This is a genomic window from Pseudomonas sp. RW407, assembly GCF_003176655.1.
GTDB lineage: Bacteria > Pseudomonadota > Gammaproteobacteria > Pseudomonadales > Pseudomonadaceae > Pseudomonas > Pseudomonas delhiensis.
This window is the reverse complement of record NZ_QGSL01000107.1, coordinates 638,177-693,991: the sequence shown is the minus strand read 5'-3', so window position 1 is coordinate 693,991 and position 55,815 is coordinate 638,177. Positions and strand designations below refer to the sequence as shown.

Sequence of the window (55,815 nt, the reverse complement as noted above, 5' to 3'; positions counted from 1 at the left end):
CGCAGCGCCACCCAGCGCATCGTCGCGACGCGCCGCTTCGAGGTCCGCCAGCCGGCGGCCGGGGAAAAGGTGCCGGAAGTGGTCACGGCCTTCGGCCAGGCCACCGACCGCCTGGCGGCCGAAGTGGTGGGGTGGACGCTGCAGCAGGGGCAGGCGCAGAAGTTCGAGCGGTGAAAGACCGCCCCCCATGGCACGTAGGGCGCATAACGCCTACGGCGTTATCCGCCGTTTGGCCTCGGTCCCCGGCGGCGCCAAGGCCAACCTCGGTGTTGGCTGTGGCCCCGGTGTATCGGCGTATAACCGCGAACGGTTATACGCCCTACGGAGCGCCTTTCGCAGGATGGGTTGAGCGAAGCGATACCCATCGCCACGGCTAGTCGGAAACCCGCCTGCGCCAACCCGGATCGGTCAAGCGATAACACTGCAGGGGACTGCGCGGCGAATCCGGTTGGGTCATTTCCAGCAATCCGGACGCCATCGCCGGCCCCAGGTAGTTCTTCCGGAAGGTTGGCCGGTGCGACAACCCCAACCTACGCATGATTTCCGAGGACTTGAGGGCTTCTCCCTTGTTGAAAGCCTGCAACAGCTGTTGCACGCTCTCGTTTACTTGATCGGTAACATGATCGCTTACTTGTTCGGTCTGCGCGACTTCGTCCATGGCTGCCAGTAATGCCCGCAACATGTAGTCAACGAAGGGTGTCGCCTGTGCAACATGGTCGGCCTCGGCCAAGGCCGCGTAGTAGGCCTCCTGCTGAGCATGGATGACCGTCTCCACCGGCAAATAAGCCAACAGCGGATTCCAGCGACTGAGTATCAAGGTCTGCCAGAGTCGCCCCATGCGCCCGTTGCCATCGGCGAACGGGTGAATGAATTCGAACTCGTAATGAAAAACACAACTCGCCAGTAGCGGGTGCCAGTCCGTATGGCCCAGCCACTCCAGCAACTGCCCCACCAGCGTCGGGACACGGTTGGCCGGCGGCGCCATGTGTAGCAGTTGGTCACCCCGGTAGATGCCAACACCGCCCTGTCGAAAATGCCCCGCGTCGTCGATGAGCCCTTCCATCAGGCTGGCGTGGGCTGCCAATAGATCGGGTTGAGAGGTCGGGTGCCAGGAAGGCAGGTATTCATAGGCGCGAAAGGCATTGCGCACTTCCTGGATTTCACGGGGCAATCCCAGCACCCGCTTCCCCTCCAGCACGGCAGTGACCTGCTCGACGCTGAGGGTGTTGTTTTCGATGGCCAGAGAGGCCTGGATGGTACGGATACGGTTGCCGCGCCGTAGTTGAGGCGTCAATGCCGAGTCGCCACCCACCGAAAGTCGGCCGACCCGCTCGCAGATTTCACCGACCAATCGCAGCAGTGAAGCGGAAAGGGCAAGCGGTGGTTCATAGGCCTTCATGGCGATATCTGGTCCGAGTCTGCGCAGGCATCCGAAGCGATAGTGCGTACATTGGTGGCACTGCCACCCGTGGCAAACACCGAGCGCACGTTATTGATTCTCCACCCGCCGCAACAGATAGGTATCCATGATCCAGCCATTGGCCTCGCGGGCCTCCAGGCGGGTCTCGCGGATGCGCTCGGCGACTTCGTCCAGGCGCCCGGCGACCAGCAGCTCGTCCGGGGTGCCGACGTAGGCGCCCCAGAAGATCTCCAGGTCCTGGCCGCGCAGGCCGGTGTAGCTGTCCTGGGCGTCGAGCATCACCACCACGTCGTCCACGCCGGCGGGCATGCCCTCGCGTGCCAGGCGGCGGCCGGTGGTGATCTGCACCGCGCCGCCGATGTGGTTGAGCGGAATGCGGTGGCGCGCGGCCAGGGCCTGCACGCTGGTGATGCCGGGGATGACTTCGTAGTCGAAGCGCAGCCGGCCGCTGGCGAGGATGGCGTCGAGGATGCGGATGCTGCTGTCGTACAGCGCCGGGTCGCCCCAGACCAGGAAGGCGCCGCACCCGCCGTCGGCCACGTGCTCGTCGATCAGCTGCTCGAACAACGCCTGCTTGGCCGCATTGAGGTCCACCACGCTGCCGGCGTAGTCGGCCACGCCGCGCTCGCGCTCCGGCAACGCGGCTTCCACCACGCGGTAATCGGTGCGCTCGACGTATCGCTCGCAGATGTCGCGGCGCAGGTCGAGCAGCTTGGTCTTGCTGGCGCCCTTGTCGAGCAGGAAGAAGACATCGGCGCGGTTCAGCGCCTTGACCGCCTGGATGGTCAGTTGCTCGGGGTCGCCGGCGCCCACGCCGATCAGCAGCAGTCGTTTCATGGTCATTTGCAGTGGTAGGGGCTTTCGCCTTCCAGTTCCTGGTCGGCGTCGATGTCACGGATGATCACCGTGGCCTTGGGATAGCTGGAGCAGAGCGCGTTGCGCACCGTGTAGATGCCGCTGCCCTGGGCCAGGAAGGACTTCTTGTTGAGCTTCTGCCCGTTGGCGTCGACGGCGTCGATCTCGTAGTGGCCGCCGAAGGTCTTGCAGCCGCCCAGCACCAGCAGGCTGGCGCCGAGCAACAGGGGAATCGCTTTCATTGCCTCTCCTTGTCTGCGACCGGCAAAGGTGCGACGCCGGTCATTCTGAGGATGTCAGGCCTGCTTCGACAAGCCCGGCGGCCATTTGCTCCCTCAGCGCTTGCCCATGGAGCGGCGCGAGCCGCGGGGCGCCGGCGGCCGGCGCACGTCCTTGTCGTGGGCCTTGCGCGGCTGGTAGCCGGCGGCGGCGTCCTTCTGCGCGGCAAGGGCGGCACGGGTCAGTTCGGCCAGGGACAGCGGGGCCTGGGCCGGGGTGTCCGCGCTGTCGTCGCGCGGCGGCTGTTGCGAGGAAGTCATGGTGTGGACCGGATGAGGGATACGGAAACGGCGCCCATCATACCCGATAGGCGCCACGCCCGCTGCTGCTCAGGCGCCGACCGGTTGCCCCGCGGGCCCCGCCGGGCGCGCCTGGCCGAGGCTTTCGTCGAAGCGCAGCAGGCGCCCGGCGTTGCCCAGCACCAGCAGGGTGCTGAGGTTGTGCAGCACGGCGGCGATCATCGCCCCGGCGGCGCCGAGCAGGCCGAAGGCGGCGGCCGCGACTATCGCCAGGGTCCAGCCCAGGCCGATCGCCACGTTGACCTGCAGGGTGCGCCGGCACTGGCGGCTCAGCCGCACGCAGGTGCCCAGGCGGCGCAGGTCGCTGCCGATCAGCACCACGTCGGCCGAGGCCAGGGCGATGTCGGCACCGCCGGCGCCCATGGCCACGCCGACCACGCCGGCCTTGAGCGCCAGCGAGTCGTTGATGCCGTCGCCCACCACCAGCGGGCGGAAACCCTTGTCGATTTCCTCGCCGACGCGGCGCAGCTTGTCTTCCGGCAGCGCCTGGGCGCTGACCTCGGCGATGCCTACCTCGCGCGCCACGCCCTCGGCGACGCTGCGGCGGTCGCCGGTGAGCAGCAGCTGGCGGCCCAGGCCCAGTTCGCGCAGCTCGGCCATGGCCCGGGGCGCTTCCGGACGCAGGCTGTCGGCCAGCAGCAGCCAGGCGCGGAAACGCCCGCCCAGGGCCAGGCCGGCGATGGGGCCGTCGTGCTCGGGCACCGGCGCCGTGGCGATGCCCAGCTGGGCGAAGAGTTCGGGCCGGCCCAGGGCCGCCTCGCCCTGCGGGGTGTGGGCGAGCACGCCCAGGCCCTGGCGTTCGCGGATGTCTTCCAGCGGGTGGTAGGCGTCGTGGGGCACCAGCGCGGCCAGGGCGCGGCTGACCGGGTGGCTGCTGGCCGCGCCGAGGCTGGCGGCCAGCTGGCGCAGGGCCGCCGAATCTTCCCCCGGCTCGCCGCGCAGGGCCTGCAGGCGCAGGCTGCCGTGGGTCAGGGTGCCGGTCTTGTCGACCACCAGCGAGGTCAGGTCGGCCAGTTCCTCGAGGAAGGCCGAGCTGCGGATCAGGATGCCGTGGCGCGCCGCCACGGCGATGCCGGCGATGGCCGTGGCCGGCGCCGACAGCACCAGGGCGCAGGGGCAGGCGGCCACCAGCACGGCGAGCATGGCCTGGGGGTCGTTGGTGACGAACCAGGTGACCGCGGCGATCAGCAGCACCAGCACCATGTAGCGCCCGGCGTAGCGCTCCAGCAGGCGGGTGATCGGCGGCTTGGCGCGTTCGGCGCGCTGCATCAGGGCGATCACCTTGCCCAGGGTGGATTCCTCGCCGGTACGCGTCACCTCGATGCGCAGCAGGCCGTCGAGGTTGATGGCGCCGCCGTAGACCTCCATCCCCGCGCCGGCCTCCAGCGGCACCGACTCGCCGGTGATGGGCGCGGTGTCCAGGCTGGCCTGGCCGTCCAGCACCCGGCCGTCGGCCGGTACGCGGTCGCCGGCGCGCACTTCCACCTGGTCGCCGGCGCGCAGCTGGGCGTTGTCCACTTCCTCCACGGCGCCGTCGGCGCGGATCCGCCGGGCCTGGCTGCGGGTCAGGCGGCCAAGGGCCTCGATGGCCTCCTGGGAACCGATCACGCTGCGCTCTTCCAGCACGTGGCCGAAGATCATGATGATCGGCAGCAGCGCGGCGGTCAGCAGGTCGCCGGTGGCCCAGGCGCCGAGCATGGCCAAGGCGATCAACTGGTCGGTGATGCCGTGCAGGCTGGGGTGGCGCAGGCTGGCGGCGGCCGAGCGCAGCACCGGCACCGCCACCAGCAGCGAGGCGACGCCCAGCAGCAGCTGCGCCACGCCCTCCTGCTGCGGCGCCAGCCAGCGCCAGAGCAGGCCGAGCAGCAGCAGGCCGAGAGCGAGCATGGCCAGGCTCAGCTGGCGGGCGGCGGCGCGCTGCTCGTCGCGGCTGAGCATGGCCCCGGTGAGATGGCCATGGCTGTGGCCATGGTGATGGCCGTGGTGGTGGTGTGCGCTCATCGATGGCTCAGGTCATTGGGTCGACGCGGTGTCGTCATCCTTGAGGATGGTCGCCCGGGGTGGGAAGCGCGTGTCCGGGCGCTTCACGTATTCCTCGGCCTCGGCTTCGGTCAGCACCCAGATCTGGTTGATCTGGCCGCTCTGGCCAGTCTTCAGCGCGACGAACTTGTCCTTCAGCTGCGGCATCAGGCCGTTGACGATGAACAGGTTGTTCTCGGTGCGTATCCGCACCGAGACGGCCACCGGGTAGCTCACGGTCTTTTCGTACAGCCCCAGGCTGACCACCTGCTTGAGCAGGTTGGGCTTGGGCCGCTTGAGGGTGATGACCGGGAAGCTGGCGCTGTCCACCACGCCCACCAGCATGCCCGAGGGCAGCTCGCGGCCGGCCTCGGCGCTGCCGGCGCCGAGCAGCATGCCCAGGGCCAGCAGCAGTGCGCCCAGGGGGCGCCAGCGGTTGCCCCGCGACGGAGTGGAGGAGTGCCGGTAAGCGACAGCGTTCATGGAGTGTCCCGCCCTAGGTGTTTTCTCGGAATGTGGGTGTCGGGCCCGTGGCCCTCGGCGAGCCTAGCGCGTCCGTGTGACATCTGTCCGCCCATTGCTTCACGGCTGCGGCCCCTGGAGGATCAGGCGGCCGGCGTCGCGCGGATCGACCGTGGTCACCGAACCGGCCTTGGCGAGTATGCCCGGCACCCGCTCGCGGTACAGCCGCAACAGCAGGCCCGGGTCCTGGCTGGCGGCCAGGCTGGCGATGGTGGCGGTGTCGGCATGGGCCTTGGCCAGGCGCTCGCCGGCCTGGGCGCGGGCCACCTGCTGGGTGCGGTCGGCGGCCTGGGTGGCGGCCTGGGTCTGCCGCGCGGCGTCGTTCTGCGCGCTGGCGACGTTCTGCTCGGCCAGTTGGCTGGCGGTGAGCACGGCGTTGAAGGCGCTCACCGCCTCGCGCGGCAGCGAGGACTGCACGTCCACCCGCTCGATCTCGATGCCCAGCCCGCTGCCGGCGGCAGCCAGTGCCGCCAGGCTCTGGTTGACGCCCTGCTGCAGGTCGCCGCGCAGGCGCTCGCGGCGCTCGGCCACGGCGCTGTCGCTGCCGACCAGTTCGGGGCGGGCGACCAGGATGGTGTCCAGGTCGCGGGCCGCGCACACGGCCACAGCATTGCGCGCCACCAGGCGGTCCAGCGCCGGCAGCACGTGCTCGCCCTGGAGCACGTAGGCGTAGGGGTCGACCACCTTGTAGAACATCCGCACGTCCAGCTGCACGACGCCGGCGTCGCCGGTCAGCAGGTAGCCGGAGCCGGCCGTGGCGTCGTTGACCAGGCTGACGTCGAGGTCGGCCTTCTGCGCCTGGGCCGAGCGCAGCAGGGTTTCCACCCGGCGCTCGATGACCCGCTCGGCGGCCGGCAGCAGCACCACCTGCTCGAAGGGCCGCGGCCAGGCCAGCAGCAGGCCGGGGTTGGCGATGCGCTGCAGGGCGCCCATGCGCAGCACCACGGCGCGGCTGTCCGGGCCGACCTCGCGGACGTTGGACAGCGCCCAGCCGAGCGCCGCCAGCAGCGTCACGCCATAGAGTGCGACGAACGCCAGGCGCCCGGCCTGCAGCCAGGGGCTGCCGCCCTCCCCGCGCTCAGTCATGCTGCGCACCCGGCTTCGGCGCCGGCAGTTGCGGCGGGCCGTCCACCAGCACGCGGAAAGGCGCGGCGTCGGTGCGCAGGACCAGGCGGGTGCCGGAGTTGACGATGGTGCCCAGGGTGTCCAGCGAGCGCAGCAGGTTGTACAGCTCGGGCGAGCCGGCGTAGGCCTTGGCGTAGATCTGCGCCGCCTCGACGCGGGACTGCGCCTCGATGTCGGCGGCCTTGACCGTGGCGTCGGCCTGCAGGATGCGCGCGTCGCGCTCGGCGGCGGAGCGGATCTCGGCGGCCTTGCGCTTGCCCTCGGCGGTGCGCTCGGTGGCGATGGTCTCGCGTTCGGCGCGCATGCGGTCGACGGTGGCGCCGAGGGTCACCGAGGGCAGCGTCAGGCGCTCGATGCCCACCTGCAGCACGCGCACGCCGTAGGTGTCGCGCAGGGTCTTGTCGATCTGCCCGCGCAGGCGCTGCTCGAAGTCGGCGATGCGCACCTTGCCGCCGTCGGTGTTCACCAGGTCGGCCAGGTCGAAGCCGCTGGCGGTGGTTTCCAGGGCCGAGCCGACGAAGGTGCGGATCTGCCGCGCCGCCTCGTCCGGCTGGTTCTGCACGGCGCGCATGAAGCGCTGCACGTCGTCCGAATCGGGCTGCACCTGCCAGGCCACGTAGGCCTGGACGATGATGCGCAGGCCGTCGCGGGTGCCGACGTCCTGCAGGCCGCTGGAGGTGGTGCGCAGGCGCAGGTCCACCGGGATGGCCGCCTCGAAGGGCACCGGCAGGCGCCAGGCCAGGCCCGGCTGCAGCAGCACCCGCACCGGGTTGCCGAAGCGGGTGACCACGGTCGCCTCGCCGGAGCGCACCTGCACCAGGCAGGCGCTGGCGGCGGCGAACAGCACCAGCAGCGCGGCCAGGGCCATGCGCCGCCAGGGCATGGGTCCGCCGCCGGCGTGCTCATGGTCGTGATGAGGGTGGCCGTGCTCGTGGTCGTGGTGCGCGTGGTCGTGGCTGTGCGACGAACTCAAGGGGCGAGCTCCTGTTTGGCCGGCTTGCGCGCCGGGTCGAAGGGCGCGGCGAGGAAGCCGCGCAGGTCGAGGGTCGGCGCATCGCCGGCGCCCAGTCGGTGGTCGATGACCAGAGCGCTGGCACTGCCCAGGCCCTGGCCCAGGCGGGCGAAATACTGTTCCAGCAGGAACGACTGACCGGCGTCCTGCCAGGCCTTGCGCTCGGCGCCGAAGCGCAGGTCGGCGGCCCGGGCCGCGGCCAGCGTCTCGCGGGCGTCGGCGTTGGCCTTGTCCACCGCCTGGCTGGCGGCCAGGCGGGCCTCGTTGCTCTGTTCGGCGGCCTTGCCGCGCTCGCGGGAGATCAATGCCTGGGCGGTGATCTGTGCCGCCTGCACGCCGTGGTAGGCATTCGCCGCACCGGCCGGCGGGTGGATGGCCTCGACCACGGTGGCGAGGATTTCCACGCCGCTGTGCAGGTCGTCGAGGTCGGCCTGCACGGCCTTGCCGATGTCCTGCGCCAGGGCCTCGCGCTGGCCGCCGAGGACGCTGTCCAGGGTGCGCGAGGCGAAGTCGTGGACCAGCACGCGGCTGGCCGTGCTGCGGATCAGCGCCGGTACGTCGGCGCTGTTGTAGGTGGCGGCCAGGGCCGCGGCATCGCTCAGGCCGATGCGGTAGACGAAGCGCACGTCCATGTTGACCACCTGGAAGCTCTGCTTGCCGTCGGCGGCGCTGGCGATCACCTGGGATTTCTCGCTGCGGTGGGAAGCGTCCCACAAGCGGTTGGCGCTGTCCGGCGCGGGGCCCTCGGCCGGGCCCGGCGGGTCGGCGACGGCGGAATCGCCGGAGGTGGCCAGCTCGTGGATGACACCGTTCTCCACCGCGATCACCCGCCCGAACGGCCAGGGCAACCCGGAATGCAGGCCCGGCTGCAGCACCGCCTCGGGCTTGCCGAAGCGCTCGTAGACGCCGCGGCCGTCCAGGGGCACCTCGTGGATGCCGCTGAGCAGCCAGCCCACCAGCGCCACCAGCGCGGCCACCGGCAGGAAGGCGCGGCGCATGAAGGCGAACGCCCAGACCTGGCGCAGGTCGATGCCGAAGCGCTGCTGCAATTCGTCCTGCAGGAACTGCAGCGGCCGCGGCGGCCAGCGCAGTTGCCCGGCCACCAGGCTACGGGCGACCAGACGCGGCTCCTCGCGCCCGCGCTGCGGCAGGAAGGCGGAAAACACCGCGCGCGCCAGCAGCTCCACGGCCACCGCGGCGGGCAGCAGGCCGAGCAATACCAGCAGGCGCACCGGCCAGAGATTGTCGGCGCTGGCGAACAGCAGGCCGGGCAGCGACAGCAGCTGCACGGCGATGACCAGCCGCAGCAGCGGCGCCAGGGCGGCGGCCTCCGGCCACTGGGCCGCGGTGCTGGCAGCAAGGTGGCGCTCCAGCACCAACAGGCCGAAGGCGCCCAGCAACAGCAGGCCGGCGCCGACATAGGCCGCCTGGCCGAGGTCGGCCCCCGGCAGCGCCAGGCTCCAGCCAGCGCGGACCACCAGCAGCGCGGCGACGGCGAGCCCCGCCAGCCAGAGCGCGCCGGGACCGACGCGCAGCAACAACCCGCGGATGCCACGGCCGATGCTGTCGAGGAAGCGGTCATAGGCGCTCAGCGCCTCGGGCGGCAGCGCCTCCTGCGCCGCCTCGCGCCCGCCGAACCAGCGCAGCCCCGGCTCCTGCCCCAGCGCCCGCGCCCGCCAGGCGTCCACACGCCAGGCCGACTGCGCCGCCGCGGCCAGCAGCAGCAAGGCCGCGGCGTTGTTGCACAGCAATGGCAGCCAGGGCGAACGGGCAGCGAACAGGCCGATGAGGATCGCCAGGAGGAACAGCAGCCCAGCCAGCACGGCGCAGCCCAGGGCCAGGGCGAACAGGCGCCGGGCATGCACCGCGGCCTGCTGGAAGCGCGGCAGCGCCTGCAGGTCCTCACCCGCGGTGTCCAGGTCGACTCGCATCACAACTCCAGAGGCGGCCATGGGGCCAGCCGGTACATCGGCGCGCAGGGAAACAAAATGTAACCTTATAACAGTCGGGGTGAAATTCTCGTCGAGACTCGGCGCAAAGAAAAGCCCCGTCCGCGATTTGCCGCGCGGCCCCGCAGCGTTCTATCTTGGCGAACCGTTCAAGTACCGCCGAGGTCCCCGATGAGCTCCCTGCGCGAATCCCTCGCCCGCTTCCCCCGCCTCGACCTGGTCGGCGCCCCCACTCCACTGGACAAGCTGGAGCGGCTGTCGGCGCGGCTGGGCCGGGAGATCTTCGTCAAGCGCGACGACCTCACCCCGCTGGCCATGGGCGGCAACAAGGTGCGCAAGCTGGAGTTCCTAGCCGCCGATGCGCTGGCCGCCGGCGCCGACGTGCTGGTCACCGCCGGCGCCATCCAGTCCAACCACGTGCGCCAGACCACGGCGCTGGCCGCGCGCCTGGGCCTGGGCTGCCTGGCCCTGCTGGAAAACCCCATCGGCACCGCCGACGCCAATTACCTGGGCAACGGCAACCGCCTGCTGCTCGACCTGTTCGGCGCCCAGGTGGAAGCGGTCGCCAACCTCGACGACGCCGACGCCCTGCTGGAGCAGGCCTGCGAGCGCCTGCGCGCCCAGGGGCGCAAGCCCTACCTGGTGCCCATCGGCGGTTCCAATGCCCTCGGCGCCCTGGGCTATGTGCGCGCCGGCCTGGAACTGGCCGAGCAGGTGCGCGCCAGCGGCCGCCACTTCGCCGCCGTGGTGCTCGCCTCCGGCAGCGCCGGCACCCACGCCGGGATGGCCCTGGCGCTGGCCGAGGCACTGCCGGAAACCCCGGTGATCGGCGTCACCGTCTCGCGCCCCGACGCCGCCCAGCGGCCCAAGGTGGAAGGCCTGGCGCAACGCACCGCGGACCTGCTCGGGCGGCCGCTGGCGGCGCATTGCGCCGTGCACCTGTGGGACGCCTACTTCGGCCCGCGCTATGGCGAGCCCAACGCCGGCACCCTGGACGCGCTGCGCCTGCTCGCCGCGACCGAGGGCCTGCTGCTCGACCCCGTCTACACCGGCAAGGCCATGGCCGGCCTGCTCGACGGCGTGGCCAAGGGCCGCTTCGCCGACGGCCCGCTGCTGTTCCTGCATACCGGCGGCGCCCCGGCGCTGTTCGCCTACCCGGCGTTCCTGTGAATTCACACGGGTTATATGAATAAGAAATTTTATTATTTTATTGCATAACCATTGACCCCCTATAGTCCCGCGGCCTACTAACCTGCTTGAAACACCAAGAACGAGGGCAACCATGAACTTCTCCATCCTGCGACGCGGTTTCATCTTCGCCGGCCTGACCCTGGCCCTCGGCGTCAGCTTCCTCGGCCAGCAGGCCTCGGCCGACGAGGACCTGCTCAAACAGATCCAGGCCAACGGCGCGATCAAGGTCGGCCTGGAAGGCACCTACCCGCCCTTCAGCTTCGTCGACGAGAGCGGCAAGCTGTCCGGCTTCGAGGTGGACTTCGCCGAGCTGCTGGCCAAGGAGCTGGGGGTGAAGGCCAAGTTCCAGCCGACCAAGTGGGATGGCATCCTCGCCGCCCTCGAATCCAAGCGCCTGGACGTGGTGATCAACCAGGTGACCATCTCCGAGGAGCGCAAGAAGAAGTACGACTTCTCCGAGCCCTACACCGTCTCGGGCATCCAGGCCTTGGTGCGCAAGGGCGACGAAAGCAAATACGACAAGCCCGAGAAGCTCGCCGGGGTGAAGGTCGGCGTGGGCCTGGGCACCAACTACGAGCAGTGGCTGAAGCAGAACGTGCCGCAGGCCGACGTGCGCACCTACGAGGACGACCCGACCAAGTTCCAGGACCTGCGCAGCGGGCGCATCGACGTGATCCTGGTGGACCGCCTGGCAGCCTTCGACATGGTCAACAAGACCAAGGGCGCCATGGCCCTGACCGGCGCGCCCTTCGCCCGCCAGGAAGCCGGCATCGCCCTGCGCAAGGGCAACCCCGAGCTGCTCGGCGCGCTGAACAAGGCCATCGAGAAGTTCAAGGCCGACGGTTCGCTGAAGCAACTCTCGGAGAAGTGGTTCCAGGCTGACGTGACCCAATGATCGACGAAAGCCTGCAGCTTGCGCTGGATTCCGCGCCCTTCCTGCTCAAGGGCGCGGTCTTCACGGTAGTCCTCAGCGTAGGCGGCATGTTCTTCGGGCTGCTGCTGGGGTTTCTCCTCGCCCTGGCGCGCCTGTACGGCCACGCAGTGTTCAGCTGGCTCGCGCGCATCTACGTGTCCTTCTTCCGCGGCACGCCGCTGCTGGTGCAGTTGTTCATGATCTACTACGGCCTGCCGCAGCTGGGCCTGGAGCTGGACCCGCTGCCGGCGGCGCTGATCGGCTTCTCGCTGAACATGGCCGCCTACGTCTGCGAGATCCTCCGCGCGGCCATCGGCTCCATCGACCGCGGCCAGTGGGAGGCGGCCTCCAGCATCGGCATGACCCGCGCCCAGACGCTGCGCCGGGTGGTGCTGCCGCAGGCCGCGCGCACCGCCCTGCCGCCGCTGGGCAACAGCTTCATCTCGCTGGTCAAGGACACCGCCCTGGCTGCCACCATCCAGGTGCCGGAGCTGTTCCGCCAGGCACAGCTGATCACCGCGCGGACCTTCGAGGTGTTCACCATGTACCTCACCGCGGCGCTCATCTACTGGGTGCTCGCCAGCGTCCTGGCGCACCTGCAGAACCGCCTGGAAGCGCGGGTCAACCGCCATGACCAGGAGCACGAGGCATGATCGAGGTACGCAAGCTCACCAAGCGGTTCCGCGGCCAGGAGGTGCTCAAGGGCATCGACCTCTCGGTCGCGGCCGGCGAGGTGGTGGCGATCATCGGCCCCAGCGGCTCGGGCAAGACCACCCTGCTGCGCTGCCTCAACCTGCTGGAGATCCCCAACGGCGGGACCATCCGTGTCGGCGACATCGAGATCGACGCCTCGCGCCCGCTCAAGCCGCAGCAGGGGCTGATCCGCAAGCTGCGCCAGCACGTCGGCTTCGTGTTCCAGAACTTCAACCTGTTCCCCCACCGCACCGCGCTGGAGAACGTCATCGAAGGCCCCGTGATCGTCAAGAAGGAGCCCCGCGAGAGCGCCGTGCAGCGCGCCCGCCAGCTGCTGGCCAAGGTCGGCCTGGCCGGCAAGGAGGATGCCTATCCCAAGCGCCTCTCCGGTGGCCAGCAGCAACGCGTGGCCATCGCCCGGGCCCTGGCCATGCAGCCGGACGTGATCCTCTTCGACGAACCCACCTCGGCGCTGGACCCGGAACTGGTGGGCGAAGTGCTGGCGACCATCCGCGGCCTGGCCCAGGAAAAGCGCACCATGGTCATCGTCACCCACGAGATGAGCTTCGCCCGCGACGTCGCCAACCGGGCGATCTTCATCGACAAGGGGGTGATCGTCGAACAGGGCGACGCCAAGACGCTGTTCGCCCATCCCCGCGAGGAACGCACCCGGCAATTCCTCAGCAAGTTCCTCAACCCCGAGCAGGGTCGCTCCGAATAGATCATATTATTCGATACCAAAGCTCGGATATTTGCGCTTTTTTATCGACTTGATCGGGATCAACATAGCCTCCATGAACCGCGCAGGCCGGCCACTCCGTCGGCCTTGCGCCCCAAGAGGACTGATCCCATGATCGAACGCAGACCCTTCGACCAGCTCGGCGGCGCTCACCACGGCTGGCTCAACGCCAAGCACCACTTCTCCTTCGCCGAGTACTACGACCCCGAGCGCATGAGCTGGGGCAACCTGCGCGTCTGGAACGACGACGAGATCGACCCGGGCACCGGCTTCCCGCCGCACCCGCACCACGAGATGGAAATCATCACCTACGTGCGCCAGGGTGCGATCACCCACCAGGACAGCCTAGGCAACAAGGGCCGCACCGAAGCGGGCGACGTGCAGGTGATGAGCGCCGGCAGTGGCATCGTCCACTCCGAGTACAACCTGGAAAAGGACGTGACCAGGATCTTCCAGATCTGGATCCTGCCGACGCAACGCGGCGGCACGCCGTCCTGGGGCGCCAAGCCGTTCCCCAAAGGCGACCGCGCCGGCCGCTTCGTGACCCTCGCCAGCGGCTTTGAGAGCGACGAGGACGCCCTGCGCATCCGCGCCGACGGCCGCCTGGTGGCCGCCACCCTGAAGGCCGGGCAAAGCGCCGAGTACCCCCTGGGCGCCGACCGCCGCGCCTACCTGGTGCCGGCGACCGGCAAGGTGGAAGTCAACGGCGTGCCCCTCGCCGCCCGCGACGGCGCTGCCATCGCCGAGGAAGCGATGGTGAAGGTGACGGCGCTGGAGGACAGCGAGGTGATTCTGGTGGATGTTGCCTGACGGTCATGGCGAAACGAAAAAGGGCACGCGTCTACGTGCCCTTTTCTTCTCGGCGCATCTAGTGTTCGCCGCCTGGATTCTCCACAGCAGGGCAGGTACCGGGTAACAGATATATCTTCGCTCCGCCCATCACACCTGGTACCTGAACCTCCCGGTAATGCTGCTCAATGTACTCCAGCAACAGCCCGTAAGTGTTCTTCAACTTCAGACGCTCCAGACCATCCACGGTCGCCTCGGGTGCAAGGAGGATAAGCCTAGTTCGAGCGATGGCCGCAATATGCCTACGCTGGAACTCCACCGACCGGGGGTACAAGTAGTACATTTCCCAGAAAGGGGCCCGAACTCCGAGGAAAGCATAGATTCCTGGAAAGTGCGGGGCAGCCATGAACTCGTCTGGTGCAATAGCACACTCTTCTACGACACCACGCAATGCGTTCAACATTTCTACCGTTGGCCGCTCAACCTCGAATTTCCGATTTCCGATAACTATCTGCGAAACATTATCTGCATTGGCCAAGCGCATCCGCAAGAACCTCACTCCCGGCTCACTGGGAAGCCAACAGGCTAGAACCAGAGCGACCGAGAAGGCAAACAGGCATCGTGCGGCAACTCTGGATCTGGCGAAACCGTCGCAGTAGTACGCCAGAGACACGAGCGCGAGAATAAACGGCAAGGTGGCCTGCGCAATGTGACCGAAATCCGCCCGATCAAAGCCCTGCTGCAAATAAGGCAGTCCAGCGATACAAGCAGCCCCTAATAGCAGAATTACGGGTTTTCTCTCCCTCTGCTCACGTCTTTCTCGCCAGAGAAACAGAATGAATCCGCCGACATAGATCAGCGGTATCAACACGCAAGCAATACCAACTGCAACGCTCTGCAGTCCGTTTATGCCAAACTCTGCAGGAAAACCGACGCGCCATAGGAAGGGAATAGGCAATGGCAATTGCCAGTTCGCAGTGAAAAGCACTGAATCGACGAAGGCCCCGCGGAAATCAGCATTGAGCAATATCAGGAACAGCAGCGGCGAATAGCCAATGATGACACCTGCGCCAAAGAACACAGAGGTTCTCGGGAGCAGTTGCCACCTCTTCGTAATGAACAGATAACCTCCGCAAAGGAGGGCTGTAAAAACATAGAAAACACCATGATTCCGGCCAAAGATTGCAGCTATTCCCGTAATGAAGCCGAACCCCAACCAGCGTCGTACAGAATCCGGCCTGGATAGAATCCAGAACACCAGACCACAGAGCATGAGCGATAGGGATTGCTCGAACACCTTATGGCGCGGATACCCGAGACCGATGGTCAGCAAGGCGGCACAACCGAGGCGCCACGCGAACGGTAACCCTGCACGGCACATCGCAAACCAGACGACCGCCAGCCCCATGGTGCCGAACGCAGCACAGGCCAGCAGCATGGAGAGCAACCCGGAGTCTCCCAGAAGGTGGAAAAACAGGCCGTTCCAATAGTAACGGCCGGGGTCGTAGCTGAAGAAGTCCAGTATTGGTAGCTCTCCCAGCGCGGTTCGTTGCGAGGCATACCAGAGCAATCCCTCATCGGCCCAACTGAAGCCATATCGCCATTGCAGCAAGAAAGCCAAGCCGCAGGTCAAGGCTGAACCAAGCAAGGCCTCGACTACCGCACCTCTGATCCTGGAGGCTTCAGGTAAGTCATGGGTCATCTTGTCGATCCTTGGATTGGGAATGAGAGAGCCTGAACCCCCAGAGTCGGCTCAAAGTGTAGGTGATCAGTGGAATCACCAAGGCTGCGAAAACTACAGAAGAGGCGACAGGGAGAAGCTGTGAGCGCAACAAATACGCCAGGACAAGGTTGTTAATCAGGAACGCACTGAACGCTATCAAGAAAAAACGCAGCATTGCTCGGCGCTGGCTTCCTGGACGTCGAAACGTCCAGTAGTAGTTGCCAACAAACGACAATCCGAACGCACTGAGGAATGCCACCAGGTTGGCCAGCATAGCCGGCTGAGCGGCCTGGGTGATGAGTCCCCAGGCAACGAGCATATGAATGAGTGTCGCCAGACTGCCAACGACTGCGAATCGAAAGACTCTTAGGCATTCTTGGAGCAGCCAGGATCCGTTCATGAAGAAGGCCCTGTCACTCATTGAGTCTCAGCCAGACAGAACACCGATAGCCCGGCCAACCGATTATGGTGCATCCAGAAAGTCTCCACCTGGCAGATGCTTCTCAATGTGGCATTGACCAGCGGTGAGTGACGAGTCAACTGCGAACGTGGAGACTGAGAACCGCGGCGGACTCGCTCCAACAGACGCAATACCGCTGCCAACGGGAAGACAGAACCAAAAAAGTAGTTCGATTTTTTGATTTTAAGCCCTGCTTTGCGCAAAGTATCTTCCAGTTGACTCAGGGTATATCGACGTCGATGCTCCAAGAATTCGTCATGGCCACTCCAGAGAAACTGGAAAGCCGGAACCGTCACCAGAAAACGAGTGCCCGCCGGTACCTTGTCCCTATACAGAGCCAGTAGCCCGACATCATCGTCGACATGTTCGATCACATCCATCAGCAAAACCAGACTGGCATCCACATGATCTATAGCCTTGCGTAGATGCAGGCACTTGTCCGAAATCATTTCATCCTTTTCGGCAGTGTAACTGGTATCCACACACCATGCTTCACGGGCAGTTGTATGCGTCAATAAATAGCGTGAAAAAAAAGCAGAACCGGAACCTACATCGAGAATGCTGGGACCTATATCCCTCCCAACGATGGAGGATAATGCTTTCGCCTTGGAGCTGTAGTACCAGTGCCCTTCGACAGCAGCGCCAAGAATTTCGGACTCCTTCAGATCCATCAGTCATCCTTAGGTTCATAAATTTTGCGCACCAGATAGATGGGGCGTCTCTTGGTTTCCAGGTAAGTCCTCCCCAAATACTCCCCCAGTACCCCTATACCTACTAGCTGCAACCCTCCCAGAAACGTCACTGCAACCATCAGCGACGCGTAACCAGGTACATCAACCCCATGGATAATCACTTTCAGAGCGATGAACACGGCGAACAAGAACGACACCAAAGAAACGAAAGCGCCTAGATAGGTCCAAATGCGCAGTGGTTCAGTACTAAAACTGGTAATGCCTTCTAGAGCGAAGTTCCACAACCGCCAGCCATTGAATTTGCTTTTCCCGGCAATACGTTGCGGCCGTGAGTAATGGACTTGTGCAGTTCTGAAGCCTACCCATGCGAACAGACCCTTCATGAATCTGCGCGACTCAGGGAGCTTGTTCAGCGCATCGACCACACAACGGTCAATCAGCCGGAAGTCGCCAGCGTTCTCCGGTAGCTTCAAATCGGAGATCCGATTGTACAGTCGGTAGAACCAATTGGCCGAGGCCCTTTTCGGCCATGAGTCAGTATCCCTATCGACACGACAGCCAAGCACGACGTCAAAACCTTCCCGCCATTTCTCAATCATTGTCAGAATCAATGCCGGCGGATCCTGCAAATCCACATCGATAGGCACTACCACTCGCCCAGTGGCAACCTGTAACCCCGCAGTCAATGCCGCTTCCTTGCCGAAGTTCCTGCTCAAATCGACCACTCTCAACCTTGGATCTCGACGCTGTGCTTCTAACACTTCAGCAAGGGTTTCATCGGTGCTGCCATCATTGACGAAAATGACTTCCAGATGAATTTCGGAGCTCTCCGCAAATACTCGGCTCAACTCATCAATGAACAAACCTATTGTCGTCGCCTCGTTGAAAACCGGCACCACGAGTGACAAGGCCAATGGAACTTCCGAGCGAGGATCGGCAGTCAATTCATCACCATCCGTTTTCGTTTGGATTTTTCGCAATGGCCAATGGACCAGAAGCAGAGACAAGCCACAGCAGCACTTGAACTTCAAGGCCTTCGTAAAGGCAGGGGACTAAGTCGGTGCAGAAAACCACACCGACTCGATAGGAGCAAGGTTATCAAAGGAAACTGGTGGACCGAAGGAGGATCGAACTCCCGACCTCCGCATTGCGAACGCGGCGCTCTCCCAGCTGAGCTATCGGCCCGATAGGGTAGGAATCTAACCCAGGCATTACCTGCAGGCAACGATGGCACTGTCGGAAAAATAGACACCCCCTCAGCACCCATTCAACGCTTGCGACACAGCCCCATGCCATCGCCCAGCGGTAACAGCGAATAGTCCACCCGCGTGTCGCTTTTCAGCGCCAGGTTCAGTTGCTGGATGGCTCGGGTGTCGGCGCTTTGCGGGTTGGCTTCGAGCACCCGGCCGCTCCACAGCACGTTGTCGAAGATCGCCAGGCCGCCCTGGCGCAGCAGCGTCAGGGCGTGCTCCAGGTAGCGCGGGTAGTTGGCCTTGTCGGCGTCGATGAAGGCGATGTCGAAGCTGCCCGCCTGCCCTTCCCTTTCCAGGTCGGCCAGGGTGTCCAGTGCCGGGCCCAGGCGCAGTTGGATGCGGCTTTCGACGCCGGCGTCGCGCCAGTACGACTGCGCCGTGGCGTTGTAGTCGCCGGGCAGGTCGCAGCAGAGGATGTGGCCGTCTTCCGGCAGGGCCTCGGCCATGCACAGGGCGCTGTAGCCGGTGAAGGTACCCACTTCGAGGATGCGCCGGGCGCCGGTCAGCTTCACCAGCAGGGCGAGGAACTGGCCCTGCTCGGGGGCGATCTGCCAGCGTGCCGTGGGCAGGGCGGCGGTTTCCTCGCGCAGGCGCGCCTTCAGCGGCGTGTCGCGCAGGGAGGTGTCGAGCAGGTATTGGTAGAGCGCGTCGTCGAGGTTGAGCGTACGGGTGGTCATGGGCCCTCCTGAAGATCAGGGATGGAGGGCGAGGCTCTGTACCGCGAGGACGCGCTTGGCTTCCAGGAAGGCCCGCTGCCAGTAGGGGCTGTCGAGGCTGTCCAGGCGTACGGTCCCGCCCGTTCTGGGCGCATGCACGAAGCGCCCCTCGCCGACATAGATACCCGCATGGCTGACGTTGCGTCCACCGTTGGTGGCGAAGAACACCAGGTCGCCGCTCTGCAGGCCCTCGCGGCCGACCACGGGGGCACGCATGCCGATCATCTCGCGGGTGGAGCGCGGCAGCTGCAGGCCGGTGGCGTCGCGGTAGACGTAGCCGATCAGGCCACTGCAGTCGAAACCGCCGTCAGGGGTATTGCCGCCCCAGCGATAGGGCGTACCCACCAGGCCGATGGCGCGTATCAGCACGTCGTCCGCGGCCTGGGAATCGCTGCCGAAGTTGTTCGAGGGGGCGTAGACCACCGGCGGTGGCGCAGGCGGCGTATGGCTGGCACAGGCCGCCAACAGGGAGACCAGTGCGAGAGAGAGGATACGAAGGGAGGTATGCATGTGATGGCATCCCCGATTCAGGAATGCCATCACTTTGCACCGTCAAACGGTTAAGCGCAATACTTAAAGTAAAACTTTAAGATTAGCGCGTTACCGTCTGCTGCGCCTGGTAACCCGGCTCCAGGACGCGTTTGGCTTCCATGTAGCTCAGGCGCCAGTAGCTGTCGTCCAGGTTGTCCACCCGTACACCACCGCCGCGGCGGCTGGCGGAGTGGATGAACTGGCCATCGCCGATGTAGATGCCGGCGTGGCTCACGCGCCCGCGACCACGGTTGTTGAAGAAGATCAGGTCGCCCGGTTGCAGGTCTTCCTTGGAGACCAGCGGGACGTCCATGGTGATCATCTCGCGCGTGGAACGCGGAAGCTTGATTCCAGCCTCTTCGCGGAACAGATAGCCGACGAAGCCGCTGCAATCGAAACCGGTTTTCTCCGAACGGCCCCCGAAGCGATACGGCGTGCCGATCAGTTCGAATGCGCGATCCAGAATGCTGGAAACCCGCCCTGACGGGTTCCCGTTATCATTTCCTGCCCCCTCGTCTTCTACATCCGCCAGCGTTGCCTGATGGTGGTCAATCTGAGCCCAGCTGCGGGTGGCCTGCTCTACGGCAACCTGCTGTTGACCCGGCTGGGACTCCGGCGAATGGCTGGCGCAAGCGGCCAGCAACAAGACGAAACTCATGGGCACGAGGGGTGCGAAGCGTCTAAGCATGGGCACGACCGTGTCTCATTAGTTCCATTAGCGCGCTAATGTGCCCGCTCGATCGAGGCGATGCAAGTTTTTTATCGCGAAATGTGACCTATCAGTTGCGGCAGAATGTCTAAGGCTCGACCGACAATTCTCGCATCGACCCTCGCGCTGAGGTCGGTCAGCCCCGGATTCACCTCGGCGACGAATCCACCGGCGGCGCGGGTGCGCAGCACCGGCTCGACGATGTAGGGGAAGCTCGCCGTGGTCCCCACCAGCAGCACCACCTCGAAGCCCTTGCGCAGTTCGCCGTAGAGGCTGTCGATCGCCGCCTCCGGCAACATCTCCTCGAACAACACCACCGGTGGCCGCAGCACGCCGCCGCAGTCCGCGCAACGCGGCGGCAGCGGACGCTGCAGGTGCGCCTCCAGCTCATCGCTCTCGGCCCCGCACGACTGGCAGAACAACGGCCGCAGCTCGCCGTGGATCTCGATCAGCCGCTCCGGCGGCGAACCGGCGCGGCGATGGAAGCCGTCGATGTTCTGCGTCAGCACCCAGCCCCCCGGCTTGCGCCGCTGCAGTTCGGCGATGGCCTCGTGGCCGGCGTTGGGCGTGGCGGCGAGGCAGGCCCGGCCGAGCTGCGCCAGGTACTTCCAGCACAGCGCCGGGTCACGCCGCAGCATGGGCCCGGAGATGGCCGTCTCGATGGCGATGCCTTCCTCGGTCACGCCGTTGTACAGGCCGCCCAGGCCACGGTAGGTGGGCATGCCGGAATCCGCCGAGAGGCCGGCGCCGGTGATCACCAGGATGCGCTCGGCGCCCTGCAGGGCGTGGACGAGCGAGGCCATCGAAGCGTCCATGGGGGTGGTTCCTGTCAGGCTGGCGCGTCGCCAGCGGGTGGATGCTGCGCGGCGAGGCGTTGCAGACGCCCCAGCAGCGTCGTGCGCGGGATGCGCAGGCTGGCGGCCGCCTGTGAGAGGTTCCCGCGCGCCCGGCGCAAGGCCTCTTCTATCAGCTCGCGCTCGTGTTCCGCCAGCCTTTCGCGCAAGCCCATCGCCGGCGCCACGTCATCGGCCGCGACGCTGGCCGCCACGACCTCCGGCGCCTCATCGGCGAAGACCACCTCGTCGAGCACCGCGCCAGCCTGGCCATGCAGCAGCAGGCTGCGGCGGATCACGTTCTCCAGCTGGCGCACGTTGCCCGGCCAGGCGCAGGCCTGCAGGCGCGCCAGCGCCCTCGGCCCCAGGGCCGTCACCTGCGGGTTCAGGCTGCGCGCATCGCGGCGCACGAAGGCCCGGGCCAGCAGCTCGACGTCCGCGGGCCGTTCGCGCAGCGGCGGGATGCTCAGGCTACCGACCTCCAGCCGGTAGTAGAGGTCCTCGCGCAGGCGCCCCTCGGCGATTGCCTGGCGCGGCGCCTGGTTGCTCGCGGCGATCAGGCGCACGTCCGCCTGCATCGGCCGCAGGCCGCCCAGCGGCAGGTAGCTGCCGTCCTGCAGCACGCGCAGCAGCTTGCTCTGCAGGGCCATGGGCATGGAGTTGATCTCGTCGAGGAACAGCGAGCCGCCTTCGGCCAGGGCGAACATGCCCTTGCGGTTCTCGGCGCCGGTGAAAGCGCCGCGGGTAGTGCCGAACAGGGTGCTTTCCAGCAGCGTCTCGGGGATGGCCGCGCAGTTCAGGGCGATCATCGGGCCGCCGCGCCGCGGGCTCAGGGCATGGGCGCGGCGGGCGAAGAGTTCCTTGCCGGTGCCGGTCTCGCCATGGATCAGCAGCGGCAGGTCGGTCGCAGCGAAGATGTCCAGGCGCTGCAGTTGCCGCAGCAGGCCGGGCGTGACGCTGAGGATCGACGGGCAGTCCGGCTCGTCGCCCGCGGCGGCGCCCTCCGCCACCACCTCGCCCACCTCCATCGCCCCGAGCAACTGGCCATCGCGCCCCTGCAGCGGGATCGCCCGGTGCCGGTACTGCAGCAGTTCGCCGCCGGCGCCGACATAGGCCTGCAGCGTATCGATGGATGGCCGCCCCTGCGCCAGGCAGCGCAGCAGGGTGCTCTGCTCGGCCGGCAGCCAGGGCGCGCTCTGCAGCACGTGCATGCCCAGCGCCTGCCGGGGGTCGAGACCGTCGAGCAGGCCACTGGCCCGGTTGTAGTAGACGAAGCGCCCCTGGGTATCGACCACCGTGACCGGTTGCCGCAACCCGTCGAAGATCGGCGCCAGGCTGTCCACCAGCCAGCGCAGCGCGTCATTTCCCGCAGGAACCGTCGATTTGTCGACAACAGCCATGGCAGCCCAGCCTTTTATATCCGTCCGAATTTCGACAACTGTCCCAGTTTCGACGAAAGCGCGCGAGCCCGCACCGCTCCCGGTCAACGCCGGGCCAGTAAAACCGTCGCCGGCGCGCCGGCCCGCCTGGCGCATGCCTTGCAACGTGACGAGCATCCACCTGCAAGAGGAAACGCCATGTTCAAGCACATCATCGCCCGCACCCCGGCCAGCAGCCTGGTCGACGGCCTGACCTCCAGCCACCTCGGCAAGCCGGACTTCGCCAGGGCCCTGGAGCAGCACAACGCCTACATCCGCGCACTGCAGACCTGCGACCTGGACATCACCCTGCTGCCGCCGGACGAGCGCTTCCCCGACTCGGTGTTCGTCGAGGACCCGGTGCTCTGCACCTCGCGCTGCGCCATCATCACCCGCCCCGGCGCCGAGTCGCGGCGCGGCGAGACCGCGATCATCGAGCAGACCATCCAGCGCTTCTACCCGGGCAAGGTCGAGCGCATCGAGGCGCCCGGCACGGTCGAGGCCGGCGACATCATGATGGTCGGCGAGCACTTCTACATCGGCGAATCGGCGCGCACCAACGCCGAGGGCGCCCGGCAGATGATCGCCCTGCTCGAGAAGCACGGCTTCACCGGCTCGGTGGTGCGCCTGGAAAAGGTGCTGCACCTGAAGACCGGGCTGGCCTACCTGGAGCACGGCAACCTGCTGGCCGCCGGCGAGTTCATCAGCAAGCCGGAGTTCCAGCACCTGAACATCGTCGAGATCCCCGAGGAAGAGGCCTATGCGGCCAACTGCATCTGGGTCAACGAGCGGGTGATCATGCCCGCCGGCTACCCGCGGACGCGGCAGAAGATCGCCGACCTCGGCTACCGGGTGATCGAGGTCGACACCTCCGAGTACCGCAAGATCGACGGCGGCGTCAGCTGCATGTCCCTGCGCTTCTGATCGGCCGCCCTGCCGGCGGGCCCTGCGGCCCGTCGACGCCGGCGCGGGCCCCCTCCCCTTCGCCGGCGCTCACGCGTGGCGGCCCCACCGCCACGCCACCGGTTGCCGTCTCGGAGGCGCAAGATGTCGATTTCGGATAAAGGAAAGCTGGGCCTGCCGGCGCTGACCGCCCTGGTGGTGGGCGGCATCATCGGCAGCGGTATCTTCAGCCTGCCGCAGAACATGGCCGAAGGCGCCGGCGCCGGGGCCATCCTCATCGCCTGGGGCATCACCTTCGTCGGCATGCTGACGCTGACGCGGGTGTTCCAGTGGCTGTCGACCACCTGCCCGGAACTGGACGACGGCGTCTATGGCTACGCCCGCGAGGGCTTCGGCGAGTACCTGGGCTTCAACGCCGCCTGGGGCTACTGGATTTCCGCCTGGGTCGGCAACGCCGGCTACCTGGTGGTGCTGTTCAGCGCCCTGGGCTCGTTCGGCGCCCTGGCCTTCTTCGGCGACGGCACCACCTGGCCGGCGCTGCTCGGCGAGCTGGTGGTGCTCTGGCTGATGCACGCATTCGTCCTGCACGGGGTGCACAACGCGGCCATCACCAATGCCATCGTCACCCTGGCCAAGGTGGTGCCCATCGCCCTGTTCATCCTCTGCGTCACCCTGGCGTTCCGCGTCGAGGTGTTCCGCCTGGACTTCTGGGGCAGCCCGGCGCTGGGCAGCATCACCCGCCAGGTGGAAACCACCATGCTGTACACCGTGTGGGTGTTCCTCGGCATCGAGAGCGCCACCGTCTACGCCAGCCACGCGCGGCGCGCGGCCGACGTCAGCCGGGCCACCCTGCTCGGTTTCGTCATCACCCTGCTGTTGCTGGTCTGCGTCTCGGTGCTGTCGCTGGGGGTGGTACCGCAGCACGAACTGGCGCAGATGAAGAACCCGTCGATGGCCCAGGTGATGGCGGCCGCCGTCGGGCCCTGGGGCGCCACGCTGATCAACATCGGGCTGATCGTCTCGGTGGGCGGCGCACTGCTGGCCTGGACCATGCTGGCGGTGGAGATGCTCTACCTGGCCGGCCGCGGCGAAGGGCACACCGCGCCGGCGCTGTTCGGCAGGACCAATGCGGTCGACACGCCCGCCCCGGCGCTCTGGCTGACCAGCACGCTGATCTCGGTACTGCTGCTGATCGCCTTCCTCAACGCCTCGGGCTACAACGCGCTGATCCAGCTGGCCACCTCGATGGCGCTGATCCCCTACCTGCTGTGCGCCGGCTTCTGTCTCAGGCGCGTGCTGCGCCAGCCCACCCCGGCGCTGCTGGCGATGGCGACGCTGGGCACGGTCTATGGCGTCTGGCTGCTCTACGCCGCCGGCCTGAAGTACCTGCTGCTGTCGATGATCCTCTACGCCCCGGGGCTGGGCTTCTTCGTCCGCGCCCGGCGCCAGCGCGGCCTGGCGGCCTTCGGCAACGCCGGCGAACGGGCGCTGGGCGCGCTGGTGCTGGCCCTGGCACTGGTGGCGCTGTGGATGGTCGGCAGCGGCCGGCTGGGGCTCTAGTGGTTGACGGTGTACGACAACATCATCGAGAGCTGGCACAGCGGCCGGCCGCTCTGCTCGTGCCAGGCGTTGAAGGCGGCCTGCACGGCGGCTAGGTCCTTCTGGCTGGTGGGCGCCTTGTCGATGACTTCCTGGGCCTTGAGCGCGGCGACCACGTCGTCGGAGGGGATGAAGGTGTCCTTGCCGGCCATGCGCAGGAAGCGCGGCGCCGACAGCCCGCCCAACTGGTTGCCGCGCTTGGCCAGCAGCTTCCACAGGCCGACGATGTCGGTCACCGGCCAGTCCGCCAGCAGCTTGCCGAAGCTGCCGTACTCGCGGGCGATGTCCAGGACCATCTGGGCGTTGCGCGGCACGCTCTTGAGCTTGCCCAGGTGGCGGATCAGGCGGGTGTCCTGCATCAGGTTCTCCAGCCGCTCGCCGCCCATGAGCACCACCTTGTGCGGGTCGAAGCCGAAGAACACTTCCTCGAAGGCCGGCCACTTGGCGTCCACCAGGCTGTGCTTGAGGCCGGCGCGGAAGATGCGCAGGCTGATCAGCGACAGGTAGCGGTCATCGCTCACCGCGGCCAGCTCGGCCGGGCTTTTCGGCTGCGGCAAGCGCGCCTCCAGCGCCGCCACCGAGCCAAAGCGGTTCAGGCAGTATTCGTGCAGCCATTGGTAGTCGCGCATCGCCCTTCCTTTATTACAGGTTCATCACGTCGACGAAGCGCGGCGTGGCGGTGTCGTCGATACGCAGGCTGGCGAAGTCGAACAGGTTGCGGTCGGCCAGCTGCGAGGGCACCACGTTCTGCAGGGCGCGGAACATGATTTCGGTGCGACCGGGGGTCTTGCGCTCCCACTCCAGCAGCATCTCCTTGACCACCTGGCGCTGCAGGTTCTCCTGCGAGCCGCAGAGGTTGCAGGGGATGATCGGGAATGCCTTGAGCTGCGAGTAGGCCTCGATGTCCTTCTCGTTGCAGTAGGCCAGCGGGCGGATCACCACGTTGCGGCCGTCATCGGACAGCAGCTTGGGCGGCATGGCCTTGAGGGTGCCGCCGTAGAACATGTTGAGGAAGAAGGTCTCGAGGATGTCGTCGCGGTGGTGTCCCAGCGCCATCTTGGTCGCGCCTATCTCGTCGGCGTAGGTATAGAGGGTGCCGCGGCGCAGGCGCGAGCACAGCGAGCAAGTGGTCTTGCCCTCCGGGATCTTCTCCTTCACCACCGAGTAGGTGTCCTTCTCGATGATGTGGTACTGCACGCCGATGGATTCCAGGTAGGCCGGCAGCACGTGCTCGGGGAAGCCGGGCTGCTTCTGGTCCATGTTCACCGCGACGATCTCGAACTTGATCGGCGCGACCTTCTGCAGGTACAGCAGGACGTCGAGCAGGGTGTAGCTGTCCTTGCCGCCGGACAGGCAGACCATGACCTTGTCGCCGTCCTCGATCATGTTGAAGTCGGCGATGGCCTCGCCGACCTGGCGGCGCAGGCGTTTCTGCAGTTTGTTCTGGTTGACCGAAAGGGTACTGGCCATGGTGCTGTGGAATCCGGGGGGAAGACGAAAAGCTGGTTATTTTACGCGCACCCCGCCTTCATCGGTAGCCTGATGCTAGGCTCATGCCCATGACTTGCGACCTCGACGCCCGCCTCGACCTCGCCGGGCAGTTGCTCGAACTGCTGCGCGAGGCCCCCGAAGGCCTCTCCGAATACCAGTTGATCCAACAACTGAAGGCGCGGCATTCCACCCATGTCCCGCACCTGCCGCTGCTGGACAAGCTGGTGCTGTTCCGCACCCACTTCCTGGTGTTCAACGCCCTCTACCGCCTGCGCGATGAGCTTTGCGCCGAAGAAGCCGGCTTCCTGCAGATCGGCCCGCTGCAGATCCGCCTGCTGCCCTGGCAGAGCGGCGCGCCCGGCCTGGTGGAAAGCGACCCGCTGCGCGCCTACTACCTGGACGAGAGCAACCTGCGCGACACCACCGAGCGCGACGTGGAGAAGCTGCTGGAGAGCTTCTGGACGCGCATGCAGGGCGATGGCGAGAAGGCCGCCGCGCTAGCGCTGTTCGAGCTGGAGGACGGCCCCGTGGACTACGCGCTGATCAAGCTGCGCTACCGCCAGTTGGTCAGCCAGCACCACCCGGACCGCGGCGGCAGCACCACGCGCCTGCAGTCGATCAACAAGGCGATGGAAATTCTCGAGCGCTATTACAGCCGCCCATGAAACTCCGATTTGCTCTAACCCCAGGCAGGACGCGGCCCTGGGGCCTTTCCTATACTGCGACACAAGGTCGCACGAGTCTGACGGGCACCGGAAGGCGCTGTCCACGCGTCCCCGGCGCGGCGCTGGGAGGCGGCCTGCATAATAACGAGGAGGTTGCCGAGATGATCCATCATGTGTGGGGGCTCTTCACCCATCCCGATCAGGAATGGCAGGAAATCCGCGGCGAAGAAGAAAGCATCAGCCACATGTACCTGACCCATGTGCTGATATTGGCTGCCATCCCGGTCATCTGCGCCTACATTGGCACCACCCAGGTGGGTTGGGTGCTGGGCAGCGCGGGACCGGTCAAGTTGACACCGGCGAGCGCGATCCAGCTCACCGTGCTCACCTACCTGGCGATGCTCGCCGGCGTCGCCGTCATGGGCGCCTTCATCCACTGGATGGCGCGTACCTACGACGCCACCCCGAGCATGACCCAGTGCATAGTGTTCGCCGCCTACACGGCGACCCCGCTGTTCATCGGCGGCGTGGCCGCGCTCTACCCGCACCTGTGGCTGGGCATGGTCATAGGCACCGCGGCGGTCTGCTACACGGTCTACCTGCTCTACGTCGGCATCCCGACCTTCATGAACATTCCCAAGGACGAAGGCTTCCTGTTCTCCAGCTCGGTGCTGGCGGTGGGCCTGGTGGTGCTGGTGGCGATGATCGCGCTGTCGGTGATCCTCTGGGGCAGCGGCGTGGGGCCGGAATACACCTGAGGTTTGGCTGGCGAATGCAGACCGGGCCCTGGGGGCCCGGTTTTCGTTTTTTGGGGTTTGGTTTCTGGCTTGGCCACAGAGTGCTGTCGAAGTCCGCCCCCTCTCCCTAACCCTCTCCCTAAAGGGAGAGGGGACCGTTGGGCAGAATCTGGTGTTATGGCGTCAGCCGGTCAGCCCGGCAGGTTCCGGCTGAAACCATCACTTCTCTCGGCACGGACAAGCCCTCTCTCCCTTCAGGGAGAGGGCTGGGGAGAGGGCGCTCTTGAACCTGGCACCTACGCCGCCGGCAAACTCCGTTCGCGAGCAAGCTCGCTCCTACGCAGAGCAACCTGCCAGCCTTGCCTGAAACTCCACCCGGCTTGCCCGAACCTGCACGGCGGACGAGCGGCCTGCACAACGCCGCCGGCTCCGGCATAATCGGCAGCCGCCGGAGAAAATACTGTATGCCCGAACAGCTCAACGCCCGTGTCGAAGCCTGCTACCAGATGGCAGAAGGCTTCTTCCAGCGCCGCTTCCCGCGCCCGGAAGTGAGCTTCCGCCTGCGCGGGCAGAAGGCCGGGGTGGCGCACCTGGACGAGAACCTGCTGCGCTTCAACCCCCAGCTCTACCGCGAGAACCGCGAGCACTTCCTCAAGCAGACCGTGGCCCACGAGGTCGCCCACCTGATCGCCCACCAGATGTTCGGCCCGCGCATCCGCCCCCATGGCGAGGAATGGCAGCTGATCATGCGCGGCGTCTACGGCCTGCCGCCGGACCGCTGCCACACCTACGAGGTCAAGCGGCGCCGCGCCACGCGCTACATCTACCGCTGCCGCTGCGACGAGAACCCCGACTTCCCCTTCTCCGCCCAGCGCCACAACCTGGTGGCCCAGGGCCGCCGCTACTACTGCCGGCGCTGCCGCACCACCCTGGTGTTCACCGGCGAAGTGGTGCGCGAGTAAGCCCCTTCAGGCAATCACCTTGGCCGCCTTCAGCGCCGCCACCTGCTCGTCGCTGTAGCCCAGTTCGGCCAGCACCTCGGCGCTGTGCGCACCCGCGGCCGCGCCTATGTGCCTGGGCGCCGGCAAGCCGGCGGAGAAGCGGATCGGGCAGGCCATCTGCCGCTGGCTGCGGCCATCGCCGCGGGGCACCTCGGTGACCAGGCCGCGGGCCTGGATCTGCGGGTGCTCCACCGCCTCGGACAGCGGCAGCATGGGTTCCACGCAGGCGTCCACGGCGGCGAAACGTTCGCACCAGTCGGCGAAGTCGCGCTTCTCGAACTCGATGGCGATCTCGCGCTTGAGCACCTGCTGCTCCTCAGCCTTGGGCGACAGGCCGCGGGCGGCCAGTTCCGGGCGGCCGATGGCGGCGCAGAACTGCTGCATGAACTGCGGCTCCAGGCTGCCCACCGAGAACCAGCGGCCGTCGCGGGTGCGGTAGTAGTCGTAGAAACTGCCGCCGTTCAGCGCCTGGGTCTCCATGCCCGGCTCCACGCCGCAGGCCAGGTAGCCGGCGCCGGCCATGCCGTTCAGGCTGAAGGCGCAGTCGGTCATGCTGACGTCCACCTGCTGGCCCTCGCCGGTCTGCTGGCGGTGGATCACCGCGGCCAGCAGGCCCATCACCCCGTGCAGCGAGCCGCCGGCCAGGTCCGCCAGTTGCACGCCCAGGGGCAGCGGGCCGGTATCGCGGCGGCCGGTGTAGCTGGCCACGCCGGCCAGGGCCAGGTAGTTGATGTCGTGCCCGGCGCGGTCGCGGTAGGGCCCGGTCTGGCCGTAGCCGGTGATGGAGACGTAGATCAGCTTCGGGTTGATGGCCTTGAGCGCCTCGTAGCCGACGCCCAGCTTGTCCATCACGCCGGGGCGGAACTGTTCCAGGACGATGTCGTACTCGCGCACCAGCTGCTTCACCACCTCCACCGCCTCGGGCCGCTTCAGGTCCAGGGCGATGCTGCGCTTGTTGCGGTTGAGGTAGGCGTGGCTGGCCGAGACACCTTCGTCGTGGGGCGGCAGCACGCGCACCAGGTCCATGCGCGTGGGCGATTCCACGCGCAGCACCTGCGCGCCCATGTCGGCCAGCAGCAGCGAGGCGAAGGGCCCCGGCAGCAGGGTGGAGAAGTCGAGGACTTTCAGCGAGGCGAGCGGGCCGTTCATGGGCACTCCTGTGTCGTGGTTCTGCAGCCGGGCCTCAGAGCTTCATGCCGCGGCTGATGATTTCCTTCATGATCTCCGAGGTGCCGGCGAAGATGCGCTGGATGCGCGCGTTGGCGTACATCCGGCAGATCGGGTACTCCCACATGTAACCCCAGCCGCCGTGCAGTTGCACGCCCTCGTCGACCACCTTGCCGAGCAGTTCGGTGGTGAACAGCTTGGCCTCGGCGGCCACCTCGGGGCTGAGCTTCTTCTGGTTGTGGTCCATCACGCAACGGTCGGTGAACACCTGGGCCACGTCCACCTGGGTGCGCATCTCGGCGAGCTTGAAGCGGGTGTTCTGGAAGTGCGCGATGGGGCGGTCGAAGGCCTTGCGCTCCTTCACGTAGTCGATGGTCGCCTGCAGCGCCGCCTCGGCCCCGGCCACCGCGCCGCAGGCATTGGTCAGGCGCTCCTGGGCGAGCATGTTCATCAGGTAGTAGAAGCCGCCCTTGGCGTCGCCCAGCAGGTTCTCCTTGGGCACCTTGACGTCGTTGAAGAACAGCTCGGCGGTGTCCTGGCTCTTCATGCCCAGCTTCTTCAGGTTGCGCCCGCGCTCGAAGCCGGGCATGCCGCGCTCCACCAGGAACAGGCCCATGGCGTGCTTGTTGTTGGGGTCGGTCTTGGCCGCGACTATCACCAGGTCGGCCAGCAGGCCGTTAGAGATGAACACCTTGGAGCCGTTGAGGACGTAGTGGTCGCCCTTGTCCACCGCGGTGGTGCGCATGCCGGCCAGGTCGGAGCCGGCGGAGGGCTCGGTCATGGCCACGGCGAGGATGGTTTCGCCGCGGATGATCCCGGGCAGGAAGCGCGCCTTCTGCTCGGCATTGCCGTACTCGGCGATGTAGGGCCCGCACAGCGCCGAGTGCAGCGGGATCATGAAGCCCGGCTCGTTTATCCGCGCCAGCTCCTCGCACATGATCTGCTCGTAGCGGAAGTCCTTCAGCCCGGCGCCGCCGTACTCCTCGTCGGCCCAGGGCAGCAGGAAGCCCTGCTCGCCGGCCTTCAGCCAGACGCTGCGGTCGACCACCCCGGCCTCTTCCCAGGCCTCCTGGTGCGGCACCACCTCCTTGGCGAGAAAGGCGGCGAAGGCATCGCGGAACAGGTTGTGCTCGATCTCGAAGTGTATGCGCTGCATGGCGGCGAATCCTGGTCGTTGGAGGTGCCGGCAGGTTAGGTGCCAGCCCCGCCGCGCCTCAATGACGGCAGCGCTCAGCCTGGATTGACGCTTTCGTTCAAGCGGTGATCGACGCGTGGAGTTGAAGAGCATCGCGGACGAAGTCCGCTCCTACGGTTCCGGGGACGCACGGCCGTAGGGCGTATAACGCCTACGGCGTTATCCGCCGTTGACCTTCGCGCCAGTGTGCCGCTGGCGAAAAAAAGCCCCGCCAGGTGGCGGGGCCCAAACCATAGGAGTGACGTCTTGCTTCAGCGCGCTGTTACCACAGCGGCATGGTGTAGCTGAGGATCAGGCGGTTCTCGTCCGCCTTGTTGGACGAGGCGCTGTTGCGGGCGAAGTCGCTGCGGGTGGTCGCGTTGCGCCACTTGATGCCGAAGCCCTTGAGCGCGCCTTCCTGGACGACGTAGGCGATGTCGGTGTCGCGTTCCCATTCCTTGCCATCGTCGCCGCTGGCGTTGAGCAGGTCGACGTTGTCGCCCTTCACGTAGCGGGTCATGAAGGTCAGGCCGGGGATGCCGAGGCCGGCGAAGTTGTAGTCGTAGCGGGCCTGCCAGGACTTCTCGTCCTTGTTGGCGAAGTCCAGGATCTGGATGTAGTTCACCAGGTAGGGGTCGGTGCCGTTGATGTAGGCGAAGCCGGTGTCGCCGCTCATCTTCTGGTAGCCGACGCCGAAGGCGTGGTAGCCCAGGTTGTAGGTGACCATGGCGTTGAACGCCTTGTTGTCGACGTTGCTGCCGCCGTCGTCGGTGGACTTGGCCCAGCGGATATCGGACTTCAGCGACTGGCCTTCGGCGATCGGCAGGGTCCAGCCGACGGTCAGGTAGTGCTGCTTGTAGAAGTCGTCCAGCTGGCCGTAGTGGTAGCCGGTGCTGAAGTTCTTGGTCCAATTGTAGGTGGCGCCGGCGTAGTCGAACTCGTTGGTGGTGTTGCCGCTGCGCACGGTGATGTTCTTCTTGCCGCCGGTGGTGACGGTCATTTCCTCGTAGTCGGAAGAGTCGCGGCGGTTGGTCTGGTTCAGGCGGCCGGCGTCGAAGTTCAGGCCGTCGAGCTGGGTGGAGTTGATCGCGCTGCCCACGAAGAGCTGCGGCAGCAGGCGGCTGTCGTTGGTGACCACGACCGGCAGCTTGGGCGTCAGGGTGCCCATCTTCAGGGTGTTCTTCTCGTAGCGCAGCTTGAGGGTGGCGCCACCCTTGCTGAAATCGTCCGGAGCGTCGCCATCGGCGGTCTTGGGCAGCAGGCCGGTGCCGGTGCGGTCCGGGCTGGAGTCCAGCTTCAGGCCCAGGGCGGCGATGCCGTCGACGCCCACGCCGATGGTGCCGTCGGTGTAGCCCGATTCGAACTTCAGGATGAAGCCCTGGCCCCACTCTTCGGCCTTGCTCTGCTGGGCGGGGGTGGAACTGCGGAAATCCCGGTTGAAGTAGAAGTTGCGCAGTTCAACGTTGGCCTTGCTGTCCGAAATGAAGTCGGCATGAGCGACTGCGGGTACGACAATGCTGGCGCCGAGCACGGCCTGCGCCAGCCCGCCCATGGCAAAACCGGCGTAGTTCTTACGGATCATCAGGATTCCCCTTATGGTGTTTTAAGCGTTGAACACGCTGAGCGCCTGGCATGCAGGGCGCGGCCCCCATGGTCTCGCGCAGCCGTTTGGCGGCTCTTCTGTGTTGCGGGGAATCTTGGCCGGGGGTTATTTCAGATCGGCGGCATAGATATAAACTTTTTGTTACAGCTGAACTTTTCCGAAAAATTCGACTACGCGGTCATCGGCTGACAGTAGTGACTGTCAGCAATGACTGACGCACCGGACGGGCGGCAGTATGCTGTCGCCTCCCCCTCCACCACCGCGTCCATCCCATGCAAGAACTGCAACCGCTGATCGAGCGCTACGGCCCCGCCCTGCTCTTCCTCAATGTGCTGCTGGAACAGCTGGGCCTGCCGATTCCGGCCTACCCGGCGCTGATCGTCGCCGGCGCCCTGGCGCTGCAGGGGCACGGGGCATCCCTCGGCGAGGCGCTGGCAGTGGCCACCCTGGCCTGCCTGATCGCCGACACCGCCTGGTACTTCGCCGGCCGCCGCTATGGCGGCTTCCTGCTGCGCAGCATCTGCAAGGTGTCGCTGTCGCGCGACAGCTGCATCCGCCAGAGCCAGAGCCTGTACCTGCGCATCGGCCCGCGCGCGCTGCTGATCAGCAAGTTCCTGCCCGGCGCCGGCGCGTTGTCCACCAGCCTGGCCGGCATGACCGGCACGCCGCTGCGCCGCTTCCTCGGCTACGACTTCGCCGGCTCGGCGCTGTGGGTGGGCTCGGCGCTGCTGCTGGGCGCCGTCTTCAGCGACACCGTCGACAGCCTGCTGGGCTGGCTGCACGACTACGCCAGCCGCGGCCTGCTGTTGCTCCTGGCGGCCTTCGCAGCGTTCATCGCCTGGCGCCTGTGGCAGCGCTACAGCCTGCTGCGGCGCACCGCGCGGGTTCCCCGGATCAGCGTGGAGGAGCTGCGCGAGCGCCTGGACCAGGGCGATACCCCACTGATCCTCGACGTGCGCGCCGAGGCCGGCGAGGACGGCATCCCCGGAGCCATCCCGATGGCCCTGGACAGCCCACTGGACGGGCTCGCCGACAGCCTGGGCCGGGCCGACGTGGTCATCTATTGCGCCTGCCCCAACGAACTCTCCGCGGCCATGCTCGCCGAGCGCCTGCGCAAGCTCGGCTACCCGCGCGCCCGGGCGCTGTCCGGCGGGCTGGAGGCGTGGCATGCGAGCCAGGCCCGGTCCGATGGGCTTTCGTAGGATGGGTTGAGCTTGCGATACCCATCGGGCCACGGTGATGGGTATCGCTTCGCTCAACCCATCCTACGGTGTGCTACCTGCGCCATTCCCCTTGTAGGAGCGCGCCCTGCGCGCGATATCGCGGGCAGGGCCCGCTCCTACAGGTCATCGGGAAGGCATGGTGTTCCCCTCGCCCGTAGAAGCGACTGTCTTGCCGACTCGCCGAGGTGCTCTTCGTAGGAGCGAGCTTGCTCGCGAACAGACTCCGCTACGAGGTTCATTCGCGAGCAAGCTCGCTCCTACGAGAAGCCGTACTCACCGGTATGGTAGGGGCGGATCTCATCCGCGATTGCGCTCAGCGCCGCGAGTGATCCCGGCGCAGCTCGGCCAGCCGCGCGGCCAGCAGGTCCAGGCCGGCTTCGCGGTCTTCCGGCAGGCGGCGCAGGGTCGCCTGGGTCAGGCGCATCTGGCGGATGAAGCGCCGGCAGTGGCGACACAGCAGCAGGTGGCGGCGCACCGCCAGTTTCTCGCGCAGGCCGAGTTGGCTGTCCAGCAGGTCGCTGGAGAGGGCCACCAGTTCCTTGCAGGTCAGCATTGGCCGGTCTCCTCGAAATGCTCCAGGGTGGCGAACAGCTTCAGCCGCCCGCGGTGCAGCAGCACCCGGACATTGGAGAGGGAAAGCGCCAGCAGATTACAGATTTCCTGCAACTCCAGCCCCTGGCGCTCGCGCAGCAGGAGCACGCTGCGCTGCATGTCCGACAGGCTGAGCAGGGTCTTTTCCAGGCACTCGCGCAGTTCGTCCTCGGCCAGCAGGGCCTCGGGCGAGTCCGAATGCCAGGCCTGGGGCGCGGCGCTCCAGTGGCCGTCGGCGGCGAAGCGGCTGTCGTCGACGCTGCCGTGGGGCGCCGGCAGGTCGTCCAGCGACACTTCCCGGCGCACCTGGCGCAACCTGCTCTTGGCGGTGTTGGCGGTGACGGTCAGCAGCCAGGTCTTGAGGCTGGAACGCCCCTGGAAGCCGTCCAGGTGGCGCACCACCGCGAGCCAGGCGTCCTGCACCACCTCGTCGGCCAGCGAGGGGCCGACGATGGCGCGGGCCACGGCGCGCATGGCGCCCTGGTAGGCCGCGACCATCTCGCGGAAGGCCGCGTCCTCGCCGGCGCGCAGGCGCGCCAGCAGTTCGCCGTCGGCTTCGCCCACCCGGTCAGCGCTTGCGCAGGATCACGCTGCCGATGGAGTAGCCGGCGCCGAAGGAGCTGAGCACGCCGATGGAACCGGCGGGCAGGTCCTCGTGGTACTTGTGCAGGGCGATCACCGAGCCGGCCGAGCTGGTGTTGGCGTAGGTGTCGAGGATCACCGGCGCCTCGTGGGCCTCGGCGTCGCGGCCGAGCAGCTTGCGGGTGATCAGCAGGTTCATGTTGAGGTTGGCCTGGTGCAGCCAGAAGCGCTTGACCTCGGTGACCGGGATGTCGTTCTGCGCCAGGTGCTCGCCGATCAGCTCGGCGACCATCGGGCAGACGTCCTTGAACACCTTGCGGCCTTCCTGGACGAACAGCTTGTCGCGCTGGCCGATACCCTCTTCCGCGGCGCGGTTGAGGAAGCCGAAATTGTTGCGGATGTTGTTGGAGAACTGCGTCAGCAGCTTGCTGCTGACGATGTCGAACTGCTGCTTGCCGGCGGCCTGGTCGGCGCGCTCGACGACCACGGCGGTGGCGGCGTCGCCGAAGATGAAGTGGCTGTCGCGGTCACGGAAGTTCAGGTGGCCGGTGCAGATTTCCGGGTTGACCATCAGGATGGCGCGGGCCTGGCCCAGCTGCACGGCGTTGGCCGCGGCCTGCAGGCCGAAGGTGGCCGAGGAGCAGGCCACGTTCATGTCGAAGCCGAAGCCCTGGATGCCCAGTGCGGCCTGGACCTCGATGGCCACCGCCGGGTAGGCGCGCTGCAGGTTGGAGCAGGCGACGATGACCCCGTCGATGTCCTGCGCGGTGCGGCCGGCGCGGTGCAGCGCCTCCCTGGCGGCATGCACGGCCATCTCGCAGAGGATGCCCCAGTCGTCGTTGCTGCGCTCGGGGATGCGCGGGACCATGCGCTGCGGATCGAGGATGCCTTCCTTGTCGACCACGAAGCGGCTCTTGATGCCGGAGGCCTTCTCGATGAAGGCCGAGCTGGATTCGCTCAGCGCTTCCAGTTCGCCCTTGGCGATGGCTTCGGCGTGCTGGTCGTTGTACTGGCGGACGTAGGTATTGAAGGACTCCACCAGTTCATCGTTGGAGATGCTGAACGGCGGGGTATAGAGACCGGTTCCGCTGATCACGACTTTATGCACGGTCAATCCTCTCTCAATCTGGCTGCCGGCCCCGGCAGCATGGTTAGGCATCGATGTGCCCGCCCGCGGGCCGGCACTGCAAGGGTTCCGGCCGCTTGGGCCGGGGGCACGCTGCCTGATGACCAGGCAGTGTGCCATCGAAGGTGGCGCACTGGCATCCCCGGCCGCCCAACGGCGACGGCGCTGCACGGCGCTCGAATAACCGCCGATTATGCGACAAATCGCCAGGAAATGCCGCTGCCGAAGCGTAGTTTTCCAGCAAACGGACCTTGTACCGGACGGCTATTGAAAATCCGCGCCTGCTGGCGGCTGGCCACGCCACGACGCACCGCCGGGCGGCTGCGCTGAACCCCTGCGGGGAAACCGCTGTCGAGCAAAGGGGCGCCCGTGGGCGCCCCTTTCCATGTGCAACGACAGAGGTAGCGATGCTGGTTTCCCTTCAGGCGCTGCGGGCCCTGGCCGCCTGGCTGGTGGTGTTCCATCATTTCATGCAGGTGTTCTTCGATTTTCGCGCCGACAGCCTCGGCGGGCGGCTGCTGTCCACCCGCGGCCAGGTCGGGGTGGACATCTTCTTCGTCCTCAGCGGCTTCGTCATCCAGTTGTCCTGCGCCGGGCGCCAGGTGCCGGGCCTGACCTTCCTGGCCCAGCGGGTCGCGCGCATCGCCCCGGCCTACTGGCTGTACACCGCCATCACCGCGCTGATCCTCTACGCCTTCGGCAACCTGATGCCGGTCTACGGCGTGGCCCTGCCGCAGCTGCTGCTGTCGCTGCTCTTCCTGCCCAGCCAGAACCCCGGCGGCTTCGGCTTCTACCCGATACTGCCGGTGGGCTGGACGCTGAACTTCGAGATGCTCTTCTACCTGCTGTTCGCCCTCTCCTTCGCCGTGGGCGAACGCTGGCGCCCCTGGCTGGTGGGCGCGCTGCTGGCCCTGGTCAGCGGCGTGCTGGCGAAGGCGCCGTGGCTGAGCAACTTCTACCGCGACCCCATCGTCTGCGAATTCCTCTTCGGCCTGCTGCTGGCCGAACTCCACCGCCGCGGCCTGCTGCGCCTGCGCGCCTCGGTGGCGCTGCCGCTGGCGCTGGGCGCGGTGCTGGTGCTGCTGCACTTCCCCGCCGAGCATCCCTGGCGCCCGCTCACCTGGGGCCTGCCCAGCGCGGTGCTGGTGGCCGCCTGCGTGGCGCTGGAGCCGTGGTTCGCCGGCTGCCGCCCGCTCAAGGCGCTGGGCGACTGGAGCTATTCGGTGTACCTGGTCCACGTGATAGTGCTGTGGCTGGGCAGCTACTGGCTGCACCAGCGCCTGGGCCTGGGCCCGTACCAGACGCTGGCGCTGTGCCTGCCGGCGATCCTGTTGCTGGCCTGGCTGAGCTACGAATGGGTGGAGCTGCGCCTGGGCCGGCGCCTGAAGCGGGCCTGGGCGCCGCGCCCGGTGCCGGCCTAGCCGTCGCTGCAGACCAGGCGGTTGCGCCCCAGGGCCTTGCCGCGGTAGAGGCGGTGGTCGCAGCAGCGGTACAGGGCCTCGGCGTCGTCGCCGTCCTGCGGCCACTCGGCCAGGCCGAAGGTGGCCGACAGCGGGATGACATGGCCGCGATACAGCAGCGGGTTGGCCGCCAGGTCCGTGCGCAGGCGCTCCACCAGCGGCGTGGCGTCGAAGCCAACGGTGTTGCGCAGCAGCAGGGCGAACTCCTCGCCACCCAGGCGGCCGATCATGTCGCCGGCGCGCAGGTGCAGGCGCAGCCGGGCGCAGAGGTACTGCAGGGCCTTGTCGCCGGCGTCGTGGCCCCAGCGGTCGTTGACGTCCTTGAAGTGGTCCACGTCCAGCAGCACCAGCACCCAGCGCTGGTCGTTGCCGCGGGCCTCCTCCAGGCAACGCAGCACCGCGCGCTGGAAGGCCTCGCGGCTGGCCACGCCGGTCAGCGCGTCGCTCATCGCCAGGCGCCGCAGCAGTTGCTGGGCCTGGGCGCGGCGGGTTTCGTAGATGTGCACGAAGGCCATGATCAGCAGGCCGCAGAGGATGGCGTTGCCCAGGTCGATCATCCCCGGGGCGTCCAGGCGCATCGGGTGCTGGCGCAGGTAGAGCAGCGCGGCCACGCCGACGAAGGGCACCGAGAGCAGGAAGCCGCGCCACGCCCCCAGCAGCAGGTAGGCCATCACCGGCATCAGGTAGAGCCAGACGAAGGCCGTGGCCGAGGCCTGCGGCATGATGATGATGTAGACCAGGAAGCAGAAGGTGGGCAGCAGGTAGGCGTAGATCCACGGCGTCAGGTCGCGCACCCGCACCAGGCGCCAGGTGGCCCAGAGCAGCAGCAGGCAGACCAGCACCTCCAGGCCCGCCAGCAGGTAGTTGCCATTGAGGCACTGGAGCACCGAGAAGACGCCCAGGGTCAGTCCGGTGCAGAGGAAGATCAGGCGCATCAGCAGGCGCTGGTCGGCCAGGTCCAGTCCGCTGGTGCTGGCTGCCGGCTCCCCCGGCGCGTTGGCTTTTGCCTTGTCGTGCATGGCTACCTTTCCCTGGCCCCGCCCGGCATGGCGGAGCGCTGGACGAAACGACCGCCCATCCGCGTGGGTGGAGTCTAGCCAGTCCGCCCGCCCGGCATCACCGCCGGTCGTCGCCCGCCGGACGGTGCAACGGAGGCGCCCACCACCCCCACGGCGAATTCACGGCAGCTTCATCGCCGCTGCGCTAGCCTTCGAGGAACCCCAACCACGGAGGGCGCCCATGCGCGTACTGATCGCTTCGCTGTCCCTGCTGGCCCTGGCCGGCTGCTCGTCCTACCAGGCCAAGCAAACCGGCACGGTGCCCGCCGACCGCCTGCTGGGCTTCCAGCAGAGCGCCCAGGGCGGCGCCAAGGTCGAGGTCGAGCGCGACCTGGGCTTCCTCGGTGGCGGCTGCATGGTCGCCTTCAAGATCGACCGCCAGTTGGCCGCGCGTATCGCCGTGGGCGAGACCGCCAGCTTCCAGCTGCCGCCCGGCCAGCACATCGTCGGCATCGGCGCCGACGAACAGGGCGAGGGCCTGTGCAGCAAGGGCCTGCTGCGCCGCGAACTGCTGGTGGACCTCGCCGCCGGCGAGACCGCGCAGTTCCGCATCCTCAGCGACGCCAACAAAGGCTTCGACATCCTCCCGGCCCAGCGTTGACGCCCGGGCGGGGCCACGGCCCCGCCCTTCCCCGCTTTACCCGTCGATACGTCGCACCAGGCGCGCCTGCAGCTGCTCCAGCTCGGCGGGGTCGGCCTTCTGCGCGGCGTGGATGCCCAGGCCCTGGCCGGCATAGCGCGGCACTATGTGCACGTGGATGTGGAACACCGTCTGCCCGGCCGGCGCGCCGTTGAACTGGGCCACCTGCACGCCGTCGGGGTTCAGCTCGTCGACGATCGCGCGGGTCAGGCGCTGCACCACGCCCATCACCTTGCACAGCGCGTCGGGGTCGACCTCGAGGATGTTGCGCGCGGCGCTGCGCTTGGGCACCACCAGCGCATGGCCGTGGGACTGCGGGAAGAGGTCGAGGAAGGCGAGCACGTCGTCGTCCTCGTACAGCTTGTAGCAGGGGGCGTCGCCGCGAATGATCTGGGCGAAGATGTTCTGCGGGTCGTAGGTGCCTTGCAGGCTCATGGCGCTGTCCTTGAGCGGTGGATCGGAGGCAGCACCATACCGGCTCGCGGCGCCGCTGGCACCTCCCCCCAGCAGGTTCGGCGGCGTATGCTGGGCGTTCGACTTTCAGACCGGAGTTCCCATGCCTTCGCTCGCCGACTTCCCGATCACCCGCAAATGGCCCGCCACCCGCCCCGACGTCCTGCAGCTGTACTCGCTGCCCACGCCCAACGGCGTGAAGGTGTCGATCATGCTGGAGGAAACCGGCCTGGCCTACGAGCCGCACCTGGTCAGCTTCGAACGCAACGACCAGTTCAGCCCGGAATTCCTCTCGCTGAACCCGAACAACAAGATCCCCGCCATCCTCGACCCCGACGGCCCCGGCGGCCAGCCGCTGGCACTGTTCGAGTCCGGCGCCATCCTCATCTACCTGGCCGACAAGACCGGCCAGCTGCTGCCCCAGGACCCGGCCCGGCGCTACGAGGCGATCCAGTGGCTGATGTTCCAGATGGGCGGCATCGGCCCGATGTTCGGCCAGCTCGGCTTCTTCAACAAGTTCGCTGGCCGCGAGATCGAGGACAAGCGGCCGCTGAACCGCTATGTGGAGGAGTCCCGGCGGTTGCTCGGCGTGCTCGACCAGCGCCTGGAAGGCCGCGACTGGGTGATGGGCCAGGAGTACGGCATCGCCGACATCGCCATCTTCCCCTGGGTGCGCAACCTGGTGGGCTTCTACGAGGCCGGCGACCTGGTGCAGTTCGAGCGTTTCGGCAATGTGCAGCGGGTGCTGGAAGCCTTCCTGGCGCGGCCGGCCGTGCAGCGGGGGTTGGGGATTCCGGAGCGGGATTGAGGGGGCGCCTGTAGGAGCGGATTTATCCGCGACATTCGGTGCGCGGGCTCGGCCCATCGCGGACGGAGTCCGCTCCTACGTTCGTGGAACCCTTTGCCGGCGATTGGCACCCATCGTAGGGCGAATAACCGTTCGCGGTTATCCGCCGTTGGCCGATGCACCGAAGCCCAACGCGCTGGCGCAGCCGGACTCCGCAGCGGGATTGACGCTTTTGTGTAGGAGCGAGCTTGCTCGCGAACGATGGCGCCTAGCTCAGCTACGGAGTGATATCGAAGTCCGTCCCCTCTCCCCAGCCCTCTCCCTGAAGGGAGAGGGGGCTTGTCCGTACCGGCGGATGGGCATGGTTTCAACCTGCAACTTCGCTTCCGGCTAACGCCGAAACACCCGAGCACGCCGAACGGTCCCCTCTCCCTTCAGGGCGGGGCGCGCAGCCGAGGGTTAGGGAGAGGGAGCGGAGTCCCTCTCGAATACCGGAGCAGCCGGGAAACACTGTTCGCGAGCAAGCTCGCTCCTACGAAAAACCTCGTCAGGCCTCCACCTGGCTCCATTGCTTGGACAGGCGCTTGTCCGACACCGGCATCTTCGTCCCCAACTGCTGGGCGAACAGCGACACGCGGTATTCCTCCAGCATCCAGCGGTACAGGGTCAGCTGCGGGTCGCGCTTGCCTTCCTGGGCGTGCTTGGCCTGGCGGGCCTTGTACTGGTCCCAGTAGCCGGCCATCTCGCCGCTCCACACGCGGTCGCGCTGGACTTGCCCGGCGACCTTGTCCAGGCGCTGTTCCACCGCCTTCAGGTAGCGCGGGTATTCCTTCAGCCATTCCAGCGGGGTATCGCGGACGAAGCCGGGGTAGACCAGGTTGGCCAGTTGCCCCTTCACGTCGTTGAGCGGCACTGTCATGGCCAGGTCGACCTTGCCCTTGAATCGCTTCTGCAGGCCGTGCCACAGCTTGAGGATGTCCAGCACCAGGCGCGCCAGGCGTTCGGCGTGCTCGGTCCAGGCGCCGCGCTTCTTCTCCGCCAGCGAGGCCAGGGCCGCGCCGTCGCGGGGCAGGTTCGCCTCGCCTTCGAGGATGCAGCTGTCCAGGCTGGCCAGGAGGATGTCTTCCACCAGCGCCTCGACGCGGCCCAGCTCGCGGTACAGCAGGCCCATCTCGGTCTGCCCCGGCAGCTTGCCGCGGAGGAACTTGGCCGGCTCGGCGAGCTGCTGCAACAGCAGGCGCTGCAGGGCGCGGCGGTGCTGGTACTCGGCCTCGGCCTGGGTCGGGAAGCGGTTTTCCTTGACCGTGCCGCCCTCCTCCACCAGCGCCGGATAGACCGTCATCGACAGCCCGGCGACCTTCTGCTGGGCCTTCTCGGCCACCTCGGCGAAGCCCTTGGCTTCCACCGGTTTCTGCGGCTTGTCGGACTGCGGGATGGCCAGGGCGGCCTGGCTGGCTTCGGCGAAGCGCGCGGTGAGTTCGGCGAGGTCGCGGCCTTCGCCGAGGAACTTGCCGCGGGCGTCCACCACTTCGATGTTCATCCGCAGGTGGCTTTCCACCTGGGTCTCGGCTTCGGCCCAGGCTTCCTCGGCCACGCGGCCACCGGTCATGCGTTGCAGTTCGCGGCCGAGGGCCTCGGGCAGCGCGCCTTCGGCGAAGACCATCTTGCCCAGCGCTGCGCGGACGAAGTCCGGCACCGGCACGAAGTTCTTGCGGATGGCCTTGGGCAGGTTGCGCACCAGGGCCACGCACTTGGCCTCCAGCAGGCCCGGCACCAGCCATTCCAGGCGCTCGGCGGGCAGCTGCGGCAGCAGCGGCGCCGGCACCCGCAGGGTCACGCCGTCGCGCGGGTGGCCCGGCTCGAAGTGGTAGGTCAGCGGCAGCTGCAGCTCACCCAGGCGCAGGCGGTCCGGGTAGAGGCCGGCGGTGACTTCGCTGGCGTCGCGGGCGAGCACGTCTTCCTCGCGCATGATCAGCAGGTCGGGCTGCTGCTTGTGCTCGCGCTCGTACCATTTCTCGAAGCTGGCGGTCTGGTAGATGTCCGCCGGCAGGCGTGCGTCGTAGTAGGCGAACAGGGTTTCTTCGTCGGCGAGGATGTCGCGGCGGCGCGCCTTGGCTTCCAGCTCGTCGAGCTTTTCCAGCAGTTGGCGGTTGGCCGAGAGGCACTTGGCGCGGCTGTTGATCTCGCCGCGCACCAGCGCCTCGCGGATGAACAGCTCGCGCGCCACCGGCGGGTCGATGGGGCCGTAGTGCACGGCGCGGCGGCCGACGATGATCAGCCCGTAGAGGGTCACCTGCTCGTAGGCCACCACCTGGCCGCGCTTCTTCTCCCAGTGCGGTTCCAGGTGGTTCTTCTTCACCAGGTGGCCGGCCAGGGGTTCCAGCCAGTCCGGCTCGATCTTCGCCACCATGCGGGCGAACAGCTTGGTGGTCTCGACCAGTTCGGCGGCCATGATCCACTGCGGCTTCTTGCGCCCGATGACGCTGGAGGGGTGGATCCAGAAGCGCCGCTGGCGCGCGCCCAGGTAGTCGCCGTCCTCGCTCTTCTGGCCGATCTGGCTGAGCAGGCCGGAGAGGATGGCCTTGTGCACCGCGCCATAGTCGATGTCGCGCTTGGGCTGCTCCCCTTCCTTGTAGGAGCGAGCTTGCTCGCGAACGCTCTTCGCGTCTTTGGCCGCCTGGGGTTTCGGAGCGTTGGGTTGTTCGCGAGCAAGCTCGCTCCTACGGGGAGCATCGCCCTTGCCGAAGGGGAGTTTGAGTTCGCGGCAGATCAGGGTGAGCTGGCGGTGTGCGTCGCGCCATTCGCGCAGGCGCAGGTAATTCAGGAAGTTCTTCCGGCACCAGCTGCGCAGGGCATTGGAGCCCAGGGCCTGGCGCTGTTCCTCGAAGCCGCGCCAGAGGTTGATCAGCGCGGCGAAGTCGGAGTCCGGGTCCTTCCACTGCGCATGGGCCTGGTCGGCGGCCTGCTGGCGCTCGATCGGGTGTTCGCGCGGGTCCTGCACGGAGAGCGCGCTGGCCACGGTGAGCACTTCGTTGAGGCTGCCCTGGTTGGCCGCTTCCAGCAGCATGCGGCCCAGCCGCGGGTCTACCGGCAGGCGCGCCAGTTGGCGGCCCAGCGGGGTCAGCTGGCCCTCGCGGTTCACCGCCGAGAGCTCCTGCAGCAGGGTGAAGCCGTCCTTGATCGCCTTGCCGTCCGGCGGCTCGATGAAGGGGAAGGCCTCGATGTCGCCCAGGCGCAGGTGGAGCATCTGCAGGATCACCGCCGCCAGGTTGGTGCGCAGGATTTCCGGGTCGGTGAAGGCCGGCCGCGAATTGAAGTCCTCCTCGCTGTACAGGCGCACGCAGATGCCCGGCTCGACCCGCCCGCAACGGCCCTTGCGCTGGTTGGCGCTGGCCTGGGACACCGCCTCGATGGGCAGCCGCTGGACCTTGGCGCGGTAGCTGTAGCGGCTGATGCGCGCGGTGCCGCTGTCGATCACGTAGCGGATGCCCGGCACCGTCAGCGAGGTCTCGGCGACGTTGGTGGCGAGCACGATCTTGCGCCCCGGCATGGGCGCGAAAATCTTCTGCTGCTCCGCCGGGGTCAGCCGCGCGTACAGCGGCAACACCTCGGTGTGGCGCAGGTTGGCCTTGCGCAGCATGTCCGCGGCATCGCGAATCTCGCGCTCGCCGGGGAGGAACACCAGCACGTCGCCGGGGCGCTTGCCGATCTCGCGCTCGTGGGCGGCGATCTCGTCCAGCGCGCGGAGGATGCCTTCGTCCACCGAGAGGTCGTCGAACAGCGCTTCGCCGTCCTCGTCCACTTCGGCGGCCAGCGGCCGGTACCAGGTGTCCACCGGGTAGGTGCGCCCGGAGACCTCGACGATGGGCGCATCGCCGAAGTGCTTCGAAAAACGCTCCAGGTCGATGGTCGCCGAGGTGATGATCAGCTTGAGGTCCGGCCGGCGCGGCAGCAGGGTCTTGAGGAAGCCGAGCAGGAAGTCGATGTTCAGGCTGCGCTCGTGGGCCTCGTCGACGATGATGGTGTCGTAGCGCTCCAGGTAGCGGTCGTGCTGGGTCTCGGCCAGCAGGATGCCGTCGGTCATCAGCTTGACCAGGGTGCTGTCGTCGCTCTGGTCCTCGAAGCGCACCTGGTAGCCCACCAGCGAACCCAGCGGCGTGCCGATCTCCTCGGCCACCCGTGTGGCGACGCTGCGCGCAGCCAGGCGGCGCGGCTGGGTGTGGCCGATCAGGCCGTGGCTGCCGCGGCCCAGCTCCAGGCAGATCTTCGGCAGCTGGGTGGTCTTGCCCGAGCCGGTCTCGCCGGCGATCACCACCACCTGGCTCTTCTGCAGCGCGGCCTTGATCTCGTCGCGCTTGGCGGCGATGGGCAGGCTGTCGTCGTAGCGGATCGCCGGGACGCTGGCGCGGCGCGCCTCGACCTTGGCGCAGGAGGCCTGGAAGCGCTCGACCCACTGCGCCAGTTTGCCTTCGTCGGGGTGCTTGCGCAGTTCGTGGAACTGCCGGCGCAGGCGGTGGCGGTCGCGGATCAACGCCTGGTCGAGGCGTTGCAGGAGCTGGTCGGGGCTGGGCGTTACGTCGGTCATCGGCTGCGCTGGCGTTTCGGCGGAACGCGGCCGCGCGCCTGGCAGGCGGCCGCTCCGGAATGGGACAAATGCGGGGATTGTCGCAGACCAGCGGCCGGCGCCGCCATGCCCAATGCATGGCGGCGGCTTTTCAGGCGGGGGTCAGATGCGGAACTGGCCGACCAGTTGGCGCAGCCGCTCGCCCAGGCCGCTCAGCTCGCCGGCGGTGCGCGCGCCCTGCACGGAGTCCTCGGCCACCTGGTCCACGGCATCGGCGATCTGGTGCACGCTGCGGTTGATCTCCTCGGCCACCGCGGTCTGTTCCTCGGCGGCGCTGGCGATCTGCGCGTTCATCGAGTTGATGGTGCCGATCAGGTTGGCCATGGCGTCCAGCGACTGCCCGGCCTGGTCGGCCTGGCTGCGGGTGCGCCCGGCCATCTCGCTGGCGCGCTGCATGGCCTGCACGGAGCCGGCGGTGGTGGCCTGCAGGCGGTCGATCATCTGCTGGATCTCGCCGGTGCTCTGCTGGGTGCGGCTGGCCAGTGCGCGCACTTCGTCGGCGACCACCGCGAAACCGCGCCCGGCCTCGCCGGCGCGGGCCGCCTCGATGGCCGCGTTGAGCGCCAGCAGGTTGGTCTGCTCGGCGATGGAGCGGATCACTTCCAGCACGCCGACGATGCCGCGCACGTCCTGGCTGAGGGTGTCCAGGGCCTCGCTGCTGCTGCTCACCTCGCCGGCCAGGTCGTTGATCTGCGCCACGCACAGGTCCACCTCGCGCTTGGCCGCCTGGCCCTCGCGGTCGGTGTCGCGGGCGGCGTCGGCAGCGCGCTGGGCGCTGCGCGCCACTTCCTGGGCGGCGGCGGTCATCTCGTTGATCGCCGTGGCCACCTGGTCGGTCTCGCTGCGCTGGCCGGCCATCGCCTGCTCCGAGCGCTGCGCCTGCTGGGCGACGTTGCCGACCAGGCCGGACAGTTGCCCGGTGGTGCCGGCCACCTGCTGCACCAGGTTGTGGATCTTCTCGACGAAGCGGTTGAACGACTGCGCCAGTTCGCCCAGTTCGTCACGGCTTTCCACCGGCAGGCGGTGGGTCAGGTTGCCATCGCCGGCGGCCATGTCGTCGAGGTTGGCCTTGATCCGCAGCAGCGGGCGGACGATGGCGTTGCCGGTGGGCACCGCCACCAGGCCGATGACCACCAGCAGCGCCAGCGCCGAGCCGATCATCAGCAGCAGCAGGTCGTTGATATGGTCGTGCAACTGTTCGCGGGCCTTCTGCACGTCCTCCTCGATGTCGTCCAGGTTCAGCGAGGTGCCGAACACCAGGTTCCACTTCGGCAGGTACTGGGCGTAGCCGATCTTCGGCACGATGGCGCTGTTGCCCGGGCGGGTGAAGCTGTAGTGCACGTAGTGGCTGTCGTCCTGGCCGGCGCGCACCAGCTCGCGGATGGCATAGACGCCATTGGGGTCGCGGAAGCTGCTGAAGTCTTCGCCGATACGTTCTTCGGTGGTGCCCTGGAAGACGCGCACCGAGCGGGTGTCATAACCCCAGAAGTAGCCACCGTTGCCGTAGGTGAGGCGCTTGAGCAGCGCCACCCCGGCCTGGCGCGCCGCGGCGTCGCCCTCGGCCGCGGCCTGGTACTGCGGGCCGACCGCCGCCAGGGCGACGTCGACGAACTGCTTGAGCTGGACTTGGCGGTCCTCGATCAGGCTCTGGCGGATCTGTTCCTCCTGTTGCGTGGACAGCCGCTTCAGCGCCACCAGGGTCACGGCGCAGAGCACCAGGGTGAGGAGCAGGATGGGAATCAGCGCCAGGCTCAGGACCTTGGCGCGCAGGCGCAGGGAGGGAATCACGGGGGCGGCCTCCGTAGGCAGGGACGACGGCATCAAAAAACCCGCCGTGTGGCGGGTTTCTTGTTATCGGCTCAGGCCCTGGCCTTCTTTAGCTCTTCGTCACGCAATTCGCGGCGGAGGATCTTGCCGACGTTGGTGGTCGGCAGGCTCTCGCGGAATTCCACGAACTTCGGACGCTTGTAGCCGGTCAGGTTGTCGTGCATGTGCTTGACCACCTGCTCCTTGGTCAGGGTCACGCCCGGGCGCGGCACCACGAACACCTTGATCACCTCGCCGGAACGCTCGTCCGGCACGCCGATGGCGGCGCACTGCAGCACGCCGGGGAGGGTCGCCAGCACGTCTTCCAGCTCGTTGGGGTACACGTTGAAGCCGCTGACCAGGATCATGTCCTTCTTGCGGTCGACGATGCGCATGTAGCCGTCTTCCTGGATGATCGCCACGTCGCCGGTGCGCAGCCAGCCGTCCGCGTCGAGGATCTCGTCGGTGGCCTCCTGGCGCTGCCAGTAGCCCTTCATCACCTGCGGGCCCTTCACGCACAGCTCGCCGCGCTCGCCCAGGGGCAGCTCGTTGCCGGCGTCGTCGATGACCTTGCACAGGGTCGAGGGCACCGGGATGCCGATGGTGCCGATCTGGATCTTCTGGAACGGGTTCACCGACACCACCGGGCTGGTCTCGGTCATGCCGTAGCCTTCGCAGATGGCGCAGCCGGTGACTTCCTTCCAGCGCTCGGCCGCGGCCTGTTGCAGGGCCATGCCGCCGGAGAGGGTCAGCTTCAGGCTGGAGAAGTCCAGCTTGCGGAACGCCTCGTTGTTGCACAGGCCGACGAACAGGGTGTTCAGGCCGACGAAGCCGGTGAACTTCCAGGCCGAGAGCTCCTTGGAGAAGGCGTTCAGGTCGCGCGGGTTGGTCACCAGGACGTTGTGGTTGCCGGTGAGCATCATCGCCATGCAATGGAAGGTGAAGGCGTAGATGTGGTACAGCGGCAGCGGCGCGATGAGGATCTCGCAACCCTCCTGCAGGTTCGAAGCCATCAGCTCCTTGCACTGCATCATGTTGGCCACCAGGTTGCGGTGGGTCAGCATGGCGCCCTTGGCCACCCCGGTGGTGCCGCCGGTGTACTGCAGCACGGCCACGTCGTCGGCCTTGGGCGACGCCTCGCGCACGCTCTTGCCGCGGCCCTTGGCCAGGGCGTCGTTGAGCTTGACGGCGTTGCCGATGTGGTAGGCCGGGACCATCTTCTTGACGTACCTGACCACCGCGTTGACCAGCAGGCGCTTGAGCGGCGGCAGCAGGTCGGCGACCTCGGTGATGAGCACGTGGCGGATGCCGGTGCGCGGCAGCACTTCCTCGGCCAGGTGGGCCATGTTGGCCAGGCACACCAGCGCCTTGGCGCCGGAATCGTTGAACTGGTGCTCCATCTCCCGCGCGGTGTACAGCGGGTTGGTGTTGACCACGATGAGGCCGGCGCGCATGGCGCCGAACACCACGATGGGGTACTGCAGGACGTTGGGCAGTTGCACCGCGATGCGGTCGCCCGGTTGCAGGTCGGTGTTGTTCTGCAGGTAGGCGGCGAAGTCACCGGAAAGCTGGTACAGCTCGCCGTAGGTCAGGGTCTTGCCAAGGTTGCTGAAGGCAGGCTTGTTGGCAAAGCGTTGGCAGGACTCCTTGAGTACCGCGAGGATGTTCGGGTACTGGTCGGCATTGATCTCGGCAGCGATACCTGCTGGATATTTGTCCTTCCAGAAATTGTCGATCATGGAAGCCCACTCCGTAAGCAACAGCTGATACACCGCTATGCGGCTGTTTGTTGTGATTTTGACGCCTGCCGGCCCTTTCGGGGAAGCGAAGGCGCGCCGAGATTATCAGCTTTGCCGGGGAGCGACCAGCACAAAGACCGGTCAGCCGGTAAAAAAATGACCGAAAGCAATGCTTTCGGTCACGTTTTATGACAGTCGTCGGAAAGCCCCGGAACAGGGCCTTCGACGTCGGTTTCAGGCGCTCTCGCGCAGCTCGCGGCGGAGGATCTTGCCCACCGGGGTCATCGGCAGGGCCTCCTTGAGGACGATCTGCTTGGGTACCTTGTAGCCGGTGAAGTTTTCCTTGCAGTAGGCCTTCAGCTCTTCCACCGTCAGCCCCGGCTCACGGGCCACGACGAAGAGTTTGACGGCCTCGCCGGAACGTTCGTCCGGCACCCCGACCGCGGCGCAGTTGGCCACCTTCGGGTGGGCCATGACCACGTCCTCGATCTCGTTGGGGTAGACGTTGAAGCCGGAGACGATGATCAGGTCCTTCTTGCGGTCGACGATGCGCACGAAACCGTCCGCGTCTATCACCGCGATGTCGCCGGTGCGCAGCCAGCCCTCGGCGTCCAGCACCTCGGCGGTGGCTTCCGGGCGCTGCCAGTAGCCCTTCATCACCTGCGGGCCCTTCACGCACAGCTCGCCACGCTCGCCCAGGGGCTGCTCGTTGCCCTCGTCGTCGATCACCTTGAGCGCGGTGCCCACCACCGGGATGCCCACGGTGCCCAGGCGCGCCAGCTCGCCGTAGGGGTTGGTGCTGACCACCGGCGAGGTCTCGGTGAGGCCGTAGCCCTCGACCACGGTGCAGCCGGTGGCGGCCTTCCAGCGCTCGGCGGTGGCCGAGACCAGCGCGGTGCCGCCGGAGTTGGTGACCTTGAGGTTGGAGAAGTCCAGGTCCTTGAACTCCGGGTGCTCCATCAGCGCCACGAACAGGGTGTTCAGCCCCAGCAGCGAGGAGAAGCGCCACTTCTTCAGCTCCTTGATGAAGCCGGGGATGTCGCGCGGGTTGCTGATGAGCACGTTGTGGTTGCCGTTGTGCATCATGCACATGCAATTCGCGGTGAAGGCATAGATGTGGTACAGCGGCAGCGGCGCGATCATCACCTCGCCGCCCTCGTTCATCAGCGGGCGACCGTCGGGGCCGTGCTGCGACAGGCAGGCGTCCACCTGCAGCATGTTCGCCACCAGGTTGCCGTGGCTGAGCATGGCGCCCTTGGCCACGCCGGTGGTGCCGCCGGTGTACTGCAGCACGGCGATGTCCTCCAGGCCGACCTTGACCGGCTGCAGGGCGTGGCCGCGGCCCTGCTGCAGCACCTCCCTGAAGGGCACCGCCTGGGGCAGCTGGTAGTCCGGCACCATCTTCTTCACGTGCTTGACCACGGCATTGACCAGCAGGCCCTTGAGCGCCGGCTGCAGGTCGCCCATCTGCGCCTCGATCAGGTACTCGATGCCGGTGTCCGGCAGCACCTCCTGCACCAGCTTGCCGAACAGGTTGACGTAGACCAGCGCCCGCGCCCCCGAGTCCTTGAACTGGTGGCGCATCTCGCGGGCGGTGTACAGCGGGTTGGTGTTGACCACCACCAGGCCGGCGCGCAGGGCGCCGAACACGGCGATGGGGTATTGCAGGACATTGGGCATCTGCACGGCGATGCGCTCGCCGGGCTTGAGGTCGGTATTGCGCTGCAGGTAGGCGGCGAAGGCGGCGGACAGGCGGTCCAGCTCGGCGTAGGTGAGGGTCACGCCCATATTGCTGAACACCGGGCGGTCGGCGAAGCGCTTGCAGGAGCGCTCGAACACTTCCACCACCGACTTGTAGGCGCCCAGGTCGAGCTGGCTGGGCACACCGGCGGGACGTTTGTCGTTCCAGAATTCCGCTTGCATTGGCTGTTGTCCTCTTTATTACCTGCAAGACTGTTCCCGGCCGGCTCCCTCGGGCTTCCGGCGCTGGGGCATCCGTCGCAAAGTAGCAGTTGCCCGGAGGAGCGCAAATAGTTCGGGCCTTCCCATTTATTTCGTGAATCTCGCCCCACCGCGGGCGGGATTCACTGCGCATTGCCGGCCGCTGCTAGAATGCCGCCACCCCGAGCCGGCACAAGGATTGCCCATGCCGTACGCCGCCTACTGGCTGACCGCCAGCGACCAGACCCCGCTGTACACCCACCATTGGGCCGCCGACGCACCGAGGGGCGTGGTGATGCTCTCCCACGGCATGGCCGAGCACGCCGGGCGCTACGCCCGCCTGGGCGAGGCGCTGAACGCCGCCGGCTGGGCGCTGTTCGCCATCGACCAGCGCGGCCACGGCCGCACCGCCGAGCACGGCGACCTGGGCCACTACGCCGACCAGGGCGGCTGGGGCAAGGTGGTGGGCGACCTGCTCACCCTCAACCGCCACGTGCGCGAGCAGCACCCCGGCCTGCCGGTGGTCCTGCTCGGCCACAGCATGGGCAGCTACATCGGTACCGCCTACCTGCTGCAGCACAGCGCCACGCTGCAAGGCGCGGTGCTCTCCGGCTCCAACTACCAGCCGGTGGCGCTGTACCGCAGCGCGCGCCTGGTGGCCCGCTTCGAGCGCTGGCGCCAGGGCCCGCTGGGGCGCAGCGCACTGATCGAGTTCCTCTCCTTCGGCTCCTTCAACAAGGCCTTCAAGCCCAACCGCACGGAATTCGACTGGCTCAGCCGCGATACCCGCGAGGTGGACAAGTACATCAGCGACCCGCTGTGCGGCTTCCGCTGCAGCAACCAGCTGTGGATCGACCTGCTCGGCGGCCTGGAAGACATCACCCCGGTGCCGCACCTGGCGCGCATCGCCCCGGCCCTGCCGCTGCTGATCATCGGCGGCGAGCGCGACCCGGTCAGCCAGGGCAAGCGCCTGCGCGACCTGGCCCGGGCGATGACCCGCGCCGGGGTTCGCGACGTCCAAACGCAGATCTACCCCGAGGCCCGCCACGAGTTGTTCAACGAGACCAACCGCGACGAGGTCACCCGCAACCTGATCGCCTGGCTGGACGGAGTCCTTTCCGCAGGCCAAGGCGCGAACCACGAGGAAAAGCCATGACCCAGGTGCAGAACGTTCCCTACGCCGAGCTCGAAGTCGGGCAGAAAGCCAGCTTCCAGCGCCCGGTCGGCGAACGCGACATCCAGCTCTTCGCCGAAGTCTCCGGCGACCGCAACCCGGTCCACCTGGATGCCGACTACGCCGCCACCACCCTGTTCAAGGAGCGCATCGCCCACGGCATGCTCAGCGGCGCGCTGATCAGCGCGGCGATCGCCACCACCCTGCCCGGCCCGGGCACCATCTACCTGGGCCAGAGCCTGCGCTTCACCCGCCCGGTGAAGATCGGCGACGTGCTCGACGTGGAGCTGGAAGTGCTGGAGAAACTGCCGAAGAATCGCGTGCGCATCGGCACCCGCGTGCTCAACCAGAACGGCGAGGCGGTGGTGGAAGGCGAAGCCGAGGTGCTGGCGCCGAAGCAGAAGCTGGACATCGAACTGCCGGCGCTGCCGCCGATCACCATCGGCTGATTACATTTCCGCCGACGGATAATCGCGGACGGAGTCCGCTCCTACCCCGCCACCGCTGTCTCACCTGTAGGAGCGCGCCCTGCGCGCGATTCGCGGGCAGGGCCCGCTCCTACAATGGGGCGAGATGGGAGACGCGAATTTCGATCCAGTCACTCCCGCGAACGACGGAGCCCAAAAGACAGTTGCTCCTACAGGTTGACGCTGAAATTCCCATTTACGCCGGACAGCCCCCTCTCCCGCTTGCGGGAGAGGGTTGGGGAGAGGGCGCTCTTGAACCCGACACCTGGACCGCCGGTGAACACCGTTCGCGAGCAAGAGCTAGGCGCCCCCCTCGCTCCTACGAAAAGCGCCTCGGCGCGGCCTGTAAGCCACGAGATTCGCGCCCAGGGCGCGCTCCTACAATTTACCTGTGACCCGGATACCGATACCCATGACCGACCGAATCTTTTCCCTCGCCGCCCTGACCGTGCTCGAGCTGTCGCCGCCGGAGATGGTCGAGGTCGCCGCCCGCGCCGGCTACAGCCATGTCGGCCTGCGCCTGGTGCCGGCCACCGCCGAGGAGCACCACTTCCCGCTGGTGGCCGACGCCGAGCTGCGCCGCCAGACCCAGGCGCGCCTGCGCGACACCGGCATCCGCGTGCTGGACCTGGAGATCCTGCGCCTGAAGCCGGAAACCCGCGTGGCCGACTTCGAGCCCATCCTCGCCGTCGGCGCCGAGTTCGGCGGCACCGAGCTGCTGGTGGCCGGCAACGACGCGGACGAGGCGCGCATGACCGAGCGCTTCGCGCAGCTGTGCGAACTGGCCGCTACCTACGGCATCCACCCGCACCTGGAATTCATGCCCTGGACCGACGCCCCCGACCTGGCCACGGCCTGGCGCGTGGTGAAGAACGCCGGGCAGGCCAACGGCTGCGTGCTGGTCGATGCCTTCCACTTCGACCGCTCCGGCTCGTCCCTGCAGGACCTGGCGCAGGTGCCGGCCGAGCGCATGCGCTATGCCCAGCTGTGCGACGTGGCCGGCCCGCGCCCGGACGACATGCAGGAGATCCTCCGCCAGGCTCGCAACGAGCGGCGCTTCCCCGGCGATGGCGACTGCGACCTGGCCGGCCTGCTGCGCACCTTGCCGGCGACGGTGCCGCTGAGCCTGGAGATTCCCACCCGGCAACTGCTGGAGCAGGGCGTCAGCGCCCTGGAGCGCGCCAGCCTGGCCCTGGACAAGGCACGAACGGTGCTCGCCCGGCTCTGAGGCCGGCTGGGTCAGCCGCTGAAGCTGCGCGCGGTCACGTAGGCCCGTTTCCAGTAGGGCGAGTCGAGGGAGTCGATGCGGATCGTCCTGCCGGTACTGGGGGCGTGGATGAAGCGGTTGTCGCCGATGTACAGGCCCACATGGCTGGCACGGCCACTGCCGTTGTGGCTGAAGAACACAGCATCGCCCGGTTGCAGTTCATGGCGGGCTATCGTCGCGTCACGTTGCGCGATCATCGACCTGGTGGTGCGCGGCAGGCGCAGGTCGGCGACGTGGCGGTACAGGTAGACCAGCAGGCCGCTGCAGTCGAACCCGGTTTCCAGCGAGTCGCCGCCCCAACGGTAGCGCTGGCCGATGAGCTGGTGCGCGCGGGCGACGATGAGCTGGCGCGTGGTCGGGCTGACGGCGCTGTTCCGGCCCATCGGTGCTGGCTGGACGGTTGCCAGGGAATAACGGCGCCATTGCGGGGAATCGAGATCGTCGGCGTGGGCGAGGGGAACGATCAGGGCAAGCAGCGAAAGAGCAAGTAACCAATGAAAAACACGCATTTCGGAACACTACAGGGTGGAGTTTGAGTCGTGGCGCAATCCTTCTGCTGGCAAGCCCGCACCAGGCCCCCGGTCTATGCGGACGAGGGCGGTGCGGGTGAGGTGGGGTTGGCTGCTACTTCCCTGGTAGCTGCTGGCTCTCCAGCGTCCCTGCAGGCCGGGCATGGCCCGGCTCCGCAGCTGGGCGGCCAGGCGTTCGGCCAAGAGCATCGCGGAACAGGCCGGGGGCCTTTCCGTTCTGCGGCCTATCCGGGCCTGGAACTCCGGAGGCAAGAGGGATGTCGCAGCGAGCGGAGCCGGTCCGTTGGCGGGAGCGGTCGTTCGCACTGGAGCGCGGCGAGCACTGTAGCGGCGCGGGGCGGGCAGCCATATGGGATTAGTCCTGAATCCGCCGGGCATTCATCTGACCCCTGCCCGTTCCGGCGAAAGCGGCATGGCGCTGCGGCCCCGGCCGCGAGTCGCAAGCAGCCCGCCTACCTGGCGTATACGAGGATGCAGCTTCGTCGAAATCCCGGCACACTGCCGGGCGCCTTGCTTTTCCACCCACCGAACCGGAAGACCCGATGACCGCCGCCTCCGCGCTGTCCGGCAGCAGCCAGCCCCTGAAGGGCATCCTTCTGGTGATCCTGGCCACCTCGCTGTTCTCCACCCACGACGCCCTGTCCAAGTACCTCTCGGGCTTCTATCCGATCCTCCTGGTGGTCTGGGCCCGCTACGTGGTGCACACGCTGCTGATGGCCGGCATCTTCCTGCCGCAGTCGGGCCTGCGCGTGCTGCGCACCCGCCGGCCGGGGCTACAGGCGCTGCGCGCGCTGTGCCTGCTGGGCACCAGCCTGCTGTTCACCACCGGGCTGCAGTACATCCCCCTGGCCGAGGCCACGGCGGTCAACTTCCTCGCCCCGCTGATGGTCACCGCGCTGTCGGTGCCGCTGCTGCACGAGAAGGTCAGCGCCGGCCAGTGGGCGGCGGTGAGCCTGGGCTTCGCCGGGGTGCTGGCGATCGTCCACCCCGGCGGCGAGCTGTTCACCCCGGCGGTGCTGCTGCCATTGGGCTCGGCGCTGTGCTTCTGCTTCTACCAGTTGCTGACGCGCAAGCTGGCGGCGGTGGACAGCCCGACCACCAGCAACTTCTTCGCCGGCCTGCTGAACACCGCCCTGACCACGGCCATGGTGCCCTTCGTCTGGCACACCCCGAGCTTCGGCCATGCCCTGCTGATGCTCGCCCTGGGCACCTGCGGCATGTCCGCCCACCTGTTCCTCACCCAGGCCTTCCGCCACGCCGCCCCGGCGCTGCTGGCGCCGTTCGGCTACTGCCAGATCGTCTTCGCCGGGCTGATCGGCTGGCTGGTCTTCAGCCACGTGCCGAGCGCCAGTGCGCTGGTGGGCATCGCGGTGATCTGCCTGAGCGGGTTGGCGGCGGCGTGGATGCAGCGGCGGGGTTGAGGGGGCGGTGTAGGAGCGAGCTTGCTCGCGAATGGAGTTTCACGGTGGCGTCGGTGCTGGGTTCAAGAGCCCCTCACCCCAACCCTCTCCCAGAGGGAGAGGGGGCTGTCCTGGGTCGCTGGGAAGTCTGGAGTCAGACTGATACTCCTGACCACTCCTCGTCATTCCTGCGAACACGGAATCGTAGGGCGCATAATCGTTCGCGGTTATCCGCCGTCGTCCGTGCCACCGGGGCGTCCGGCCGGGGCGTTGAATCCGATCGCGGACGGAGTCCGCTCCTACGCCCGTGCGTCCTGGAACCGTAGGAGCGGACTCTGTCCGCGATCATGGCGGATAACGCTGTAGGCGTTATGCGCCCTACGAACTATCGCGAACGCGGAAACCCAGGGTTCGCGAGCAAGCTCGCTCCTACGAAAAGCAAAAGCGCGTCCGCTCTAGCTCTGGCT

Annotated in this window: 51 protein-coding genes, 1 tRNA gene and 2 pseudogenes (1 of these 54 running past the window's edge); 19 read left to right on the top strand and 35 right to left on the bottom strand. The window is 67.2% G+C overall.

The features are described from left to right. Window positions 1-174 carry the 3' portion of an ABC-type transport auxiliary lipoprotein family protein gene (locus DK254_RS27195; protein ID WP_109936322.1) on the top strand. 447 nt of this gene lie to the left of the window's left edge, so 174 of the gene's 621 nt are visible here — the last part of the coding sequence; its start codon lies off the left edge, out of view; the stop codon is at window positions 172-174. Between the two features lie 199 nt (window positions 175-373). On the opposite strand, the gene DK254_RS27190 is transcribed toward DK254_RS27195, so the two are convergent. The 9 genes from DK254_RS27190 to hflK all read right to left on the bottom strand — a co-directional run bounded on the left by DK254_RS27190 (window position 374) and on the right by hflK (window position 9,462). Continuing rightward, window positions 374-1,399, bottom strand: a complete 1,026-nt coding sequence (locus tag DK254_RS27190) for a Fic family protein (RefSeq protein WP_109936321.1) — start codon at window positions 1,397-1,399, stop codon at window positions 374-376. Between the two features lie 90 nt (window positions 1,400-1,489). Next, window positions 1,490-2,257, bottom strand: a complete 768-nt coding sequence (gene cobF / locus DK254_RS27185) for a precorrin-6A synthase (deacetylating) (RefSeq protein WP_089391904.1) — start codon at window positions 2,255-2,257, stop codon at window positions 1,490-1,492. A gap of 2 nt (window positions 2,258-2,259) precedes the next feature. After that, a complete protein-coding gene (locus DK254_RS27180) occupies window positions 2,260-2,517 on the bottom strand; it encodes a hypothetical protein (protein WP_009618451.1) in 258 nt (85 codons plus the stop codon). A 93-nt stretch (window positions 2,518-2,610) separates the two neighbouring features. Next, a complete protein-coding gene (locus DK254_RS27175) occupies window positions 2,611-2,814 on the bottom strand; it encodes a hypothetical protein (protein WP_009618454.1) in 204 nt (67 codons plus the stop codon). A 69-nt stretch (window positions 2,815-2,883) separates the two neighbouring features. Further along, the gene (locus DK254_RS27170) at window positions 2,884-4,854 is read right to left on the bottom strand and encodes a cation-translocating P-type ATPase (RefSeq protein ID WP_109936320.1); all 1,971 of its coding nucleotides are present in this window, start codon (window positions 4,852-4,854) and stop codon (window positions 2,884-2,886) included. 12 nt (window positions 4,855-4,866) lie between these two features. Further along, window positions 4,867-5,355 carry a hypothetical protein gene (locus DK254_RS27165; RefSeq protein WP_256595967.1) on the bottom strand — a complete coding sequence of 163 codons (489 nt, stop codon included), beginning with the start codon at window positions 5,353-5,355 and terminating at the stop codon, window positions 4,867-4,869. A gap of 99 nt (window positions 5,356-5,454) precedes the next feature. Beyond that, window positions 5,455-6,480, bottom strand: coding sequence for an SPFH domain-containing protein (locus tag DK254_RS27160; protein WP_109936319.1), 1,026 nt, complete (start codon window positions 6,478-6,480; stop codon window positions 5,455-5,457). Continuing rightward, a complete protein-coding gene (gene hflC / locus DK254_RS27155) occupies window positions 6,473-7,492 on the bottom strand; it encodes a protease modulator HflC (protein WP_109936318.1) in 1,020 nt (339 codons plus the stop codon). The genes DK254_RS27160 and hflC overlap by 8 nt, the downstream gene beginning before the upstream one ends. Then, the gene (gene hflK / locus DK254_RS27150) at window positions 7,489-9,462 is read right to left on the bottom strand and encodes a protease modulator HflK (RefSeq protein ID WP_109936317.1); all 1,974 of its coding nucleotides are present in this window, start codon (window positions 9,460-9,462) and stop codon (window positions 7,489-7,491) included. The genes hflC and hflK overlap by 4 nt, the downstream gene beginning before the upstream one ends. Window positions 9,463-9,651: 189 nt before the next feature. Between hflK and DK254_RS27145 the strand changes: the two genes are divergently transcribed. From DK254_RS27145 to DK254_RS27125, 5 genes are all read left to right on the top strand, one after another. Beyond that, window positions 9,652-10,650: a D-cysteine desulfhydrase gene (locus DK254_RS27145; protein WP_109936316.1), complete on the top strand. Its 999-nt coding sequence runs from the start codon at window positions 9,652-9,654 to the stop codon at window positions 10,648-10,650. 112 nt (window positions 10,651-10,762) lie between these two features. Beyond that, window positions 10,763-11,566, top strand: coding sequence for a cystine ABC transporter substrate-binding protein (tcyJ, locus tag DK254_RS27140; RefSeq protein WP_109936315.1), 804 nt, complete (start codon window positions 10,763-10,765; stop codon window positions 11,564-11,566). Further along, window positions 11,566-12,237, top strand: a complete 672-nt coding sequence (gene tcyL / locus DK254_RS27135; protein WP_177412132.1) for a cystine ABC transporter permease — start codon at window positions 11,566-11,568, stop codon at window positions 12,235-12,237. Before tcyJ ends, tcyL begins: the two co-directional genes overlap by 1 nt. Beyond that, window positions 12,234-12,998 (top strand): L-cystine ABC transporter ATP-binding protein TcyN, encoded by a 765-nt coding sequence (tcyN, locus tag DK254_RS27130; RefSeq protein ID WP_109936313.1) that lies wholly within the window; start codon window positions 12,234-12,236, stop codon window positions 12,996-12,998. The genes tcyL and tcyN overlap by 4 nt, the downstream gene beginning before the upstream one ends. Window positions 12,999-13,127: 129 nt before the next feature. Then, the gene (locus tag DK254_RS27125; protein ID WP_109936312.1) at window positions 13,128-13,826 is read left to right on the top strand and encodes a pirin family protein; all 699 of its coding nucleotides are present in this window, start codon (window positions 13,128-13,130) and stop codon (window positions 13,824-13,826) included. A 58-nt stretch (window positions 13,827-13,884) separates the two neighbouring features. Here DK254_RS27125 and DK254_RS27120 read toward each other — a convergent pair whose 3' ends face one another. The 10 genes from DK254_RS27120 to DK254_RS27075 form a co-directional block, all read right to left on the bottom strand. After that, on the bottom strand, window positions 13,885-15,507 hold the full coding sequence (locus DK254_RS27120) for a hypothetical protein (protein ID WP_109936311.1): 1,623 nt from the start codon (window positions 15,505-15,507) through the stop codon (window positions 13,885-13,887). Further along, entirely contained in the window at window positions 15,497-15,928 is a 432-nt protein-coding gene (locus tag DK254_RS27115) for a GtrA family protein (protein WP_158546445.1), read from the bottom strand. The genes DK254_RS27120 and DK254_RS27115 overlap by 11 nt, the downstream gene beginning before the upstream one ends. A gap of 17 nt (window positions 15,929-15,945) precedes the next feature. Continuing rightward, window positions 15,946-16,659, bottom strand: a complete 714-nt coding sequence (locus tag DK254_RS27110) for a methyltransferase domain-containing protein (protein ID WP_109936309.1) — start codon at window positions 16,657-16,659, stop codon at window positions 15,946-15,948. Beyond that, window positions 16,659-17,624, bottom strand: coding sequence for a glycosyltransferase family 2 protein (locus tag DK254_RS27105; RefSeq protein ID WP_109936308.1), 966 nt, complete (start codon window positions 17,622-17,624; stop codon window positions 16,659-16,661). Before DK254_RS27105 ends, DK254_RS27110 begins: the two co-directional genes overlap by 1 nt. 165 nt (window positions 17,625-17,789) lie before the next feature. Beyond that, window positions 17,790-17,865, bottom strand: a tRNA-Ala gene (locus DK254_RS27100). Window positions 17,866-17,947: 82 nt separating this feature from the next. Next, window positions 17,948-18,610 carry a class I SAM-dependent methyltransferase gene (locus tag DK254_RS27095; protein ID WP_109936307.1) on the bottom strand — a complete coding sequence of 221 codons (663 nt, stop codon included), beginning with the start codon at window positions 18,608-18,610 and terminating at the stop codon, window positions 17,948-17,950. Between the two features lie 15 nt (window positions 18,611-18,625). Continuing rightward, complete coding sequence (locus DK254_RS27090) at window positions 18,626-19,159, bottom strand: C40 family peptidase (protein ID WP_109936306.1); 534 nt, start codon at window positions 19,157-19,159, stop codon at window positions 18,626-18,628. A gap of 82 nt (window positions 19,160-19,241) precedes the next feature. Next, window positions 19,242-19,874, bottom strand: a complete 633-nt coding sequence (locus DK254_RS27085; protein ID WP_089391873.1) for a C40 family peptidase — start codon at window positions 19,872-19,874, stop codon at window positions 19,242-19,244. 65 nt (window positions 19,875-19,939) lie between these two features. Next, on the bottom strand, window positions 19,940-20,704 hold the full coding sequence (locus tag DK254_RS27080; protein WP_109936305.1) for an NAD-dependent protein deacylase: 765 nt from the start codon (window positions 20,702-20,704) through the stop codon (window positions 19,940-19,942). 14 nt (window positions 20,705-20,718) lie between these two features. Beyond that, window positions 20,719-22,122, bottom strand: coding sequence for a sigma-54-dependent Fis family transcriptional regulator (locus DK254_RS27075; protein WP_109936304.1), 1,404 nt, complete (start codon window positions 22,120-22,122; stop codon window positions 20,719-20,721). Window positions 22,123-22,299: 177 nt separating this feature from the next. Here DK254_RS27075 and ddaH point away from each other — a divergent pair, with 177 nt between their 5' ends. Both ddaH and DK254_RS27065 read left to right on the top strand, forming a co-directional pair. Then, the gene (gene ddaH, locus DK254_RS27070) at window positions 22,300-23,064 is read left to right on the top strand and encodes a dimethylargininase (protein WP_109936303.1); all 765 of its coding nucleotides are present in this window, start codon (window positions 22,300-22,302) and stop codon (window positions 23,062-23,064) included. A gap of 123 nt (window positions 23,065-23,187) precedes the next feature. Further along, a complete protein-coding gene (locus DK254_RS27065; protein ID WP_109936302.1) occupies window positions 23,188-24,603 on the top strand; it encodes a basic amino acid/polyamine antiporter in 1,416 nt (471 codons plus the stop codon). Here the strand turns inward: DK254_RS27065 and DK254_RS27060 are convergent. After that, window positions 24,600-25,271 carry a DNA-3-methyladenine glycosylase I gene (locus tag DK254_RS27060; RefSeq protein ID WP_109936301.1) on the bottom strand — a complete coding sequence of 224 codons (672 nt, stop codon included), beginning with the start codon at window positions 25,269-25,271 and terminating at the stop codon, window positions 24,600-24,602. The genes DK254_RS27065 and DK254_RS27060 overlap by 4 nt on opposite strands. A gap of 13 nt (window positions 25,272-25,284) precedes the next feature. Next, window positions 25,285-26,112, bottom strand: coding sequence for a tRNA 2-thiocytidine(32) synthetase TtcA (ttcA, locus tag DK254_RS27055; protein ID WP_109936300.1), 828 nt, complete (start codon window positions 26,110-26,112; stop codon window positions 25,285-25,287). 89 nt (window positions 26,113-26,201) lie between these two features. On the opposite strand from ttcA, the gene DK254_RS27050 reads away from it, so the two are divergent. From DK254_RS27050 to DK254_RS27040, 3 genes are all read left to right on the top strand, one after another. Continuing rightward, on the top strand, window positions 26,202-26,798 hold the full coding sequence (locus tag DK254_RS27050) for a DNA-J related domain-containing protein (protein WP_109937315.1): 597 nt from the start codon (window positions 26,202-26,204) through the stop codon (window positions 26,796-26,798). A 161-nt stretch (window positions 26,799-26,959) separates the two neighbouring features. After that, window positions 26,960-27,556, top strand: a complete 597-nt coding sequence (locus tag DK254_RS27045) for a Yip1 family protein (RefSeq protein ID WP_109936299.1) — start codon at window positions 26,960-26,962, stop codon at window positions 27,554-27,556. Between the two features lie 443 nt (window positions 27,557-27,999). Continuing rightward, on the top strand, window positions 28,000-28,497 hold the full coding sequence (locus DK254_RS27040) for a SprT family zinc-dependent metalloprotease (RefSeq protein WP_089391881.1): 498 nt from the start codon (window positions 28,000-28,002) through the stop codon (window positions 28,495-28,497). Between the two features lie 6 nt (window positions 28,498-28,503). Here the strand turns inward: DK254_RS27040 and DK254_RS27035 are convergent, their stop codons facing one another. The 3 genes from DK254_RS27035 to DK254_RS27025 form a co-directional block, all read right to left on the bottom strand. Next, window positions 28,504-29,685 (bottom strand): CaiB/BaiF CoA-transferase family protein, encoded by a 1,182-nt coding sequence (locus DK254_RS27035; protein WP_109936298.1) that lies wholly within the window; start codon window positions 29,683-29,685, stop codon window positions 28,504-28,506. Window positions 29,686-29,719: 34 nt separating this feature from the next. Then, window positions 29,720-30,859, bottom strand: coding sequence for an acyl-CoA dehydrogenase family protein (locus tag DK254_RS27030; RefSeq protein ID WP_109936297.1), 1,140 nt, complete (start codon window positions 30,857-30,859; stop codon window positions 29,720-29,722). 301 nt (window positions 30,860-31,160) lie between these two features. Continuing rightward, window positions 31,161-32,459: an OprD family porin gene (locus tag DK254_RS27025; protein ID WP_109936296.1), complete on the bottom strand. Its 1,299-nt coding sequence runs from the start codon at window positions 32,457-32,459 to the stop codon at window positions 31,161-31,163. A 293-nt stretch (window positions 32,460-32,752) separates the two neighbouring features. Between DK254_RS27025 and DK254_RS27020 the strand changes: the two genes are divergently transcribed. After that, on the top strand, window positions 32,753-33,682 hold the full coding sequence (locus tag DK254_RS27020; protein ID WP_109936295.1) for a DedA family protein/thiosulfate sulfurtransferase GlpE: 930 nt from the start codon (window positions 32,753-32,755) through the stop codon (window positions 33,680-33,682). Between the two features lie 334 nt (window positions 33,683-34,016). Here the strand turns inward: DK254_RS27020 and DK254_RS27015 are convergent, their stop codons facing one another. From DK254_RS27015 to DK254_RS27005, 3 genes are all read right to left on the bottom strand, one after another. Continuing rightward, window positions 34,017-34,256, bottom strand: coding sequence for a zf-HC2 domain-containing protein (locus DK254_RS27015; protein ID WP_109936294.1), 240 nt, complete (start codon window positions 34,254-34,256; stop codon window positions 34,017-34,019). After that, window positions 34,250-34,792, bottom strand: coding sequence for an RNA polymerase sigma factor (locus DK254_RS27010; RefSeq protein WP_256596013.1), 543 nt, complete (start codon window positions 34,790-34,792; stop codon window positions 34,250-34,252). Before DK254_RS27010 ends, DK254_RS27015 begins: the two co-directional genes overlap by 7 nt. A 70-nt stretch (window positions 34,793-34,862) precedes the next feature. After that, window positions 34,863-35,984: a beta-ketoacyl-ACP synthase III gene (locus DK254_RS27005; protein WP_109937314.1), complete on the bottom strand. Its 1,122-nt coding sequence runs from the start codon at window positions 35,982-35,984 to the stop codon at window positions 34,863-34,865. Between the two features lie 425 nt (window positions 35,985-36,409). Here DK254_RS27005 and DK254_RS27000 point away from each other — a divergent pair, with 425 nt between their 5' ends. Next, window positions 36,410-37,423 (top strand): acyltransferase, encoded by a 1,014-nt coding sequence (locus DK254_RS27000; protein WP_109936292.1) that lies wholly within the window; start codon window positions 36,410-36,412, stop codon window positions 37,421-37,423. Here DK254_RS27000 and DK254_RS26995 read toward each other — a convergent pair. Beyond that, window positions 37,420-38,481 carry a GGDEF domain-containing protein gene (locus DK254_RS26995; RefSeq protein ID WP_109936291.1) on the bottom strand — a complete coding sequence of 354 codons (1,062 nt, stop codon included), beginning with the start codon at window positions 38,479-38,481 and terminating at the stop codon, window positions 37,420-37,422. The two genes, DK254_RS27000 and DK254_RS26995, sit on opposite strands and share 4 nt — an antisense overlap. A 220-nt stretch (window positions 38,482-38,701) precedes the next feature. Here DK254_RS26995 and DK254_RS26990 point away from each other — a divergent pair, with 220 nt between their 5' ends. Next, window positions 38,702-39,121, top strand: coding sequence for a 3-isopropylmalate dehydratase (locus DK254_RS26990; protein WP_109936290.1), 420 nt, complete (start codon window positions 38,702-38,704; stop codon window positions 39,119-39,121). Window positions 39,122-39,157: 36 nt separating this feature from the next. On the opposite strand, the gene DK254_RS26985 is transcribed toward DK254_RS26990, so the two are convergent. Beyond that, the gene (locus DK254_RS26985; protein ID WP_089391891.1) at window positions 39,158-39,595 is read right to left on the bottom strand and encodes an HIT family protein; all 438 of its coding nucleotides are present in this window, start codon (window positions 39,593-39,595) and stop codon (window positions 39,158-39,160) included. Window positions 39,596-39,716: 121 nt separating this feature from the next. Between DK254_RS26985 and DK254_RS26980 the strand changes: the two genes are divergently transcribed. Continuing rightward, window positions 39,717-40,421 (top strand): glutathione S-transferase N-terminal domain-containing protein, encoded by a 705-nt coding sequence (locus tag DK254_RS26980; RefSeq protein ID WP_109936289.1) that lies wholly within the window; start codon window positions 39,717-39,719, stop codon window positions 40,419-40,421. A 526-nt stretch (window positions 40,422-40,947) separates the two neighbouring features. Here DK254_RS26980 and hrpA read toward each other — a convergent pair. The 5 genes and pseudogenes from hrpA to fadD2 form a co-directional block, all read right to left on the bottom strand. Further along, window positions 40,948-44,985, bottom strand: a complete 4,038-nt coding sequence (gene hrpA, locus DK254_RS26975; protein ID WP_109936288.1) for an ATP-dependent RNA helicase HrpA — start codon at window positions 44,983-44,985, stop codon at window positions 40,948-40,950. A 141-nt stretch (window positions 44,986-45,126) separates the two neighbouring features. Beyond that, window positions 45,127-45,723: pseudogene (locus DK254_RS35290) on the bottom strand (methyl-accepting chemotaxis protein); the annotation flags it as partial. A 261-nt stretch (window positions 45,724-45,984) separates the two neighbouring features. Next, a pseudogene (locus DK254_RS35285) lies at window positions 45,985-46,845 on the bottom strand (cache domain-containing protein); the annotation flags it as partial. 38 nt (window positions 46,846-46,883) lie between these two features. Further along, window positions 46,884-48,569 (bottom strand): long-chain-fatty-acid--CoA ligase FadD1, encoded by a 1,686-nt coding sequence (fadD1, locus tag DK254_RS26965; protein ID WP_109936286.1) that lies wholly within the window; start codon window positions 48,567-48,569, stop codon window positions 46,884-46,886. Between the two features lie 234 nt (window positions 48,570-48,803). Beyond that, window positions 48,804-50,492 (bottom strand): long-chain-fatty-acid--CoA ligase FadD2, encoded by a 1,689-nt coding sequence (gene fadD2, locus DK254_RS26960; protein WP_109936285.1) that lies wholly within the window; start codon window positions 50,490-50,492, stop codon window positions 48,804-48,806. A 223-nt stretch (window positions 50,493-50,715) separates the two neighbouring features. Here fadD2 and DK254_RS26955 point away from each other — a divergent pair, with 223 nt between their 5' ends. The 3 genes from DK254_RS26955 to DK254_RS26945 all read left to right on the top strand — a co-directional run bounded on the left by DK254_RS26955 (window position 50,716) and on the right by DK254_RS26945 (window position 53,379). Beyond that, window positions 50,716-51,666 (top strand): alpha/beta hydrolase, encoded by a 951-nt coding sequence (locus DK254_RS26955; RefSeq protein WP_109936284.1) that lies wholly within the window; start codon window positions 50,716-50,718, stop codon window positions 51,664-51,666. Then, entirely contained in the window at window positions 51,663-52,133 is a 471-nt protein-coding gene (locus tag DK254_RS26950; protein ID WP_009618521.1) for a MaoC family dehydratase, read from the top strand. The genes DK254_RS26955 and DK254_RS26950 overlap by 4 nt, the downstream gene beginning before the upstream one ends. A 430-nt stretch (window positions 52,134-52,563) precedes the next feature. Then, window positions 52,564-53,379: a sugar phosphate isomerase/epimerase gene (locus DK254_RS26945; protein WP_109936283.1), complete on the top strand. Its 816-nt coding sequence runs from the start codon at window positions 52,564-52,566 to the stop codon at window positions 53,377-53,379. Between the two features lie 11 nt (window positions 53,380-53,390). On the opposite strand, the gene DK254_RS26940 is transcribed toward DK254_RS26945, so the two are convergent. Further along, window positions 53,391-53,801, bottom strand: a complete 411-nt coding sequence (locus tag DK254_RS26940; RefSeq protein WP_256595966.1) for a C40 family peptidase — start codon at window positions 53,799-53,801, stop codon at window positions 53,391-53,393. Between the two features lie 689 nt (window positions 53,802-54,490). Here DK254_RS26940 and DK254_RS26935 point away from each other — a divergent pair. Beyond that, window positions 54,491-55,369 (top strand): DMT family transporter, encoded by an 879-nt coding sequence (locus tag DK254_RS26935; protein WP_109936281.1) that lies wholly within the window; start codon window positions 54,491-54,493, stop codon window positions 55,367-55,369. Window positions 55,370-55,815 lie beyond the last annotated feature (446 nt).

Bases quoted from the DNA above. Each gene is read 5' to 3' on its own strand.
- DK254_RS27190 (WP_109936321.1), bottom strand. From the start codon at position 1,399: ATGAAGGCCTATGAACCACCGCTTGCCCTTTCCGCTTCACTGCTGCGA.
- cobF (WP_089391904.1), bottom strand. From the start codon at position 2,257: ATGAAACGACTGCTGCTGATCGGCGTGGGCGCCGGCGACCCCGAGCAA.
- DK254_RS27180 (WP_009618451.1), bottom strand. From the start codon at position 2,517: ATGAAAGCGATTCCCCTGTTGCTCGGCGCCAGCCTGCTGGTGCTGGGC.
- DK254_RS27175 (WP_009618454.1), bottom strand. From the start codon at position 2,814: ATGACTTCCTCGCAACAGCCGCCGCGCGACGACAGCGCGGACACCCCG.
- DK254_RS27170 (WP_109936320.1), bottom strand. From the start codon at position 4,854: ATGAGCGCACACCACCACCACGGCCATCACCATGGCCACAGCCATGGC.
- DK254_RS27165 (WP_256595967.1), bottom strand. From the start codon at position 5,355: ATGAACGCTGTCGCTTACCGGCACTCCTCCACTCCGTCGCGGGGCAAC.
- DK254_RS27160 (WP_109936319.1), bottom strand. From the start codon at position 6,480: ATGACTGAGCGCGGGGAGGGCGGCAGCCCCTGGCTGCAGGCCGGGCGC.
- hflK (WP_109936317.1), bottom strand. From the start codon at position 9,462: ATGCGAGTCGACCTGGACACCGCGGGTGAGGACCTGCAGGCGCTGCCG.
- DK254_RS27145 (WP_109936316.1), top strand. From the start codon at position 9,652: ATGAGCTCCCTGCGCGAATCCCTCGCCCGCTTCCCCCGCCTCGACCTG.
- tcyJ (WP_109936315.1), top strand. From the start codon at position 10,763: ATGAACTTCTCCATCCTGCGACGCGGTTTCATCTTCGCCGGCCTGACC.
- tcyN (WP_109936313.1), top strand. From the start codon at position 12,234: ATGATCGAGGTACGCAAGCTCACCAAGCGGTTCCGCGGCCAGGAGGTG.
- DK254_RS27125 (WP_109936312.1), top strand. From the start codon at position 13,128: ATGATCGAACGCAGACCCTTCGACCAGCTCGGCGGCGCTCACCACGGC.
- DK254_RS27120 (WP_109936311.1), bottom strand. From the start codon at position 15,507: ATGACCCATGACTTACCTGAAGCCTCCAGGATCAGAGGTGCGGTAGTC.
- DK254_RS27115 (WP_158546445.1), bottom strand. From the start codon at position 15,928: ATGAACGGATCCTGGCTGCTCCAAGAATGCCTAAGAGTCTTTCGATTC.
- DK254_RS27110 (WP_109936309.1), bottom strand. From the start codon at position 16,659: ATGGATCTGAAGGAGTCCGAAATTCTTGGCGCTGCTGTCGAAGGGCAC.
- DK254_RS27095 (WP_109936307.1), bottom strand. From the start codon at position 18,610: ATGACCACCCGTACGCTCAACCTCGACGACGCGCTCTACCAATACCTG.
- DK254_RS27090 (WP_109936306.1), bottom strand. From the start codon at position 19,159: ATGCATACCTCCCTTCGTATCCTCTCTCTCGCACTGGTCTCCCTGTTG.
- DK254_RS27080 (WP_109936305.1), bottom strand. From the start codon at position 20,704: ATGGACGCTTCGATGGCCTCGCTCGTCCACGCCCTGCAGGGCGCCGAG.
- DK254_RS27075 (WP_109936304.1), bottom strand. From the start codon at position 22,122: ATGGCTGTTGTCGACAAATCGACGGTTCCTGCGGGAAATGACGCGCTG.
- ddaH (WP_109936303.1), top strand. From the start codon at position 22,300: ATGTTCAAGCACATCATCGCCCGCACCCCGGCCAGCAGCCTGGTCGAC.
- DK254_RS27065 (WP_109936302.1), top strand. From the start codon at position 23,188: ATGTCGATTTCGGATAAAGGAAAGCTGGGCCTGCCGGCGCTGACCGCC.
- DK254_RS27060 (WP_109936301.1), bottom strand. From the start codon at position 25,271: ATGCGCGACTACCAATGGCTGCACGAATACTGCCTGAACCGCTTTGGC.
- ttcA (WP_109936300.1), bottom strand. From the start codon at position 26,112: ATGGCCAGTACCCTTTCGGTCAACCAGAACAAACTGCAGAAACGCCTG.
- DK254_RS27050 (WP_109937315.1), top strand. From the start codon at position 26,202: ATGACTTGCGACCTCGACGCCCGCCTCGACCTCGCCGGGCAGTTGCTC.
- DK254_RS27045 (WP_109936299.1), top strand. From the start codon at position 26,960: ATGATCCATCATGTGTGGGGGCTCTTCACCCATCCCGATCAGGAATGG.
- DK254_RS27040 (WP_089391881.1), top strand. From the start codon at position 28,000: ATGCCCGAACAGCTCAACGCCCGTGTCGAAGCCTGCTACCAGATGGCA.
- DK254_RS27035 (WP_109936298.1), bottom strand. From the start codon at position 29,685: ATGAACGGCCCGCTCGCCTCGCTGAAAGTCCTCGACTTCTCCACCCTG.
- DK254_RS27030 (WP_109936297.1), bottom strand. From the start codon at position 30,859: ATGCAGCGCATACACTTCGAGATCGAGCACAACCTGTTCCGCGATGCC.
- DK254_RS27025 (WP_109936296.1), bottom strand. From the start codon at position 32,459: ATGATCCGTAAGAACTACGCCGGTTTTGCCATGGGCGGGCTGGCGCAG.
- DK254_RS27020 (WP_109936295.1), top strand. From the start codon at position 32,753: ATGCAAGAACTGCAACCGCTGATCGAGCGCTACGGCCCCGCCCTGCTC.
- DK254_RS27015 (WP_109936294.1), bottom strand. From the start codon at position 34,256: ATGCTGACCTGCAAGGAACTGGTGGCCCTCTCCAGCGACCTGCTGGAC.
- DK254_RS27010 (WP_256596013.1), bottom strand. From the start codon at position 34,792: ATGGTCGCGGCCTACCAGGGCGCCATGCGCGCCGTGGCCCGCGCCATC.
- DK254_RS27000 (WP_109936292.1), top strand. From the start codon at position 36,410: ATGCTGGTTTCCCTTCAGGCGCTGCGGGCCCTGGCCGCCTGGCTGGTG.
- DK254_RS26995 (WP_109936291.1), bottom strand. From the start codon at position 38,481: ATGCACGACAAGGCAAAAGCCAACGCGCCGGGGGAGCCGGCAGCCAGC.
- DK254_RS26990 (WP_109936290.1), top strand. From the start codon at position 38,702: ATGCGCGTACTGATCGCTTCGCTGTCCCTGCTGGCCCTGGCCGGCTGC.
- DK254_RS26985 (WP_089391891.1), bottom strand. From the start codon at position 39,595: ATGAGCCTGCAAGGCACCTACGACCCGCAGAACATCTTCGCCCAGATC.
- DK254_RS26980 (WP_109936289.1), top strand. From the start codon at position 39,717: ATGCCTTCGCTCGCCGACTTCCCGATCACCCGCAAATGGCCCGCCACC.
- hrpA (WP_109936288.1), bottom strand. From the start codon at position 44,985: ATGACCGACGTAACGCCCAGCCCCGACCAGCTCCTGCAACGCCTCGAC.
- fadD1 (WP_109936286.1), bottom strand. From the start codon at position 48,569: ATGATCGACAATTTCTGGAAGGACAAATATCCAGCAGGTATCGCTGCC.
- fadD2 (WP_109936285.1), bottom strand. From the start codon at position 50,492: ATGCAAGCGGAATTCTGGAACGACAAACGTCCCGCCGGTGTGCCCAGC.
- DK254_RS26955 (WP_109936284.1), top strand. From the start codon at position 50,716: ATGCCGTACGCCGCCTACTGGCTGACCGCCAGCGACCAGACCCCGCTG.
- DK254_RS26950 (WP_009618521.1), top strand. From the start codon at position 51,663: ATGACCCAGGTGCAGAACGTTCCCTACGCCGAGCTCGAAGTCGGGCAG.
- DK254_RS26945 (WP_109936283.1), top strand. From the start codon at position 52,564: ATGACCGACCGAATCTTTTCCCTCGCCGCCCTGACCGTGCTCGAGCTG.
- DK254_RS26940 (WP_256595966.1), bottom strand. From the start codon at position 53,801: ATGGGCCGGAACAGCGCCGTCAGCCCGACCACGCGCCAGCTCATCGTC.
- DK254_RS26935 (WP_109936281.1), top strand. From the start codon at position 54,491: ATGACCGCCGCCTCCGCGCTGTCCGGCAGCAGCCAGCCCCTGAAGGGC.